The organism is Arthrobacter zhaoguopingii (assembly GCF_009828605.1).
Lineage (GTDB): Bacteria > Actinomycetota > Actinomycetes > Actinomycetales > Micrococcaceae > Arthrobacter_D > Arthrobacter_D zhaoguopingii.
Genome location: NZ_WIAE01000004.1, coordinates 1 through 55,486, shown reverse-complemented (window position 1 = coordinate 55,486; position 55,486 = coordinate 1). Strand labels below are relative to the sequence as shown.

56 protein-coding genes and 1 tRNA gene (1 of these 57 cut by a window edge) are annotated in these 55,486 nt (G+C 69.2%); 40 read left to right on the top strand and 17 right to left on the bottom strand.

The window, feature by feature from the left end; genetic code table 11:
• The 3 genes in view from GVV77_RS06475 to GVV77_RS06465 are tightly spaced (at most 4 nt apart) and all read right to left on the bottom strand, a layout consistent with a single transcriptional unit that may run on beyond the window.
• On the bottom strand, positions 1-359 hold the 5' portion of the coding sequence (locus tag GVV77_RS06475) for a cyclase family protein (RefSeq protein ID WP_159617335.1). 295 nt of this gene lie to the left of the window's left edge; only the first 359 of its 654 coding nucleotides appear in the window; the start codon lies at positions 357-359; the stop codon falls past the left edge of the window.
• A complete protein-coding gene (locus tag GVV77_RS06470; protein WP_159617334.1) occupies positions 346-1,779 on the bottom strand; it encodes a purine-cytosine permease family protein in 1,434 nt (477 codons plus the stop codon). The genes GVV77_RS06475 and GVV77_RS06470 overlap by 14 nt, the downstream gene beginning before the upstream one ends.
• 4 nt (positions 1,780-1,783) lie before the next feature.
• Complete coding sequence (locus GVV77_RS06465; RefSeq protein WP_159617333.1) at positions 1,784-2,203, bottom strand: YybH family protein; 420 nt, start codon at positions 2,201-2,203, stop codon at positions 1,784-1,786.
• 227 nt (positions 2,204-2,430) lie between these two features.
• Between GVV77_RS06465 and GVV77_RS06460 the strand changes: the two genes are divergently transcribed.
• Positions 2,431-3,468, top strand: coding sequence for a PHP domain-containing protein (locus GVV77_RS06460; protein WP_159617332.1), 1,038 nt, complete (start codon positions 2,431-2,433; stop codon positions 3,466-3,468).
• Positions 3,469-3,517: 49 nt separating this feature from the next.
• On the opposite strand, the gene GVV77_RS06455 is transcribed toward GVV77_RS06460, so the two are convergent.
• Entirely contained in the window at positions 3,518-4,696 is a 1,179-nt protein-coding gene (locus tag GVV77_RS06455; protein ID WP_159617331.1) for an acyl-CoA dehydrogenase family protein, read from the bottom strand.
• Positions 4,697-4,750: 54 nt separating this feature from the next.
• Positions 4,751-6,079, bottom strand: coding sequence for a uracil-xanthine permease family protein (locus tag GVV77_RS06450; protein WP_159617330.1), 1,329 nt, complete (start codon positions 6,077-6,079; stop codon positions 4,751-4,753).
• A gap of 102 nt (positions 6,080-6,181) precedes the next feature.
• Between GVV77_RS06450 and GVV77_RS06445 the strand changes: the two genes are divergently transcribed.
• Positions 6,182-7,165, top strand: a complete 984-nt coding sequence (locus GVV77_RS06445; protein WP_159617329.1) for an SDR family NAD(P)-dependent oxidoreductase — start codon at positions 6,182-6,184, stop codon at positions 7,163-7,165.
• Positions 7,162-8,550, top strand: a complete 1,389-nt coding sequence (locus GVV77_RS06440; protein WP_201293183.1) for an aldehyde dehydrogenase family protein — start codon at positions 7,162-7,164, stop codon at positions 8,548-8,550. Before GVV77_RS06445 ends, GVV77_RS06440 begins: the two co-directional genes overlap by 4 nt.
• A gap of 122 nt (positions 8,551-8,672) precedes the next feature.
• Here the strand turns inward: GVV77_RS06440 and pgm are convergent, their stop codons facing one another.
• Entirely contained in the window at positions 8,673-10,307 is a 1,635-nt protein-coding gene (gene pgm, locus GVV77_RS06435; protein WP_159617328.1) for a phosphoglucomutase (alpha-D-glucose-1,6-bisphosphate-dependent), read from the bottom strand.
• 200 nt (positions 10,308-10,507) lie between these two features.
• On the opposite strand from pgm, the gene GVV77_RS06430 reads away from it, so the two are divergent.
• Entirely contained in the window at positions 10,508-11,056 is a 549-nt protein-coding gene (locus GVV77_RS06430) for a DUF4190 domain-containing protein (RefSeq protein WP_246199675.1), read from the top strand.
• 71 nt (positions 11,057-11,127) lie between these two features.
• Positions 11,128-11,295, top strand: coding sequence for a hypothetical protein (locus GVV77_RS06425; protein ID WP_159617327.1), 168 nt, complete (start codon positions 11,128-11,130; stop codon positions 11,293-11,295).
• 39 nt (positions 11,296-11,334) lie between these two features.
• Here the strand turns inward: GVV77_RS06425 and GVV77_RS06420 are convergent, their stop codons facing one another.
• Positions 11,335-12,720: an amidase gene (locus tag GVV77_RS06420; protein WP_159617326.1), complete on the bottom strand. Its 1,386-nt coding sequence runs from the start codon at positions 12,718-12,720 to the stop codon at positions 11,335-11,337.
• A 143-nt stretch (positions 12,721-12,863) separates the two neighbouring features.
• Here GVV77_RS06420 and GVV77_RS06415 point away from each other — a divergent pair, with 143 nt between their 5' ends.
• The 4 genes from GVV77_RS06415 to GVV77_RS06400 all read left to right on the top strand — a co-directional run bounded on the left by GVV77_RS06415 (position 12,864) and on the right by GVV77_RS06400 (position 15,616).
• Entirely contained in the window at positions 12,864-13,190 is a 327-nt protein-coding gene (locus GVV77_RS06415; protein ID WP_159617325.1) for a rhodanese-like domain-containing protein, read from the top strand.
• On the top strand, positions 13,187-14,143 hold the full coding sequence (gene pheA / locus GVV77_RS06410) for a prephenate dehydratase (RefSeq protein WP_425483345.1): 957 nt from the start codon (positions 13,187-13,189) through the stop codon (positions 14,141-14,143). The genes GVV77_RS06415 and pheA overlap by 4 nt, the downstream gene beginning before the upstream one ends.
• Positions 14,144-14,212: 69 nt before the next feature.
• Positions 14,213-15,187, top strand: coding sequence for a DNA topoisomerase IB (locus tag GVV77_RS06405; RefSeq protein ID WP_159617324.1), 975 nt, complete (start codon positions 14,213-14,215; stop codon positions 15,185-15,187).
• Between the two features lie 84 nt (positions 15,188-15,271).
• Positions 15,272-15,616 (top strand): hypothetical protein, encoded by a 345-nt coding sequence (locus GVV77_RS06400; protein WP_159617323.1) that lies wholly within the window; start codon positions 15,272-15,274, stop codon positions 15,614-15,616.
• A gap of 47 nt (positions 15,617-15,663) precedes the next feature.
• Here GVV77_RS06400 and GVV77_RS06395 read toward each other — a convergent pair whose 3' ends face one another.
• On the bottom strand, positions 15,664-16,761 hold the full coding sequence (locus tag GVV77_RS06395; RefSeq protein ID WP_159617322.1) for a diacylglycerol/lipid kinase family protein: 1,098 nt from the start codon (positions 16,759-16,761) through the stop codon (positions 15,664-15,666).
• Between the two features lie 70 nt (positions 16,762-16,831).
• On the opposite strand from GVV77_RS06395, the gene serS reads away from it, so the two are divergent.
• Both serS and GVV77_RS06385 read left to right on the top strand, forming a co-directional pair.
• On the top strand, positions 16,832-18,112 hold the full coding sequence (gene serS, locus GVV77_RS06390) for a serine--tRNA ligase (RefSeq protein ID WP_159617321.1): 1,281 nt from the start codon (positions 16,832-16,834) through the stop codon (positions 18,110-18,112).
• A 45-nt stretch (positions 18,113-18,157) separates the two neighbouring features.
• On the top strand, positions 18,158-18,994 hold the full coding sequence (locus tag GVV77_RS06385; RefSeq protein ID WP_246199674.1) for an HAD family hydrolase: 837 nt from the start codon (positions 18,158-18,160) through the stop codon (positions 18,992-18,994).
• A gap of 35 nt (positions 18,995-19,029) precedes the next feature.
• Here GVV77_RS06385 and GVV77_RS06380 read toward each other — a convergent pair whose 3' ends face one another.
• Together GVV77_RS06380 and GVV77_RS06375 are read right to left on the bottom strand one after the other, a co-directional pair.
• A complete protein-coding gene (locus GVV77_RS06380) occupies positions 19,030-19,659 on the bottom strand; it encodes a hypothetical protein (protein ID WP_159617320.1) in 630 nt (209 codons plus the stop codon).
• A gap of 65 nt (positions 19,660-19,724) precedes the next feature.
• Positions 19,725-20,291: an inorganic diphosphatase gene (locus tag GVV77_RS06375; RefSeq protein WP_159617319.1), complete on the bottom strand. Its 567-nt coding sequence runs from the start codon at positions 20,289-20,291 to the stop codon at positions 19,725-19,727.
• 177 nt (positions 20,292-20,468) lie between these two features.
• Here GVV77_RS06375 and dacB point away from each other — a divergent pair, with 177 nt between their 5' ends.
• The 23 genes from dacB to dhaM all read left to right on the top strand — a co-directional run bounded on the left by dacB (position 20,469) and on the right by dhaM (position 42,502).
• Positions 20,469-21,899, top strand: a complete 1,431-nt coding sequence (gene dacB, locus GVV77_RS06370; RefSeq protein ID WP_246199673.1) for a D-alanyl-D-alanine carboxypeptidase/D-alanyl-D-alanine endopeptidase — start codon at positions 20,469-20,471, stop codon at positions 21,897-21,899.
• A gap of 85 nt (positions 21,900-21,984) precedes the next feature.
• A complete protein-coding gene (locus GVV77_RS06365; protein ID WP_159617318.1) occupies positions 21,985-23,151 on the top strand; it encodes a zinc-dependent metalloprotease in 1,167 nt (388 codons plus the stop codon).
• Entirely contained in the window at positions 23,144-24,253 is a 1,110-nt protein-coding gene (gene tilS / locus GVV77_RS06360) for a tRNA lysidine(34) synthetase TilS (RefSeq protein WP_159617317.1), read from the top strand. The genes GVV77_RS06365 and tilS overlap by 8 nt, the downstream gene beginning before the upstream one ends.
• A gap of 3 nt (positions 24,254-24,256) precedes the next feature.
• Positions 24,257-24,808 carry a hypoxanthine phosphoribosyltransferase gene (gene hpt, locus GVV77_RS06355; RefSeq protein WP_159617316.1) on the top strand — a complete coding sequence of 184 codons (552 nt, stop codon included), beginning with the start codon at positions 24,257-24,259 and terminating at the stop codon, positions 24,806-24,808.
• A 171-nt stretch (positions 24,809-24,979) separates the two neighbouring features.
• Entirely contained in the window at positions 24,980-27,055 is a 2,076-nt protein-coding gene (ftsH, locus tag GVV77_RS06350; RefSeq protein WP_159617315.1) for an ATP-dependent zinc metalloprotease FtsH, read from the top strand.
• A gap of 40 nt (positions 27,056-27,095) precedes the next feature.
• Positions 27,096-27,713 carry a GTP cyclohydrolase I FolE gene (folE, locus tag GVV77_RS06345; protein WP_159617314.1) on the top strand — a complete coding sequence of 206 codons (618 nt, stop codon included), beginning with the start codon at positions 27,096-27,098 and terminating at the stop codon, positions 27,711-27,713.
• A gap of 14 nt (positions 27,714-27,727) precedes the next feature.
• The gene (gene folP / locus GVV77_RS06340; RefSeq protein ID WP_159617313.1) at positions 27,728-28,645 is read left to right on the top strand and encodes a dihydropteroate synthase; all 918 of its coding nucleotides are present in this window, start codon (positions 27,728-27,730) and stop codon (positions 28,643-28,645) included.
• Positions 28,642-29,019, top strand: coding sequence for a dihydroneopterin aldolase (folB, locus tag GVV77_RS06335; protein WP_159617312.1), 378 nt, complete (start codon positions 28,642-28,644; stop codon positions 29,017-29,019). The genes folP and folB overlap by 4 nt, the downstream gene beginning before the upstream one ends.
• Entirely contained in the window at positions 29,016-29,546 is a 531-nt protein-coding gene (gene folK, locus GVV77_RS06330) for a 2-amino-4-hydroxy-6-hydroxymethyldihydropteridine diphosphokinase (RefSeq protein WP_159617311.1), read from the top strand. Before folB ends, folK begins: the two co-directional genes overlap by 4 nt.
• Before the next feature lie 6 nt (positions 29,547-29,552).
• Positions 29,553-30,041, top strand: a complete 489-nt coding sequence (locus GVV77_RS06325; RefSeq protein WP_159617310.1) for a DUF3180 domain-containing protein — start codon at positions 29,553-29,555, stop codon at positions 30,039-30,041.
• Complete coding sequence (locus GVV77_RS06320; RefSeq protein WP_159617309.1) at positions 30,034-30,549, top strand: PH domain-containing protein; 516 nt, start codon at positions 30,034-30,036, stop codon at positions 30,547-30,549. Before GVV77_RS06325 ends, GVV77_RS06320 begins: the two co-directional genes overlap by 8 nt.
• Positions 30,546-32,345, top strand: coding sequence for a PH domain-containing protein (locus GVV77_RS06315; RefSeq protein ID WP_246199672.1), 1,800 nt, complete (start codon positions 30,546-30,548; stop codon positions 32,343-32,345). The genes GVV77_RS06320 and GVV77_RS06315 overlap by 4 nt, the downstream gene beginning before the upstream one ends.
• Positions 32,332-33,246 carry a Rossmann-like and DUF2520 domain-containing protein gene (locus tag GVV77_RS06310; RefSeq protein ID WP_159617308.1) on the top strand — a complete coding sequence of 305 codons (915 nt, stop codon included), beginning with the start codon at positions 32,332-32,334 and terminating at the stop codon, positions 33,244-33,246. The genes GVV77_RS06315 and GVV77_RS06310 overlap by 14 nt, the downstream gene beginning before the upstream one ends.
• Positions 33,243-34,175 (top strand): pantoate--beta-alanine ligase, encoded by a 933-nt coding sequence (panC, locus tag GVV77_RS06305; RefSeq protein WP_159617307.1) that lies wholly within the window; start codon positions 33,243-33,245, stop codon positions 34,173-34,175. Before GVV77_RS06310 ends, panC begins: the two co-directional genes overlap by 4 nt.
• A 94-nt stretch (positions 34,176-34,269) precedes the next feature.
• Positions 34,270-35,724 (top strand): lysine--tRNA ligase, encoded by a 1,455-nt coding sequence (lysS, locus tag GVV77_RS06300; RefSeq protein ID WP_159617493.1) that lies wholly within the window; start codon positions 34,270-34,272, stop codon positions 35,722-35,724.
• A gap of 4 nt (positions 35,725-35,728) precedes the next feature.
• Entirely contained in the window at positions 35,729-35,944 is a 216-nt protein-coding gene (locus tag GVV77_RS06295; RefSeq protein WP_159617306.1) for a hypothetical protein, read from the top strand.
• Positions 35,945-36,023: 79 nt separating this feature from the next.
• Positions 36,024-36,350: a histone-like nucleoid-structuring protein Lsr2 gene (locus tag GVV77_RS06290; protein WP_120166428.1), complete on the top strand. Its 327-nt coding sequence runs from the start codon at positions 36,024-36,026 to the stop codon at positions 36,348-36,350.
• Positions 36,351-36,450: 100 nt separating this feature from the next.
• A complete protein-coding gene (locus GVV77_RS06285) occupies positions 36,451-38,958 on the top strand; it encodes an ATP-dependent Clp protease ATP-binding subunit (protein WP_120165834.1) in 2,508 nt (835 codons plus the stop codon).
• A 110-nt stretch (positions 38,959-39,068) separates the two neighbouring features.
• Positions 39,069-39,578, top strand: a complete 510-nt coding sequence (locus tag GVV77_RS06280) for an amino-acid N-acetyltransferase (RefSeq protein WP_159617305.1) — start codon at positions 39,069-39,071, stop codon at positions 39,576-39,578.
• A gap of 130 nt (positions 39,579-39,708) precedes the next feature.
• Positions 39,709-39,891 (top strand): CsbD family protein, encoded by a 183-nt coding sequence (locus GVV77_RS06275; RefSeq protein WP_159617304.1) that lies wholly within the window; start codon positions 39,709-39,711, stop codon positions 39,889-39,891.
• Positions 39,892-40,110: 219 nt separating this feature from the next.
• The gene (gene dhaK / locus GVV77_RS06270; protein WP_159617303.1) at positions 40,111-41,112 is read left to right on the top strand and encodes a dihydroxyacetone kinase subunit DhaK; all 1,002 of its coding nucleotides are present in this window, start codon (positions 40,111-40,113) and stop codon (positions 41,110-41,112) included.
• 2 nt (positions 41,113-41,114) lie between these two features.
• Positions 41,115-41,756 (top strand): dihydroxyacetone kinase subunit DhaL, encoded by a 642-nt coding sequence (gene dhaL / locus GVV77_RS06265; protein ID WP_159617302.1) that lies wholly within the window; start codon positions 41,115-41,117, stop codon positions 41,754-41,756.
• Positions 41,753-42,502 (top strand): dihydroxyacetone kinase phosphoryl donor subunit DhaM, encoded by a 750-nt coding sequence (gene dhaM / locus GVV77_RS06260; RefSeq protein ID WP_159617301.1) that lies wholly within the window; start codon positions 41,753-41,755, stop codon positions 42,500-42,502. The genes dhaL and dhaM overlap by 4 nt, the downstream gene beginning before the upstream one ends.
• 67 nt (positions 42,503-42,569) lie before the next feature.
• On the opposite strand, the gene GVV77_RS06255 is transcribed toward dhaM, so the two are convergent.
• Positions 42,570-43,517: an HhH-GPD family protein gene (locus GVV77_RS06255; RefSeq protein WP_159617300.1), complete on the bottom strand. Its 948-nt coding sequence runs from the start codon at positions 43,515-43,517 to the stop codon at positions 42,570-42,572.
• Positions 43,518-43,691: 174 nt separating this feature from the next.
• Here GVV77_RS06255 and GVV77_RS06250 point away from each other — a divergent pair, with 174 nt between their 5' ends.
• Entirely contained in the window at positions 43,692-44,237 is a 546-nt protein-coding gene (locus GVV77_RS06250; protein ID WP_246199671.1) for a hypothetical protein, read from the top strand.
• Positions 44,238-44,267: 30 nt separating this feature from the next.
• Here GVV77_RS06250 and disA read toward each other — a convergent pair whose 3' ends face one another.
• From disA to GVV77_RS06235, 3 genes are all read right to left on the bottom strand, one after another.
• Positions 44,268-45,344, bottom strand: coding sequence for a DNA integrity scanning diadenylate cyclase DisA (gene disA / locus GVV77_RS06245; protein ID WP_159617298.1), 1,077 nt, complete (start codon positions 45,342-45,344; stop codon positions 44,268-44,270).
• 238 nt (positions 45,345-45,582) lie between these two features.
• Positions 45,583-46,965: a DNA repair protein RadA gene (gene radA / locus GVV77_RS06240; protein WP_159617297.1), complete on the bottom strand. Its 1,383-nt coding sequence runs from the start codon at positions 46,963-46,965 to the stop codon at positions 45,583-45,585.
• Between the two features lie 51 nt (positions 46,966-47,016).
• Entirely contained in the window at positions 47,017-48,141 is a 1,125-nt protein-coding gene (locus GVV77_RS06235; protein ID WP_159617296.1) for an FUSC family protein, read from the bottom strand.
• A gap of 174 nt (positions 48,142-48,315) precedes the next feature.
• Between GVV77_RS06235 and pstS the strand changes: the two genes are divergently transcribed.
• The 4 genes from pstS (at position 48,316) to pstB (ending at position 52,453) form a co-directional block, all read left to right on the top strand.
• Positions 48,316-49,431, top strand: a complete 1,116-nt coding sequence (gene pstS, locus GVV77_RS06230) for a phosphate ABC transporter substrate-binding protein PstS (protein WP_159617295.1) — start codon at positions 48,316-48,318, stop codon at positions 49,429-49,431.
• 177 nt (positions 49,432-49,608) lie between these two features.
• Positions 49,609-50,541 (top strand): phosphate ABC transporter permease subunit PstC, encoded by a 933-nt coding sequence (gene pstC, locus GVV77_RS06225; protein WP_159617294.1) that lies wholly within the window; start codon positions 49,609-49,611, stop codon positions 50,539-50,541.
• A complete protein-coding gene (gene pstA / locus GVV77_RS06220; RefSeq protein ID WP_159617293.1) occupies positions 50,541-51,644 on the top strand; it encodes a phosphate ABC transporter permease PstA in 1,104 nt (367 codons plus the stop codon). Before pstC ends, pstA begins: the two co-directional genes overlap by 1 nt.
• A 29-nt stretch (positions 51,645-51,673) precedes the next feature.
• The gene (gene pstB / locus GVV77_RS06215) at positions 51,674-52,453 is read left to right on the top strand and encodes a phosphate ABC transporter ATP-binding protein PstB (RefSeq protein WP_120165820.1); all 780 of its coding nucleotides are present in this window, start codon (positions 51,674-51,676) and stop codon (positions 52,451-52,453) included.
• 102 nt (positions 52,454-52,555) lie between these two features.
• Here pstB and GVV77_RS06210 read toward each other — a convergent pair whose 3' ends face one another.
• From GVV77_RS06210 to GVV77_RS06200, 3 genes are all read right to left on the bottom strand, one after another.
• Positions 52,556-53,566, bottom strand: a complete 1,011-nt coding sequence (locus GVV77_RS06210) for an inorganic phosphate transporter (protein WP_159617292.1) — start codon at positions 53,564-53,566, stop codon at positions 52,556-52,558.
• Complete coding sequence (locus GVV77_RS06205; protein WP_120165818.1) at positions 53,567-54,184, bottom strand: DUF47 domain-containing protein; 618 nt, start codon at positions 54,182-54,184, stop codon at positions 53,567-53,569. It abuts the gene before it with no gap.
• 210 nt (positions 54,185-54,394) lie between these two features.
• Positions 54,395-55,042: a hypothetical protein gene (locus tag GVV77_RS06200; RefSeq protein ID WP_159617291.1), complete on the bottom strand. Its 648-nt coding sequence runs from the start codon at positions 55,040-55,042 to the stop codon at positions 54,395-54,397.
• A 218-nt stretch (positions 55,043-55,260) separates the two neighbouring features.
• Here GVV77_RS06200 and GVV77_RS06195 point away from each other — a divergent pair.
• Positions 55,261-55,333 (top strand) — tRNA-Lys (locus tag GVV77_RS06195).
• Positions 55,334-55,486 lie beyond the last annotated feature (153 nt).

Sequence of the window (55,486 nt, the reverse complement as noted above, 5' to 3'; positions counted from 1 at the left end):
GTGCCGAAGTGTTGCGACCACCCGGTCTCGAAGAGCACGATGGAGCCGGACTGGAGCCCCCGGAGCCCGGCCTCGACGTCGGCCCACCGCAGGTGCTGATGGGGTTTCAGGCCTGGGCATCTCACGATCCTCGCCGTGGCCACCAGCCGTTCCACGGCGATCCGGTCCACCGGGGCGCCGCCGGCGATGGAGTGGAGCGGCGCGTCGATGTGGGTGCCGGTGTGGGTGCCGGCGTGCACGCTCGCGACCTGGAAGCCGTCCTCGGCCAGTGTGGCCACTGGAGTCAGGGTGACCTCCGGGTCGCCCGGGTACACCTGCATGCCGGTGACCACAGGCTGCGAGAGATCAACGACCCGCACGGGGCTCCTGCTCCTGGGACGGGACCAGGTCGAGGAGGTGCTTATCGATGGGAGTTCCCCGTTCCATCCGGCCAGTGACCGCCGCGAGGCCCAGGTACAGCAGGGCCGAGAGAACGAAGGTCGGGATGGTGGCGCCGATCGGGCTCGACAGGGAGTAGGTGAGGATCAGGGACAACGCCGCACCGACCGCCCACACGACGACGGCGGCGATATTGACTCCCTTGGAAAACCAGTAGTCGCCCCCGTTGGCGCGGAGGATGTCCGTGCCGTAGTGGCGCCGGCGCACGAGGTAGTAATCAACGATCATCACCGCGAACACCGGGATGAACAAGGAGCTGATCAGCACCAGGAAGGAAGTGAACTGGTTCAGCAGCGCCAGCCAGGTGGAGCCGAGGATCGAGATCACGCCAAGGACCAGGGCGGTGGGCAGGAAGGTGACCCGGCGCGAGGGCGCCATGTTCACGACCGACGACACCATGCCGTAGACAACCATGGTGTTGGTGGCCATGACCGAGAGGAAGATGACGATGGCCAGCGGGGCCCCGAAGGCCGCGACGATGACTGTGGGGTCAAACGGCACCGCTTCGCCGCCGTTGAGGACGACGTAGGCGATCGCCGTGGCTCCCAGCGTCATGGCGAGGACGGTGGAGAGGGTGTAACCGATCGCTGAGCCAACGATTCCCGCCGTCGAGGACTTCGCCAGGCGGTTGAACTCCGCCGAGAGCACCGTCCAGGAGATCGCCGTCGCGATCACCACGTCGAGCACCGCGACCCCCGACCAGCCGGCCTCCGGGTCAACCGGGGTGGTCAGAAAGTCGGACGGCGTGAAGGTGGTGAAGGCCGAGACGAAGATGAAGCCCATGAAGGCGAGGATCACCAGCGCCAGCCACGGTTCAACCCGGGCGATGCCCGCGTGGCCGAAGATCGCCAGGCACACTACGAGGAGCTGGCAGAGCACGGAAAACAGGACGGGGTTGGAGAAGCCGGTGGCCTGCTCCACGAGGAAGTTCACCGTCACTCCGGCCAGCATCGCCTGGACCCAGCTCCAGCCCATCAGGATGATGACGTTCGCCGCCACCGGCAGGAAGGAACCGCGCAGCCCGAACGAGCCCTTGGTCAGGGACATGGTGGGCAGCCCGGTCCGGGTTCCCATGTTGCCGATCAGCACCAGGACCGCTCCGCCGATGAGCGTTCCGAGCAGAATCATGCCGACGGCCAGGGGCCAGCTGACGCCGGGGACGAACAGCGTTCCGGTCAGCAGGGTCGTCACCACCAGGTTGGCGGCAAGCCAGATCATCCCGATGCGGCCTGTGCCGAGGGTGCCCCGGAGCGGGCCGTAACCCTCGGAGTTCTTCTCGAGGTGATTCGACAGCCGGGTGTACGCGGAGGTCCTGGACTGGGTGGGCTGCTCGGTCGCCATGGGGCTAGCTCGCTTCCGGAAGGGGTGAGTCGGCGGGCAGGGAGGAAAGGTGCTCATGGACGGCCGTGACGGATCCGCCCGAGCGGTGGAAGACGATGGTCTCGCGCTCGCGGGTGGTCTCTCCGGGTCCGTCCCCTGTCCGGGTGACCGTTTCGACGTCGTGGGTGAAGACGGCGGTGGGACCGAGAAGCTGGATGCGCGGATTGCTGCTGGTGCAGGAGACCACCCGCCAGCCGTCCTCCAGCCAGCTGTTCCACAGCGACTCGTAGGCGGCGCGGTTCTCAAGGCGGCGGGCCTCGGTATGGAAGACGAAGGTCGCATCCTCGGCGAACGCGGCGAAATAACGGGCAGTATCGGTTGCGGCGAAAGCGTCGACGAGCCGCTCCGCTGCGCGTTCAGTCTCGTCGAGGGTTACCTTTTCCATAGCCATCCCTGGGAAGGCAGCGCACCCCAGCCCCCAGCCTGGTTGCTCCGCAGTAAACAATTGTTTACTTGATAATGCGTGATCCCCGTTACAGTGTCAACGGGTTTTTTCTATCCTGAGTGGGAAGGACCCCAGTGCAACGATCCGGCCCGCGCCCTGCCCCGGCGGCAGGGATTGCGTCCGCCCGGTGGCAGACCGCGCCCGGGGGCGTGGTGCAGGATGTTGCCATGGATGCCACCGATGCGCTCAACGAGATTGCTTTCTGGCTTGAGCGGGAATCCGCTCCCTCCTTCAAGGTTCAGGCCTTCCGCAAAGCGGCCGCGGTCATCGCCGGGCTCAGCCGCGACGAGCTGGCCGAACGCATCGGCAATGGGCGGCTGAAGCGGACCAAGGGGATCGGGGAGCGGACCTTCGAGGTGATCCGGGAGGCCGTCGAGGGCGGCGTTCCCAACTATCTGGCGGGCCTGCGCGAGCGCGGCACCAGGCCGCTCGCCGAAGGCGGCGCGGAAATCAGCGCCGCCCTGCGCGGCGACCTGCACAGCCACAGTGAATGGTCCGACGGCGGATCGCCCATCGAGGTGATGGTTGCGGCGGCCCGCCTGCTCGGCCGGGAGTACCTCGCCCTGACGGACCACTCGCCGGGCCTCACCATCGCGAACGGGCTGAGCACCGAGCGGCTTAGGAACCAGCTCGACGTCGTGGCGGCCGTCAATGACGGCAGCGACGGGTTCCGCCTGCTCACCGGCATCGAGGTTGACATCCTCGAGGACGGCGGCCTCGACCAGGCGCCGGAGGTGCTCGAGGGGCTCGACATCGTGGTGGCGAGCGTGCACTCCAAGCTCCGCTCCGACCGCGGCACCATGACCCGGCGGATGCTCGGGGCAATCGCCAACCCGCAGACGAACGTGCTCGGTCACTGCACCGGGCGCCTCGTGCAGGGCTCGAGGGGCACCCGTCCCGAATCGGAGTTCGACGCGGCGCGGGTCTTCGCCGCCTGCGCCGAGAACGACGTGGCCGTGGAGATCAATTCCCGGCTTGAGCGCCAGGACCCACCGGACCGGCTCATCCGGCTCGCGCTCGACGCGGGATGCCTCTTCAGCATCGACAGCGACGCCCACGCACCCGGCCAGCTGGACTACCTTCAGTACGGGGCGGAGCGGGCCGAACGGAACGGCGTGCCCGCAGAGCGGATCATCACCACCTGGCCTCTCGACCGGCTGCTGGAGTGGGCGGGAAAGGGCACGACGGCGGCGGCCGGAGGCTGATCTGCCGTCCGCCAGACTGGGAGGCCTGTCCGGCGGAAGACGGGCCTGCCTACCGGAAGGCCGGGATGCCGGTGAGGTGCTGGCCCAGGATCAGCGTGTGGACTTCGTCGGTGCCCTCGTAGGTGCGCACGCTCTCGAGGTTGTTGGCGTGGCGCAGCGGTGAATGGTCGAGCGTGATGCCGTTGCCGCCGAGGATGGCGCGGGCCTCCCGGGCGACGGCAAGGGCCTCCCGGACATTGTTGAGTTTTCCCACCGAGATCTGGTGCGGCTTCAGGGCTCCGGCGTCGCGAAGCCGCCCGAGCTGCAGCGCCAGCAGGGTTCCCTTGGTGATCTCAAGGGCCATGTTCACGAGCTTCTCCTGGGTGAGCTGGTAGGCGGCCAGCGGCTTGCCGAACTGCAGCCGCTCCCGGGAGTAGTTAAGCGCCGCCAGGTAGCTGTCGCGCGCCGCCCCCATTGCACCCCACGCGATGCCGTACCGCGCGTCGTTGAGGCATTCGAACGGGCCCCGGAGGCCCCGGGCGGCGGGCAGCAGTGCCTCGGCTGGCAGCCGGACGTCCGTCAGTTCGACGTCGCACTGGATGGAGGCGCGCATTGAGAGCTTCTGGGGAATCTCGGTGGCCCGGAATCCCGGGGTGTCGGTGGGCACGAGGAAGCCGCGGATGCCGTCGTCGGTCTGCGCCCACACCACGGCCACCTGAGCGATGCTCGCCAGCCCGATCCAGCGCTTGGTTCCGTTGAGCACCCAGTCGCCGCCGTCCCGGCGGGCGTTGGTCAGCATGCTCGCCGGGTCGGATCCGCCGCCGGGTTCGGTGAGCGCGAAGCAGCCGATCACGCTGCCTGCGGCCATGCGGGGAAGCCACTGGTTCTTCTGCTCCTCGGAGCCGTGCCGGACGATGGCGCCCATGGCCAGGGAACCCTGGACGCTGAGGAAGGTGCGCAGGCCCGAGTCGCCGGCCTCGACCTCGAGGGCCGCCAGCCCGTACTCGACGGCGCTGCGTCCCGCACAGCCGTAGCCCTCGATGTGCATGCCGAGCAGCCCAAGGTCGGCCATCGGCGCAACGATGTCGAGCGGAAACTCCCCGGTGTCGTACCACCGGGCGATGTTTGGCCGGATCTCCGCGTCGACGAAGGCGCGGACCCTGCCCCGCAGCGCCACCTCCCCGGCGGAGAGGAGGGAGTCGATGCCGAGAAGGTCGGTGGGATCGGGAGTCTCCGGGGCCGGCGTCATTCCCTTACTGTACGCAGTGCCCAGGTGCGGGTGCCGGAGGGCTGGGCGTGCTGCTCAGCCCAGTTTCGAGGGTTTGGTTCCGGTGTCGGCGGCCTCTGGCTCACCGGGCCCCGCGACGTGCTCGCTGCCGCGCACCCGGGCGATGGCGATCATGCCGTGGAAGATCAGCAGTGCGGCGGCGGTGCCGAGCGCGATGCCCGCGAAGGTCAGGTCCCCGACCGTCCAGGTGAAGTCGGCGATGCCGATCACCAGCGCCACGCCGGCGGTGGAGAGGTTGATGGGGTTGGAGAAGTTGACCTGGTTGGAGACCCAGATCCGCACGCCGAGGATCCCGATCATGCCGTACAGCACCACCCCGGCCCCGCCGAGGACGCCCGGGGGGACGGTGGCGATGAGCGCCCCGAACTTGGGGAAGAGGCTCAGCAGCACGGCCACGATGCCGGCCACCCAGTACGCGGCGGTCGAGTAAACGCGCGAGGCGGCCATCACCCCGATGTTCTCCGCGTAGGTGGTGGTGCCGGAGCCGCCGCCGGCACCGGCGATCATGGTCGCGACGCCGTCAGCCATCAGGGCCCGGCCGGTCACCGGGTCGAGGTCACGCCCGGTCATGGCGGCCACCGACTTCACGTGGCCGATGTTCTCGGCAACCAGGACCAGCACCACCGGAAGGAACAGGCCGACGACGGACAAGTGGAAGGTGGGCGCCGAGAACTCGGGCAACCCGATCCAGGCGGCGTCGCCGATCGCAGCAAAGTCGACCTCGCCGCGCAGCATGGCCACCAAATACCCGGCGAGCACGCCGATCAGGATTGAGAGGCGCCCCAGGATGCCCCGGAACATCACGGTGACCAGCAGGATGGCGAGGATCGTCACGACCGCGGTCACCGGCCCCTGCTCAACGCTGTTCTTCGCCGTCGGGGCGAGGTTGAGCCCGATCAGGGCGACAATCGAACCGGTGACGACCGGGGGCATCGCGGCCTGGATCCAGCGCGAGCCTGCACGGTGCACGATGAAGCCGATCACCGCCAGCAGTGCGCCGGCCATCACGATGCCGCCGAGCGCCCCGGCAGGCCCGTGCTGCGCCTGGGCCGCGGCGATGGGCGCGATAAAGGCGAAGCTCGAGCCGAGGTAGCTGGGCACCCGCCCCGCGGTGATGACCAGGAACAGGATCGTGCCGATGCCCGAGAACAGCAGCGTCGTCGACGGCGGGAAGCCGGTGATGAGGGGCACCAGGAAGGTGGCACCGAACATGGCGACGACGTGCTGTGCCCCGATGCCGATGGTGCGCGGCCAGCTCAGGCGCTCATCGGGGGCCACATAGGCGCCCGGGGTGACGTTCTTGCCGTCCCCGTGCAGGGTCCAGCCGGTTCCAAGCGCGCTCATGGCGATGCCTTCCAGGGAGGGGGAGTCTGGGGAAATCCTATCTCCCGGCGGTTGGCACCGTGTTACGTTGCAGTCCTGACGATTGCAGGAGGACATAAACCAATGGGGTTGAGCAGCCGGGCCCGTGCCCTGCGACACGGGGTAGGGCACCGAGGCACCCGGGCGCCGGGGGCGCCCCGCCCGACGGCAACGGACAGCGCGGCCTTCACGGCCCGCGGCCGCACGGTGCTGGTGACCGGGGCCGCCATGGGGATGGGCCGGCTGTATGCCGAACGGGCCGTGCGCGAGGGCGCCGCCGCCGTCGTGCTGTGGGATGTGGACGCGGCGGCCCTTGAGGCCACTGCCGCTGCACTGGCCAGATCCGGCACCGCGGTCTCCGCCTACCCGGTGGACATCTCCTCCCTGGAGCAGGTGCAGGCCGCCGCGGCGGCGGTCCTCGCCGACGCCGGCGCACCCGAGGTCCTGATCAACAATGCAGGCATCGTGACGGGCAGCTACTTCTGGGAGCACCGTCAGGAGGAGGACATCGCCCGCACCCTCCAGGTCAACGCCCTCGCGCCGATGCACATCACCCGCGAATTCCTGCCGGCCATGATCGGGCGCGGCACCCCGGCGCGGATCCTCAATGTGGCCTCGGCCTCGGGAACGCTCTCGGTGCCGCGGATGAGCGTCTACACCGCCTCGAAGTGGGCGGTGATCGGCTGGAGCGACTCACTGCGCCTCGAACTCCTCGCGGCCGGGCACGCCGGAATCCGGGTCACCACCCTGATCCCCAGCTACATCCGCACCCCCATGTTCGCCGGAGTGAGCGCCCCGCTGCTCACTCCGCTGCTCGAGCCCGGCGCGGTGGTGGACCGCGCATGGCAGGCGATGCTCGAGGGCCGCCCCCGCCTCCAGCTGCCCTGGACCGTGGCGCTGGGCAGCGCGCTGCGCGGGGTGCTGCCCCAGCCCGTGTGGGACCTCGTGGCCGGGCGGATCTTCGGCGTGTACCGCTCAATGGACACCTTCACCGGGCGCCCGCCGTCAACCCCGCCACCCGCCGAAACCTCCGCCGGAACCTCCGCCGCGGCAGAGGCATTCCGGTGACCGCCGGGACTGTCCGGGCAACCGCTGGGACCGTCGTCGGGCGGCTGCGCGGCACCTTCGAGGCAGGCACGACGCGCCCCCTGGTGTGGCGCCGGCAGCAGCTGCGCGCCCTGATGCGGATGCTCGCCGAACGGGCCGAGGACTTCACCACTGCGCTCGCCGCCGACCTGGGCAAGAGCCCGACCGAAAGCTTCATCTCCGAGCTGGCCGTGGTCCGCGCCGAAGCGAAGCACGCCGTGAGGCACCTCCCGGCCTGGGCCGCCCCGGTGCGGGTTCCGGTGCCCGTCGGTCTGCGTCCGGCCTCCGCTAGTGTGACCGCCCAGCCGCTGGGCGTGGCCCTGATCATTGCCCCGTGGAACTACCCGGCGCAGCTCGTCCTCGCCCCGCTCGTCGGCGCGCTCGCCGCCGGGAACTGCGCGGTGCTCAAGCCGAGCGAGCTGGCGCCGGCCACCTCGAAGGTGCTGGCGCGCCTGGTGCGCCAGTACCTTGACCCGGACGCCGTCGCCGTGGTCGAAGGGGGTCCAGAGGTCACGACGGAGCTGCTGGAGCAGCGGTTCGACACCATCTTCTTTACCGGGGGAGAGCGGGTGGGGCGGATCGTGGCCGAAGCCGCCGCCCGGAACCTCACCCCGGTAACCCTTGAACTTGGCGGAAAGTCGCCGGCCGTGGTGATTGACGGCGACCTCGACGCCGCGGCCCGACGACTGGTCCAGGGGAAGTTCCTCAATGCGGGCCAGACCTGCGTGGCCCCCGACTATGTCCTGACCACGCCCGCGCTCCAGCCGGCGCTGGTCCAGGCCCTGCGCCGGGCGCTCAAGGAGTTCTACGGCGAGGATCCTTCCAGCTCTGCGGACTACGGCCGCATCGTCAACGCCGGGCACTTCGACCGGCTCACCGCCCTCCTGCATGACGGTACGGTGGAAGTTGGCGGCCGGCACGACCGCGCCACCCGGTACCTTGAGCCGACCCTGCTGACCGGGGTGTCACCGGATTCGGCGCTCATGCAGGAGGAAATCTTCGGCCCCCTCCTGCCCGTTTTGACGGTGCCGGATCTCACCTCCGCCGTCCGGTTCATCACGGACCGCCCGACCCCGCTGGCGGCGTACCTGTTCAGCAACAGTCCCGAGCGGCGCACCGCGTTCGAGAACGCGGTCCGGGCCGGCGGGATCACCCACAACGCGTGCCTGGTGCAGCTCGCCGTGCCGGGGCTGCCCTTCGGCGGCGTAGGCGCCAGCGGCTCCGGCAGCTACCACGGTCAGCAGGGCTTCGACACCTTCAGCCAGCACCGGCCGGTGTTCACCAAGGACACCCGCCCCGATACGCTCCGGGTCGCCTATCCGCCGTTCGGCCCGCTGAAGCGACTGCTGCTGCGCCGGCTGATCTAACGCGGCAGGAGCGTGCGGGGGATGACAAGCGAGCGTGCAGCTCATCACCCTTTGAGGTTCCGAAAGCGTGGTGAGCTGCAGTTTCGCGAGAGGCGGGCGCGCCGCCCGGACGCCCCGGCCGGTCAGGCGCCGATGACGCCGTCCACGAGCGCCTTGGCCTCCGCCTGCACCTGCTTGAGGTGGTCCTCGCCCTTGAAGGATTCGGCGTAGATCTTGTAGACGTCCTCGGTTCCCGACGGGCGGGCCGCAAACCAGGCGTTCTCGGTCGTGACCTTCAGCCCTCCCACCGGCGCGCCGTTGCCGGGGGCCTCGGTGAGCCGCGCGGTGATGTCCTCACCGGCGAGGGTCGTGGCCGTGACGTCCGACGGCGAGAGCTTGCCCAGCGCCGCCTTCTGCTCGCGGCTCGCGGCGGCGTCGATGCGCGCGTACACCGGCGCCCCAAACCGTTCGGTGAGCCGGGCGTAGTGCTGGGAAGGGCTCTTGCCGGACACGGCGGTGATCTCGGAGGCAAGCAGGGCCAGCAGGATGCCGTCCTTATCGGTGCTCCAGGGCCCGCCGTCCTGCCGCAGGAAGGAGGCGCCGGCCGATTCCTCACCGCCGAAGGCAACCTCGCCCGTCAGCAGCCCCGGAACGAACCACTTGAAGCCGACCGGCACCTCGACGAGCACCCGGCCGAGGTCCGCCGCCACCCGGTCGATGATCGAGGAGGACACGAGGGTCTTGCCGATGACGGCGTCACCGCGCCATGAGGGCCGGTTGCGGTACAGGTAGTCGATGGCCACCGCGAGGTAGTGGTTGGGGTTCATCAGACCACCGTCGGGGGTCACGATGCCGTGGCGGTCGGCGTCGGCGTCGTTGCCGGTGGCGATGTCGAACTCGGAGGCCCGGGCGATGAGGGAGGCCATCGCGTAGGGGGAGGAGCAGTCCATCCGGATTTTCTCGTCCCAGTCGAGAGTCATGAACCCGAACTGCGGGTCGACCGCCGGGTTGACCACCGTGAGGTTAAGGTTGTGGTTCTCGGCGATGGCTCCCCAGTAGTCGACCGAGGCCCCACCCATGGGGTCGGCGCCGATCGACAGGCCCGAGGCCCGGATCGCGTCGAGGTTCAGCACCGCTGGCAGGTCCTCGACGTAGTGCTGGAGGAAGTCGTAGGTGCCGATGCCCTCGGCCTTCTGGGCCTGCGCGGCGGGAACCCGGCGGACCTCGCGCAGCCCGCCTTCCATCAGCTCGTTCGCGCGGGCCGCGATCCAGTTGGTGGCATCCGAATCCGCCGGCCCGCCGTGCGGAGGGTTGTACTTGAAGCCGCCGTCGGCGGGCGGATTGTGGGAGGGGGTGATGACGATGCCGTCGGCCTTGTCGGTGCGGGTGGCGTTGTAGGTCAGGATCGCATGGGACACGGCCGGGGTGGGCGTGAAGGCGCCGCGGGCGTCGATCCTCACCGTGACGCCATTGGCGGCGAGCACCTCGAGGGCAGTGTTCTGCGCCGGCTCGGACAGCGCGTGCGTGTCCTTGCCCATGAAGAGGGGGCCGGTCACCCCTTCGCGGTCCCGGTATTCCACGATCGCCTGCGTAATCGCTGCAATATGCGCCTCGTTGAACGAGGCCTTCAGGGACGAGCCGCGGTGGCCCGAGGTGCCGAAGGCGACGCGCTGCACCGGATCGGACGGGTCCGGAACGACGTCGAAATACGCGTCAAGCAGGGCCGTGACATCAACAAGGTCGCTGGGTAGGGCAACAGTGCCCGCTCGGTTAGCCATGGCAACAGCATGTCAAAGAACTGCGCCAAATACAGCCGCCGGTTTCTGAAGCGCTCCGGCCGGCGCGGCGGCGGGGTCGAGACTGCGCCGTATTGCCCCTCCGGCACGGATTCGATTGCATCGGCGCACCAGGACGGGGACCATTAGGAGATCCGGGGGTCCGGACACCCGAGCCCTCCCGCACGACCCAAGGTGGAACCATGGCCGATGACGGCCCCCAGCAGCGCCCCCCTTTCAGCGATCCCCACGACCCGCGCTGGTATTCCGATCCCGGTATGCGCGGCTCCGGTGCCGCCGGCGCGGCCGGACCGGCAGGGGAGGGGCCGTCGAGAGCGCATGCCGCGGGGACGGACCCGCAGGGAACGCCCCCGTACCCGTTCGGCGGGGCGGATCCCGGCCGCGGCTTCGCGCACGGGCAGGAGTTCGGGTCGACGTCCTACCGCCAGCAGGGGACGCTTCCGTATGGCTCCTACCCGGCTCCCTACGGCGCGGAACCCCGGGGACTGAGCATCGCCGCACTGATCCTCGGCACGGCGGCCGTGTTCACCGGCGGCCTGCTGATCCTGCCGCAGATCCTCGCGGTGGTGTTCGGCCATCTCGCCCTGCGCCGTGAGCCGGCCGGCAGGCCGCTTGCCCTGACCGGGCTCATTATGGGGTACATCATGCTGCTTGTGGGGCTGCTGCTCGTCGTCGGCTTCATCCTGCTCGTGGCCCTGGGGACGGCCGCCTCGGTGACGACGGGGCCTTGAGGTCGGGCCGATCATAAGTAAGCTGAGAAACAGGACCCGGACCGGGCCTTCCGCCTCCGAAAGGCTAAACGATGACTGACAATACGAACTCCATCCCTGAAGGCGACCCCGACGAGGAGGGCGCCGAGAAGGCCGGGGGCACCGAGAATCTCGACGCCGGAGGCTACGGCGGCCCCGACCCCGAGGTCGAAATCGCTCCCGGATTCGACGGCGGCAAGGGCTCCGACGGACAGGAGTAGTTCCGGCGGGAAGGTGTAGCACCGCCGGAACTGCCGGCGCTAGAGGGCCTCGAGCTGTGCGCAGACCGCCAGGAGGTCGGCCTCCGCGCTGGGCCTGCCGATGAGCTGGATGGCCATCGACAGTCCTTCCGCGGTCCTCAGCGTGGGAACCACCAGGGCGGGAAGCCCGCATACGTTCACCATCGAGGTGAAGGGCGAATACCGGCACTGCCGCTCGTAGTCGGTGTCGGCGTCGGCGTCGGTGTACCAGCCGATCGGGCGCGGGGTCATGCCCAGCGCCGGGGTGAGGATCATGTCGTAGTCCGCGTATTGCCGGATGGTGTCGTACTCGAACTGCCGCAGGACCGCGATTGCCTCGGTCAGTTCCGTCGCCGGACGGGTTCGAGCGCGTTGGCGCAGCGTCCCCGCCAGCGGGGTCAGCTTCGCCTCATCCTCCCCGGCGATCGGGGCGATGGCCAGGGCCGCCGTCCAGACGGTCTGGAAGGCCGCGTGGTAGCGGGGGTCGTAGGTCAGGGGCGCCTCGACGACGTCGTGCCCGGCCGCGCCCAGGGCGCGGATACCGGCCTCGAGGGCGTCTCGGGCCGGGGCGTCGAGGGTGATGGAAAACGCACTTTCGAACGGCGAGAGCGTGCTGACGCCGATCCGGAAGCGGCCTTCGGCGCGCCGGGCCGCCGAGAGGAACGAGCCTGCAGGGGCGGCGGCCGCGGTGGAGCGGTAGCCGGGCTCGGCCACCAGGGCGTCGAGGAGGAGCGCGGCGTCGGCGGCATTGCGTGCCAGCGGCCCGGCCACCACGAACTGTCCGAGGTCGGCCTGCCCGGACCCGGAGGGCACCCGGCCCCGGTTCGGTTTGAGTCCGACCAGTCCGGTGGCGGCGGCGGGAATCCGTACCGACCCCCCGCCGTCGGTCCCGGGGGCGAAGGGGATCAGCCCGGCGGCCACGGCGGCGGCGCTGCCGCCGGAGGACCCGCCCGGGCTCAGCTCCGGGTGAAGGGGGTTGCGGGCGGGCGGCCCGATGAGGTTCTCGCTGTAGGCGCTCAGGCCGAACTCCGGGACCTGCGTCTTCCCGAGGCTGATCGCCCCGGCGGCCCGCAGGACCGCCACCAGCGGGGAGTCCTCCTCCGTCACGGCCGCCGGGAGGGCCGCCGTTCCGTAGGTGGTGGGGACACCGGCCACCTCGGTGAGGTCCTTGTGCGCCAGCGGGAGCCCATGGAGCAGCGGCAGCGGGCCGCCGGCGGCCCGGCGCGCGTCGGCGGCGTCGGCCTCCTGAAGGGCTTGTTCGGCGGTGACGGTGAGGAAGGCACCGAGGGCGGGGTTCCGCTCCTCGATCCTCTGCAGGTAGTGCTCGGTCAGCTCCCTCGCCCCCACCTCGCCGCTGGCCAGGGCATCGCGCAGGGTGAGGGCCGACAGGCTGGATAACTCGCTCATACACCGCTTCCGTTGGAAGGACCGCCTGGGGGATCGATCCGGGCGGCGCCCGGGCCCGCTCCCACTATAGGCTTGGAGCACCGCCGGAATGCGGCGGGCCCGGGCCCCGGCATGCAGGCGCCCGGCAGTGAAGGGAAGTGCACGTGAGCGAACTTGAGAATGTTTCAGTGGAGTCCCTTGCCCCGGACGCCCGGATCCTCGACGTACGCGAGGACTACGAGTGGGAGGCGGGCCACGTCGACGGCGCCCTCCACATCCCGCTCGATGAGCTTCCCGCGCGGCTGGACGACCTGGACCCCGACGAGGACCTCCATGTGATCTGCAGAACCGGCGGACGCTCCCACCGGGCCGCCACCTGGCTTGTGGCCAACGGCTACTCCGCGGTCAATGTCAGCGGCGGAATGGGAGCCTGGCTCGAGGCCGGCAGGCCGATGGTCTCCGAGACGGGCAGCGAGCCGACGGTCCTGTGAGCAATTCCGCAGGGCAGGCCCCGGCGTCCCTGGCCTTCGCCTCGTATGCCTACCTCGGGCCGGAGGGAACCTTCACGGAGGCGGCCCTGCTCCAGGTTCCGGGAGCGGCGGAGGCCCGCTGCGTCCCGGTGGCGACGGTGGGCGCCGCGCTCGCCGAGGTCCGGTCCGGAGGAGTGGATGCCGCCATGGTGCCGATCGAGAACTCGGTCGAGGGTGGGGTGAGCGCCACCCTCGACGCCGTAGCGGTCGGCGAACCTCTGCGGATCGTGAGGGAGGAACTCGTCGCAATCACTTTCGTCCTCGCGGCCCGGCCCGGCGTCGGGCTGGCCGACGTCCGCCGCATCTCGACCCACGGCCATGCCTGGGCCCAGTGCCGCGGCTGGGTCGATTCCAATATTCCGAATGCGGAATATTTCCCGGCCTCCTCGACGGCAGCCGCGGCGCACGGCCTCGCGGAGGGCGGTTATGACGCGGCCATCTGCTCACCCCTGCTCGCGGAACGCCTTGGCCTGACGGTGCTGGCCTCGGACATTGGAGACGTCTCCGACGCGGTGACCCGCTTCATCCTGGTCTCCCGGCCCACGGTGCTGCCCGCGCCCACCGGTGCCGACAAGACCTCCCTGGTGATCCCCCTCCCGGAAGACCACCCCGGGGCGCTGATGGAGATCCTTGACCAGTTCGCCGCGCGCGGGGTCAACCTGAGCCGGATCGAGTCCCGGCCCACCGGGCAGTTCCTCGGCGACTACTTCTTCAGTATCGACGCCGACGGCCACCTTGCCGACGCGCGGGTTGCTGACGCCCTGAAGGGCCTTCACCGCATCAGCCCCAACCTGCGGTTCCTCGGCTCCTATGCCCGTGCCGATCGACGGCCGTCGACGATCGCGCCCCGGACCTCCGACGACGCGTTCGATGCCGCCGAGTCCTGGGTGGCAGGGCTGCGGGGAGGATCCTGACACGCGGCTCGAAAGAACAGTAGGCTTACCAATCTCAGGGTCTTCCGTTCGTCGAAGGTTGGTAGCCGCATGGCACGACTGCGCCGCAGCAATTCGAACAGGCCGGGCATCACCCGGCGCCGCTCCGGGAAGGGGTTCAGCTACCGCACACCCGACGGCGCCCTGCTGGCCGACAAGGCCGAACTGCAGCGGGTGCGGGAACTCGTCATCCCGCCGGCGTGGAAGGACGTCTGGATCGCGCCCTACCCGAACGGCCACGTCCAGGCCCTGGGTACCGACGAGGCCGGACGCCGCCAGTACATCTACCACCCGGCCTGGCGGGAGCAGAAGGACCGCGAGAAGTTCGACCGGTCACTTGAGTTCGGGGCCCGGCTCACCAGCGCCCGCCGCGTGATCACCCAGCACCTGCGCAGCAGCGGGATGGCCCGGGAGCGGGCCTTCGCCGCGGCACTGCGCATTGTTGACTCCGGCGCCCTGAGGATCGGATCCGCCCAGTACGCCGAGGAGAACGGCTCCTTCGGGGTCACCACCCTGCGCGTCGAACACGTCACCATCGAGGGCGCGGCCATCACCTTCCGCTTCCCGGGCAAGAGCGGGCAGCAGTGGGACACCACTCTCGAAGATGAGGACCTCGCCGCCGCGCTTCGCCCGATGATGCGCCGGGAGGAGGCGGACACGGTGCTCGCGTACCGGTCGGCCGACGAGAGGTGGCATCCGATCGACGGCTCGCAGCTCAATGAATTTCTTCGGCAGGTCACAGGGGGACCCTTCACGGCCAAGGACTTCCGCACCTGGCAGGCCACTGTGGTCGCCGCCATGGAACTCGCCCGGCACGACCTGGTATCAACGAGCAGGACGGCGCGGCAGAAGGCGGTCACCGCCACGATGCGCGCTGTCGCGGACCACCTCGGCAACACCCCGGCGGTGGCGCGGAGCTCCTACGTCGATCCGCGGCTCGTCGACCGGTTCATGAGCGGTGAGGTCATCCCGGTGGCCGGCTTCGCAGCCTCGGAGCGGGCGGTGCGCGAACTGCTGGGGGGCTGAGGTGGCTTTCACCGCGGCCCGTTCGTAAGTACGCTTACAGTGGGCGTCCCGTCAGGGGCGGCACCTTCAACGAGAGGCAGCATCATGACTGACAGCGCGAGCGAAGGACGCATCGTCAATCCGGCGGGCGAGGACGAGTCCGGTTCGGATCCCAACCGCCGTGGAGACGTTGGCGACCAGGGCAACGATCTCCGGTTCGCCGAGGAGCAGCAACTGATCAACCAGCAGTCCGAACGGCACGGGGCCGCCGCGGGCGGCACCTCAAAGGAGACCGAGGGCAGCTACACCAGCACCGATCCCGCGGATACCGGCGGCGGCTACACCGGGGCGCAGAAGCCGGAGCAGGAGGGCGAATATCCCGAGAAGGACCGGGATCGGCTGAACAGCCCCGACGACGAGGGCGAATACACGGACCGCGACCGGAGCTGACCCTGCCGGACCCCGCCCCGGTAAGGCCGACACCTGCCCGGGAGGGGTTAGGCACGCCCGGCGGTTACACGGGCGGCGGGGGACTCGGCCGCCGGTTCCCCGCCGGGCACCCGGATCAGCAGGGCGCCCGGGTCGATCCGGGCCGTCAGGGAGGTCACCGCACCGGAGAGGTCCCCGTCGAGCTGGGTGTGCGTGGGCTCCGCGGTCCAGACGGTGACCTCGCGGGCGCGGTAGTACTTGATGACCGGGATCTCACCCCGATGCCGGAACACGATCTTCGCCGCCATCCACAGCCAGCCGGCCAGGCTCCGGGGGCTCATCACCACAATGTCGAGGTACCCGTCGTCGATGATCGAGTCGGGAATGAAGTCGATGCCCGCAGGCAGTTTTCCGCAGTTGGCAAAGAGGACCGAGCGGACCTTCCGGCTCTGCGGCGCTCCGCCGTCGAGGCTGATCGAGACCCGCTGCCGGCGCCCGGGAAGGTGCCGCATCCCGGCCTCGCTGTAGGCGAGCCAGCCGAACTTCTCCTTGAGGTCGTCCTTGGTCGCGGCCACCACGGCCGCATCAAGCCCCACGCCGCCCATCACCAGGAACGGTGCCTCCGAGGCGGTGCCGGTGGATTCGTTGCGCAGCAGCACGGTCGCCATATCGATCCGGCGCTGGCTTCCATGGAGGGCCACCTCGAGGCAGCCGGCGATGTCGTTGTACGGCAGGCCCAGGTTGCGCACCAGCAGGTTCCCGGTGCCCAGCGGCAGCAGCCCCAGCGCGGCGGGCCCGTGCGACATCGCCTGCGCCACGGCGCGCACCGTCCCGTCGCCGCCGGCGGCGAGCACGACGTCGGCCCCCGCCTCGAGCGCCAGGTGCGCCTGGCCGGTCCCCGGGTCCTCGATGGTCGTCTCAAGGATCAGCGGCGGATCCCAGCCGGCGTCCGAGCAGGCCTGTTCCACCAGGGCGCGGGTCTCTGCGGCGTTCAGTTTGACCGGGTTGAGGATCAGGGCGACCCGCTGCGGCCCCGCGGTCCGCTCAACGAGCGGGTGGACCGTTGCGGCGGGGGCTCCCTGGACCTTCAGGCGCCGCACCTGCCACCAGCTCCGAACCGACGCTGCTGCCGCGGCGGCGGTGAGGACGATCAGTTTAGGGCGCATGATTTTTCCAGAGTACCGCCGGGCGCGGCTCCATGCCCGGTGGGGGAAGGGCATTGGGTAGGCTTGGGGCGTGATCGACGTAAACGAGCTCCGCGCTGACCCCGACAAGTTCCGCTCCTCCCAGCGCGCCCGCAGGGCCGACGAATCGCTGGTCGAGGAGATCCTCTCGGCGGATACAGCACGCCGTGAAGCGGTCACCCGGCACGAAAACCTGCGGGCGGATCAGAACGCGTTCGGCAAGAAGGTGGCGCAGGCCAAGGGCGATGAAAAGCAGGCGCTGCTCGCCGAGGTGAAGGAACTGGCCGCCGAGGTCAAGAAGGCCGCGGCGCTCGCCGACGAGGCACGCTCGCTGCAGGAGGCGCTGCTGCGGCGGCTCCCCAACCGGATCGAAGACGGGGTGCCCGAGGGCGGCGAAGAGGACTTCGAGGTCCTGCGGACCGTGGGAACCCCAAGGGATTTCGCCGCCGAGGGCTTCACGCCGCGGGATCACCTTGAGATCGGTGAACTCATCGGCGCCATCGATATGGAGCGCGGAGCCAAGGTCTCCGGCTCACGGTTCTACTTCCTCAAGGGCGTCGGGGCGCGGCTTGAGCTGGCCCTGCTGCAGATGGCGATGGATCAGGCGGTGCAGGCCGGGTTCACCCCCATGATCACCCCCACCCTGGTGCGGCCCGAGATCATGCAGGGAACCGGTTTCGACGTGGCCCACGACGCGGAGATCTACCGGCTGGCCGAGGACGACCTCTACCTGGTGGGAACCTCCGAGGTCGCCCTGGCGGGCTACCACTCCGACGAGATCCTCGACCTCACCGGCGGACCAATGCGGTACGCCGCCTGGTCCTCCTGCTACCGGCGTGAGGCCGGCTCGCACGGCAAGGACACCCGCGGCATCATCCGGGTCCACCAGTTCAACAAGGTGGAGATGTTCAGCTACACCACGGTCGAGGAATCCTACGCGGAGCACCAGAGGCTGCTGGCGTGGGAGGAGGAGATGCTCGCGAAGGTCGAACTGCCCTACCGGGTGATCGACACCGCGGCCGGCGACCTCGGCATGTCCGCCGCACGGAAGTTCGACTGCGAGGCCTGGGTGCCCACCCAGGGCGCCTACCGCGAACTGACCTCCACCTCGAACTGCACCACCTTCCAGGCCCGGCGGCTGAACATCCGGGAACGCCAGAGCGGGGAAGGCGCGAAGGGGACACAGGCCGTGGCGACGCTGAACGGGACCCTGGCCACCACCCGCTGGATCGTGGCGATCCTCGAACACCACCAGAATTCCGACGGCTCGGTCCGGGTTCCGGAGGCGCTGCGCCCGTATCTTAGTGGACTCGAGGTTCTGCCGGTACTGTGAGGCCCGCCCTACCCGGGCGGTGGGTTGATCTGGTTCACTGATGGAATGGCTATCTCATTTTCGGCTGGCATCGAGGACCAGCCCCAGACCCGCACAAAGTACATGGTTGCGCTCGACGTCGACGGTACCCTCGTAGACCACGACGGCTTCATGAGCGACGAGGTCCGCGCTGCGGCCTCCGCTGTCATCGAGGCCGGGCACGACATCATCATCTCCACCGGGCGCTCACTGGGCGCTGCCCTGCCGGTGATCCGGGAGATCGGGCTCGCCCGCGGCTACGCGGTGTGCTCGAACGGCGGAGTCACCCTCCGCATCGATCCGGACCTTCCCCGCGGCTTCGAGGTGATCGACAAGGTGACCTTCGACCCCAGCCCCGCCCTCCGGGCCCTGCGCGAGCGCCTGCCCGGGGCCAAATACGCCCTCGAGGACGACCAGGGCCGTTTCCTCTCGACCGAAAGCTTCCAGGACGCGAGTTTTGGCGCCGAGGCGCAGAGCGTCGACTTCGAGCAGATGCTCGACGCCAATGCGGTGCGCGTCGTTGTTTTCAGCACCGACAGCACGGCCGAGGAATTCGGCAACGCCGTCGAGACGATCGGCCTCCACGGCGTGACCTACTCGGTGGGGTGGACCGCCTGGCTGGACATCGCCGCCGCCGGCGTCACCAAGGCCAGCGCCCTTGAGCTGCTTCGGCGCAGGATCGGCAGCGACCCGGCGCTCACCGTGGCGGTGGGGGATGGGCGCAACGACATTGAAATGCTCGAGTGGGCGGCCCGCGGGGTGGCCATGGGCCAGGCTCCCGAGGAAGTACGCTCGGCGGCCACTGAAGTCACCGGCTCGGTGTACGACGACGGGGCGGCCAAGGTCCTGCGCTCGCTGGTGTAGTCCCGGCTCACTGGTGTTATCCCGGGTGGCGCGGCTCAGTAGGCCAGGGCGGCCGGCGGAAGGACCGCCGGGCCGTGCGCCAGGTCCAGCAGCCGGGCGGCCGCCGGCCGGGTGGCCCACTCCTCCATCCAGTGGGAGCGGAGAACGGCCTTGCTCACGGCCTGGGTGCTGATCCCCAGTTCCTGGGCGATGAGCTTCTGCTGTCCCCGGGCGCCGGGGGTCATCAGGTCGAGGACCTTCCACTCGGCGTCCGTCCGGGTGTATACAAGGTGGCCCAGCAGCCGCAGGACCGCCTCGGCCTCGCCGGCGATCTCTGCGTCGGGTCCCTCGACGGCCAGCGGGATGCGCTCGCCGGTTTTCTGCGCCCGGTTCACCGCACGGCGCGCATACACCAGGCCGAATCCATCGGCGTCGAGGATGGATTCGGGCACCGGCGGCAGGACTCCGCCGACGCCGATGCCCACATGCCAGCGGCGGAAGCGGATGGCGCGCAGCGCCGCGTCCACCGCCGTGCTCGCGGATTCGACGACGCCCTGGAGTTCATCGCCCACCGAACGCTGAAACGGCACCACGGTGGGAAGGTGCCGGAGCTCGCGGATCAGCTCCGGCACCAGGTCGCCCACCTCGCGCGAGTCGCGCTGATTGATGGTGAGCACATATTGCATTGCTTCAGTATGCTTCACGCCCCGCGCGAATTCCCGAAACCCGGCTGCGGCAGGGGCGTCCGTGCCTAGCGGCCTTCGGGGACCGCCGTGGCGTTGTCGGCCTCGACGTCGACGCCGCGGCCCTGGGGCTCATCGGCTGCGCTGGTCTCGCCCTGCAGCTTGAACCGATCCAGCGACGCCTCGACCTCGGCCTCGGCCGCTTCCCGGCCGGCCCACTCGGCGGCCTCCACCCACTTGCCCGGCTCGAGGTCCTTATAGCGGGTGAAGAAGTGCTTGATCTCATCGAGGAGGAACGTCGAGACGTCCGTTAGGTCCTGGATGTCGTCGAAGCGCGGGTCAACCGGAACGCACAGCACCTTGGCGTCTCCGCCGCCGTCGTCGGTCATGTTGAAGACCCCGATGGGGCGTGACTCGACCAGGACGCCCGGGATCAGGTCGAAGTCCTGAAGCATCACCAGGGCGTCCAGGGGATCGCCGTCCTCGCCGAGGGTGTTTTCGAAGTAGCCGTAGTGGGTGGGGTACTGCATCGCCGTGAAGAGCACGCGGTCCAGGCGGAGGCGGTGGGTGTCGTGGTCGATCTCGTACTTGACGCGGGATCCCTTCGGGATCTCGATGGTGACGTCGAGCTTCATGGCAACTCCTCGGTGGTGTGGCTGGCGGGTGGGATTGGCACGGGCCCGGCGAGCCCGGTCCGCGGCGCCCGGCCGCCCGTTTACTGTTTAAACTTCTGCACTAACATATCGGTCGTGGCCCGCTTCCCGGCATTTTCCGCCGACCGGCGTTCCCGTTGAACCCTCCGGAAGGAATCCATGAAGCGCCAGGCCCGACGGCTGACCGCCGTGCTGCTGGCGGCGGTCCTTGCGGTGCTGGCGCTGCCCCTCTCGGTCCGGGTGGTTCCGGCCGCCGTGGAGGAGCTCGCCGGCGGCCCGGACGCGGAGGTGCGCCCGCCCGCCCTCCAGCGCCCACCGGCCGGTGTGCTCGAACCCGGCGTCGTCTCCGCCCTTTCGGACTCGGCGCCGCGGCCGGCCCCGGAGGTGCTCGCCCCGCTGCTCGACGCCGAGCTGCAGGTGCCCGGCGGCGCGGGTCGGTTCACCGGGGTGGTGCGTGACGCCGCCACCGGCGCGGTGCTCTACAGCAACGGACCCGACCAGGCCCAGTCCCCGGCGTCGAACCTCAAGCTGCTGACGGCGGCGGCCGTCCTTGACACCCTCGATTCCAGTGAAAGGCTCGAGACGACCGTGCACGCCGCCGGGGACGGTGTCCTCTATCTCCGGGGCGGCGGCGATGTGCTGCTGGGCTCGGGCCCGTCGGAGACCGGCGCGGTGCGCGGTCACGCGGGCCTTTCCACCCTGGCGCAGGAGACCGCCGCGGCGCTGGACCCGGCGTCCGGCCCCTACAGCGTCGCCGTGGATGACTCCCTCTTCGAAGGCCCGCCGCTCAACCCGTCATGGGCGCAGGGGGATCTCGACGCCGGGGAACTGGCACCGGTGTACCCGCTGGCCGTCAATTCCGCCTGGCAGGACGAGGGCCTGCAGGCTGGGGCCCGCGACGCCGATCCGGCGCTAAGGGCCGCAGAGGCCTTCACCGCCGCCCTCGCCGCCGCGGCCGCCGAACGTGGCATCTCGGTGCTCGGCGGTCCGGTCCGCGCCGCGGTGCCGGACTCCGCGGAAGCGGTGGCCTCGGTCCGATCGGCGACCATTGCCGAGCAGGTGGAGCATATGCTGGTCCTCTCCGACAACTACCTCGCGGAGGCCCTGGCGCGCCTGGCCTCGGCGGCGTCCGGCGGGCCGGCGAGTTCCGACGGCGCCACGGCGCTGCTCGCTGCCACCGCCGACCGGCTCGGCGTTCCGGGCAGCGGGCTCCGGGTCGGGGACGCCGCAGGGCTCTCCGTTGACAACTCAGCAACCCCTGCCCAGCTCGCCGCGCTGCTTCACGCCGTGGCCGCCTCCAAGCAGCCCGCCCTGGCCGGAATGCCCGGCCTGCTGCCCGTGGCCGGACTGTCGGGCACCCTGAAGAAGCGTTTTGTTCCGGACGCCGCGGCGGCGGGCGGGGCTGGGGTGGTCCGGGCCAAGACCGGCACCCTGAGCGCCGTCACGGCGCTCAGCGGCTACGTCGTCACGGCCGAAGGGCGCCTGCTCAGCTTTTCCCTGATGGGCTCCGGGATCGAGGGCCGGACCCCGGAGGCCCGCGACGCCGTCGACCGGGCCGCGGCCGTGCTGGCGGCCTGCGGGTGCCGCTGAGCGCCGCGCAGAACCTGCACCTCACAATCGTGCACGCCGGGGGCAGGGCCGAGCGGCCGGACGCCGGATGTGGTCGAATAAGGTCATGGAGAGCAATGAGCCGACCGTTTCATCCACCCCCCAACGCCCGCAGCTGGTGAACTGGGACTTCGCCGCAGGCAGCGCGGCCCGTCTCGCCCCGGCCGGACCGACGATGACGCCGCGTGAGATCGCCGCCGCGGTCGATAACCTCCGCGCCCAGGCCGACGCCTCCGTGGCGCACGTCCATGCCATCTCCCGCCTTGACGCGGCGCGGGACCTGCGCGACTCCGAACTTCTCATCGTGGACCGGGCGTCCTGGGCGAAGGCCAACACCCAGAGCTTCCGGGTGCTCGTCGAGCCGGCCCTGAACCAACTTGCGCAGTCCAAGCCGGAAATCCTCAAGGCGGCCTCCGTCAGCCTCGGAGGCAACCTCACCGGCGCGCAGCTCGGTGCCATCCTGGCGTTCCTCTCCAGCAAGGTGCTGGGCCAGTACGATCCGTTCGTGCCCTCCCGCAACGGGACCGGTGGGCGCCTGATGCTCGTGGCGCCCAACATCATCTCCGTCGAGCGGGAACTCAACGTCGACCCGGCCGACTTCCGCCTCTGGGTCTGCCTCCACGAGCAGACCCACCGGGTCCAGTTCGCCGCTGCGCCCTGGCTGAAGGACCACATGATCTCCGCCATCTCGGAGCTGACCACCGGGATGATGGACAAGGCCGACACCCTCTCCGAGCGCCTCGCCGCCGCGGCGAAGAGCCTCGGCATGCCCAAGGGGGAGCACCCCGGCCGCCGGTCCGCCGAGGTCGAGCAATGGCCGGACGGCGGGAAGGTCCACGGCACCGGGCTGCTGTCGGTGCTGCAGGACCCCGACGACAAGGCCCGCCTGTCCCACCTGACCGCCGTGATGAGCCTGCTCGAGGGCCACGCGAACGTCGTCATGGACGGCGTGGACGCGCGGATCGTGCCGACGGTGAAAACCATCCGCCGCCGCTTCAACGCCCGTGGAAAATCCCGCGGGCCCGTGGAGAAACTGATCCGCCAGCTCCTGGGCCTCGACGCGAAGATGCGCCAGTACAGCGACGGCGCCAAGTTCGTGCGCCGGGTCGTGGATCAGACCGGCATGGAAGGGTTCAACCTCGTCTGGGAGGCCGAGGCCAACCTCCCCACAGAGCGCGAGATCCACACCCCGGACGAATGGATCGACAGGATGAGCCTGACCCGCCATGGGTAGGCGCCCGCGCCTCAATCCGGTGGCCGCCGCGGCGCGGAACCGGGTGGAGGACGCCCTGGCGGATGTGCTGCTTCCCGCCGGAGCCCCATCCGGGGCCGCCCCGGCGGAGGGGGAGGCGGCGCCGCTGGTGCTGGTGGCGTGCAGCGGCGGCCCGGATTCGCTCGCGCTGGCCGCCGCCGCCGTGTATTTCGCGAAGGCAGGCCGGTGCAGGGTCGGCGCCGTCGTCGTCGACCACGGCCTGCAGGAGGACAGCGCGGCGGTCGCCCGGCACGCCGCGGACCAGCTCGCCGGCCTGGGACTGTCCCCGGTGGAGGTCCGTACGGTCGAGGTCGCAGCCACCGGCATGGGCCCCGAGGCCGCCGCCCGAACCGCCCGGTACGCCGCTCTCGACGCCGCCGCCCGCGGGTCCGGAGCCGCCGCCGTCCTGCTCGGCCACACGCTCGACGACCAGGCCGAGCAGGTCCTGTTGGGGCTGGCCCGCGGCTCCGGAACGCGCTCCCTGGCCGGCATGCCGGCCAGGCGGGGCCCCTACCGCCGGCCGTTCCTCGACCTGCGGCGGGCCGACACCGAGGAGATCTGTTCCTTCTACGGGCTCGACCCCTGGCGCGACCCCTCCAACGCGGATCCGGCCTTCGCCCGCTCCCGGGTCCGCACGCAGGTGCTGCCCTACCTTGAGGAACAGCTCGGCCCGGGCATCGCGCAGGCGCTGTACCGGTCGGCGCGGATCCTCGGCCAGGACGCCGATTACCTCGAACAGCTCAGCTCCGAGGCCTACGCCGGGCTCCGGACCGAGGCCGGCGGGGATATCCTCCTGCCGGAGGAGGGACTGCGGGGCCTGCCGGCGTCGCTGCGCCAGCGGGTCCTCGCCCTGGCCGCCGTTGAAGTCGGCGGCTTCCAGCCCAGCTTTGAACGCCTCCTCGCCGCTGAAACCCTCCTCGAACGCCGGGGCTCCGCGGGCCCGGTCCAGCTCGGCGGACGTGTCGGCGTTTACCGGCAGGTCCGGGGGAAATCGGTTCTTCCGGGCGGGCCAAGCTATGGCAATCTTGTCTTTAGAAACAACCGTCCCGGCACGGAGCCGCCGAGCCGTTCAACCCAGGAGTAATTGGTGGATTCCAACGACGTCGAGTCAGACCTGAAGCACGTCCTGTTCAGCAAGGAACAGATCCAGCAGCGCGTGACCGAACTCGCAGCCGAGATCGACGCCGACTACCAGGGCCGCGAGATCCTCCTCGTGGGTGTGCTCAAGGGCGCCGTGATGGTGATGGCCGACCTGGCCCGGGCGCTTCACTCCCACATCACGATGGACTGGATGGCGGTGTCTTCCTACGGCTCGGGCACCCAGTCCTCCGGCGTGGTGCGGATCCTCAAGGACCTTGAAACCGACCTGATGGGCAAGCACGTGCTCATCGCCGAGGACATCATCGACTCCGGCCTGACGCTGTCCTGGCTCAAGGCCAACCTCCTCTCCCGCGGCCCCGCCTCGGTCGAAATCTGCACCCTGCTGCGCAAACCCGACGCCGCGAAGGTCGACATTGACGTGAAATATGTCGGGTTCAACATCCCGAATGAATTCGTCGTCGGATACGGCCTTGACTTCGCCGAGAAGTACCGGAACCTCGACTTCATCGGTACCCTCGCCCCCCACGTTTACGAGTAGGCGGAGCGCCCCCGCCGGGGCCCGGGCTGTACGCCCACAGGGAACTTATGCCCTAAACCGGACGTGTTGAATCTGAAACCGTGTATATCTTGAGTGTTTCGAGGTGACGGCGGACGGAACACCGTATTTCCGGCATAAGCAGGAGGGACAGGGCACGCAGCCCTGAGAAGAATGAAATATAAGAACATGTTCAAGGGGCCGGTCATCTGGATCGTCCTGGCAATCGCCGGGCTCCTGTTTATCGTCCCCAGCCTGTTCAGCGGCAGCTCCGGAAGGGTCGACACCAACGTCGGCCTCGAGCTCCTGCAGGACAACAGGGTCGAGCAGGCCAAGATCCATGATGGCGAGCAGCGCGTCGACCTGACCCTCCGGGACGACTACGAGGACCTGGGCCGCAGCGTCCAGTTCTTCTTCAGCGCCGCCCGTGCCGAGGACGTCGTCGAGGCGGTCAACGAATCCGACGTCGAGGGCTTCACCGACCAGCCCGTCCAGAGCAACTGGTTCGTCAGCGCCTTCAGTCTGATCTTCCCGATCCTGATCCTCGGCCTGATCTTCTGGTTCCTGCTCAGCCGCATGCAGGGCGGCGGCTCCAAGGTGATGCAGTTCGGCAAGTCGAAGGCCAAGCTGATCTCCAAGGACATGCCCCAGGTCACCTTCTCCGATGTCGCCGGAGCAGACGAGGCCGTCGAGGAACTCCTCGAGATCAAGGAGTTCCTGCAGGAGCCGGCGAAGTTCCAGGCCCTGGGCGCCAAGATCCCCAAGGGCGTGCTGCTGTACGGGCCTCCGGGCACGGGTAAGACACTGCTGGCCCGGGCCGTGGCCGGCGAGGCCGGCGTACCCTTCTATTCGATCTCGGGCTCGGACTTCGTCGAGATGTTCGTCGGCGTGGGCGCCTCCCGCGTCCGTGACCTCTTCGAGCAGGCCAAGAACAACTCCCCGGCCATCATCTTTGTCGACGAGATCGACGCCGTGGGCCGCCACCGCGGTGCCGGCGTCGGCGGCGGCAACGACGAGCGCGAGCAGACCCTCAACCAGCTCCTGGTGGAGATGGACGGCTTCGACTCAACCACCAACGTCATCCTCATCGCCGCCACCAACCGCCCGGACGTGCTGGACCCGGCGCTGCTGCGCCCCGGCCGGTTCGACCGCCAGATCGGCGTCGAGGCCCCCGATATGAGGGGCCGGGAGCACATCCTCTCCGTCCATGCCAAGGGAAAGCCAATGGCGCCCGGGGTGGACCTGAAGTCCGTCGCCAAGAAGACCCCCGGGTTCACCGGTGCGGACCTGGCGAACGTCCTCAACGAGGCGGCGCTGCTCACCGCCCGCTCGAACGCCCAGCTGATCGACGACCGGGCGCTCGACGAGGCCATCGACCGCGTCATCGCCGGCCCGCAGAAGCGCAGCCGCGTCATGAAGGAACTCGAACGCAAGATCACTGCGTATCACGAGGGCGGACACGCCCTGGTCGCCGCGGCCCTGCGCAACACCGACCCGGTCACGAAGGTCACCATCCTGCCGCGCGGCCGCGCCCTCGGCTACACCATGGTGCTGCCGATGGACGACAAGTACTCGGTCACCCGCAATGAACTGCTCGACCAGCTCGCCTATGCCATGGGCGGCCGGGTCGCCGAGGAGATCGTTTTCCACGACCCCTCCACCGGCGCCTCGAACGACATCGAGAAGGCCACCGGCACCGCCCGGAAGATGGTTACCCAGTACGGGATGAGCGAGCGCATCGGCGCCGTGAAGCTCGGCCAGGGCGCCGGGGAGCCCTTCCTGGGCCGGGACATGGGCAGCGACCGCGACTACTCCGACCAGGTGGCCTTCGTCGTCGACGAAGAGGTGCGCCGGCTGATCGACAACGCCCACGATGAGGCCTACGAGATTCTCACCGAGAACCGCGACGTGCTCGACCGCCTCGCGCTCGAACTGCTCGAGCGGGAGACCCTGAACCAGGCCGAGATCGCCGAGGTCTTCGCCAGCGTGCGCAAGCGCGGTCTGCGCAATGTGTGGCTGTCGAAGGACTCCCGCCCCGTGCATTCGCTGCCCCCGGTCGTCTCGGCCAAGGAGCGGGCCCAGGCGGCGCAGAACGGCCAGCCCGCGCCCGAAACCGTCGCACCGCAGGACCAGATCGCCGAGGCCGACATCCCCGGTGACTTCGACGTCCACGGCTCCGACCTCCCCTCGCCCGAGTCCGACGGCGCCGCCGTCGACGGCAAGGGCGGGAGCGGGTCCCGGCAGCCCTAGGGGGCGGCCGGCCCGCGGGCACAGGGATAGGATCAGAGCCGTGACTGACTTCGACAACGACGTGATCGACGCCGCCCTGGCCGCCTCGGGATCCCCGGTGGACCAGCCCCGCATCCAGCGGGCCGTCCGGGAGATCCTCGTCGCGATCGGCGAGGACCCCGACCGCGACGGCCTGGTGGAGACTCCGCGGCGCGTGGCGCGGGCCTACGCCGAAATGTTTGCGGGGCTCCACCAGGACGCCGCCGACGTCCTCTCGACCTCCTTCGAACTCGATCACCAGGAGCTGGTGGTGGTGAAGGACATTCCCTTCTACTCCACCTGCGAGCACCACCTGGTGCCGTTCCACGGAGCCGCCCACGTGGGGTACATCCCCTCGGAGGACGGCCGGGTCACGGGACTGAGCAAGCTGGCCCGGCTGGTCGAGGTCTATGCCCGCCGCCCGCAGGTGCAGGAACGGCTGACGACGCAGATCGTCGAGGCACTGATGACGCACCTCAAACCCAAGGGTGCGATCGTGGTCATCGAGTGTGAGCATATGTGCATGTCAATGCGGGGCATCCGGAAACCGGGTGCGAAGACGGTGACGTCGGCCGTACGCGGCCAGATCCGTGAAACGGCCACCCGCGCCGAGGCCATGAGCCTGATACTTGGAAGATAGGACACCCCTTACCGATGGATTCACTCGCCGCAGCCCCCGGGACCGGCCCGGCCACCTCACCCCTTCCGGTGATCCGGCCGGTGCGCGTCCCGCGCACCTTCGAGGCGCTGCCCGCTGACCGCACCGTGGTGATGGGGATTCTCAATGTCACCCCCGACTCCTTCAGCGACGGCGGAAAGTACTCATCGACCGACGACGCCATCGCGCACGGGCTGCGGATGCTCTACGCCGGGGCCGACATCATCGACGTCGGCGGGGAATCGACCCGCCCCGGCGCTGCCGCGGTGCCCGTCGAGGAGGAGCTCCAGCGTGTGCTTCCCGTCGTGCGGGCACTGGTCAAGGCCGGCGCGCTCGTCAGCATCGACACCATGCACCCCGAGACGGCCGCCCAGGCAGTCCGGGCGGGGGCCGGAATCATCAACGACATCTCGGGGAATGGCTTCGACCCCGACATGCCCGCCCTGGCCGCCGAACTGGGCGTGCCCTACATTCTGACGCACCGCCGGGGGACGGCCGAGACGATGGACTCCCTGGCCACCTACTCCAACGTCGTCGAGGAGGTCATCGCGGAACTCCTTGAGGTGCGCGACACCTTCGTCGCGGCGGGCGTGAAGCCCGGGAACATCATCCTCGACCCGGGCCTCGGCTTCGCGAAGACCGGCGGGCACAACTGGGAGCTGCTGCGCTCCCTCGACCGCCTCGGATCCCTCGGCCACCGGGTGCTCATCGCGGCCTCCCGCAAGCGCTTCCTTGGCACCCTGCTGACCTCGGCGGGGAAGCCGGCGGTGCCGGCCGAACGCGACGCGGCAACCCTTGCGGTCTCGGCGCTCGCCGCCGCGAACGGCGCCTGGGCGGTCCGGGTGCACGACGTCGGCCCCACCCTCGACGCCGTCAAGGTCGCCTCGGCCTGGGCGGGCCAGGGCCCGCGATGACGGCGCTCCGGCAGCTCGACGCAGTCTCGCTGACGGGCATCAGCGCCATCGGCCACCACGGGGTTTTCGACTTCGAGCGGCGGGACGGTCAGCCCTTCCTCGTCGACGTGGTCCTCCACCTCGACCTGCGCCCCGCCGGAACCAGCGACGACCTCACCCGGACGGCCCACTACGGTGAGGTCGCCGAGCTGGTCAGCGCCATCGTCGCAGGGGAGCCGTTCCAGCTGATCGAGGCGCTCGCCGAAACGATCGCAGCCGAGATCCTCGCCCGCTACCCCGTCGAGGCCGTCGACGTCACCGTCCACAAGCCGAAGGCCCCCATCCCCGTGCCCTTCGGTGACGTTGCCGTCACGATCCACAGGAGCAGGCAGTGACAACCGCCTCCCGGACTCCGGAGGGGCCGGCAGGGACCCCCGGGACTGGGGCCGTGCTGGCCCTGGGCAGCAACCTCGGGGAGAGCCGCGGCACGCTGGCGTCGGCCGTCGCGGACCTCACCGGCAGCGACCGGGTGCGGCTGACGGCCGCCTCGCCCGTGGTGCGCACCCGGGCCGTCGGCGGGCCGGAGCAGCCGGATTACCTCAACCAGGTCATCGAGGTCGCCACCGACCTCGGACCCTATGAGCTGCTGGCACACTGCCAGGCGGTAGAGGAGAAGCACCTCCGGACCCGCACCGTGCGTTGGGGGCCGCGGACCCTCGACATCGACATCATCACCTTCGGGGCATGGACCTCGACCGATCCGCGGCTGACGGTTCCCCACCCCCGTGCGGCCGAACGGGCCTTCGTGCTGAAACCGTGGTCCCTGATGGATCCCGCGGCAACCCTCGGCGGGGTGTCCGTCGCCGAACTCGCCGCCGGTGCCGCCGACCTCCCGGGCCTGGCCCTGTGCCAGGAAGGCTAGGCGCACATGATGAGCATTCGGTTCAGTTGGCTGCTTGGCATCGGCATCGTCTCCGGCTTTCTGGGATGGACCGTCAACTTCTGGGCGGGCCGCAACGGCTACCCCACCCCTTCACTCCACCTGAGTTCGCTGCTCACAGTCGCGCTGATCATCGCCGTGACGCTCGTGTTCGGCGTGCGGGTGCTGCGGTGGCGCAACGGCAAACGGGACCGTGAATTGAACCCCATCCTTGCGGCCCGCACCCTGGTGCTGGCCCAGGCGACCGCCTACGCGGGCGCCCTGAGCCTCGGCTGGCATGCAGGCATTTTCGTCGACCAGCTCTCCCTGCTGGCCGTACGCGATACTTTGGGACCGGCGTGGGGGACCCTCGCCCTGATGGCCGGCGGTATCGTCATGGTCGTCGTCGGCCTGGTCGTCGAGGGGTTCTGCAGGATCCCGCCCGAGGATGAGGGCGGTGCCGGCACCCCGGGAACAAGCGAGGGAGAGTATGCGTAGGGAACCGATCGACCCCGAAGGCATTGTCTGGTCCAGGGTATCGCCCAAGTACCTCCGGGTGCGCCTGATCGGCTGGTTCGTCGGGTCGGTGATCTACCTGCTGATCTTCAGCATCCCACTGATCCTCCGGCTCGCCGGGGTGTGGCCGGACTTCCCGCCGTTGGCCATCGCCATTGCCCTGCCGGCCGTCGTGCTCCTCATCAGCGTGTGGAGGGTGCTGCTGCTTCCCCGCCAGGTGCGCGCCCTCGGGTATGCGGAGCGCGACGACGACCTGCTGATCCGCAGCGGCGTCATCTTCCAGCGCACCCTGGTGGTCCCCTACGGCCGCATGCAGTACGTCGACGTCGCCGTGGGTCCCCTCGAGCGCGCATTCGGGTTGTGCACCCTCAAACTCCACACGGCGTCCCCGGCCACCAACGCCGCCATCCCGGGCCTCCCCGCCACCGAGGGAGCTCGACTCCGCGAGCAGCTTTCAAGCCGCGGGGAAGCACGGCTGGCGGGTCTGTGAGCGTCCCGGACCCGCACCCTGGAACGCCGTACCCCGGCCCGCCCCGCGACGGGGCGGATCCGGCGGGCGGGCTCCTGCCGGGCGCCCCGCCGGCGCCGGTGACGGTCGACGACAGCTGGCGCCGGGTCTCGGTGATCTCCCCGCTGGTCCGCGGCTGGATCGCGCTTGCCGCCATTGCGTTCTTCTTCGGCAGGGACTGGTTTGAAGGCCTCTTCGGCCCCGGTGCCCGGGAAGGGCTGCCGGGTGCCATTGGGATCGGGCTGACCATCGCGCTCATCCTGGGCATCGTCGTCCTGATCGCGCTCGGGTTCCTCGTGTCCTGGTACTTCACCCGCTACCAGGTCACTGCCGAGTACGTGCGCGTCAATTCGGGCGTCCTGTTTCGGCAGAACCGGCAGGCCCGCCTCGACCGCGTCCAGGCGATCGACGTTGTCCAGCCCTTCCTCGCCCGCATCTTCGGACTGGCAGAGCTGAAGTTTGAGGTGGCCGATGCCGGCGAATCGGCGGTCCGCCTGGCCTTCCTCCGCCTCTCCGAGGCCCAGCAGCTCCGGGCCACCATCCTCGCCCGGGCCTCCGGCGCCGCGGTGGCCCCCGATGCCTTCGGCGGCATCGCCGAGGCGCCCGAGCGCGAGGTCGTCGCGGTGCCGTCCAGCCGGGTGATCGGCGCGGTCCTGCTCTCGGGCACCACCGTGCTGCTCCTGGCCGCGGTGATCGTCGTCGCCACCGTGACAGTGGTGTTCCGCACACCGTTCGCCGCACCGACCCTCATCCCCATGGCGCTGGGCGTCGCCGGCGCGTACTGGAGCGCGCTCAACTCCGGCTACAACTTCCGGGCCGCCCTCTCACCCGACGGCATCCGGGTCCGGTACGGCCTGCTCGACACCCGGGCGCAGACCGTCCCCCCGGGCCGGGTCCAGGCCGTCGGAATCGACCAGCCGTTGCTCTGGCGGCTCAAGGGCTGGTACCGGATCAACGCCAATGTGGCCGGGTACGGGGCCGGCGCCCCGGGCGAGGGACAGGCACGGGCCACGCTGCTGCCCGTCGGAACCCGCGCCGAGGTGTTCTCCATCCTCGCGCTCGTCCTTCCTGACCCCGGCACTGTGCGCCCGTTGGAGGTCTTCTCCGCCGGCCTTGACGCCTCGGGGGCGGCCGAGGGCTTCACCACGGCGCCGCGGCGCGCCCGGTGGCTTGCACCGCTGACCTGGCGGCGCAGCGGCTTCGCCGTGACCGGCACGGCGCTGCTCGTCCGCTCGGGGTACTTCCACCGCAGGCTCGCCGTCGTGCCCCACGAGCGGACGCAGTCGCTGTCCCTTCACCAGGGCCCCCTTGAGCGCGCCCTTCGGGTGATGGAGCTGCAGCTGCAGACGACGCCCGGTCCGGTCGCGCCCTCCCTGAGCCACATCGACGAAACCGCGGCGCTCGAACTGTTCTCGGGGCAGGCCCGGCGTGCTGCCGAGGCGCGCCGGCGGAGCATCCCCGAGCAGTGGATGAGGCCCATCCAGCAGCCCTCCGGCGCCGTCATGCCTCCGCCGCCCAGCTACGGCCCGCCCCCCATCGAGACGCAGGAGCCGTCAGGCCCCGGCTCATCGCCGCACGAGCCGCCGCACGACCAGCCGCCGCCCGACCAGCCGCTGCACGACCAGCCGCCGCATGACCAGGTAGCGCCCGACCAGCCGCTGCACGACCAGCCGCCGCATGACCAGGTAGCGCCCGACCAGCCACCGCTGAATCCACCGCTTAATTCACCGGACAGGCGACAAATCCCGGAGGGACCCGGTAGCCATGAACAACGCTGAAGCCTCACGCAGACCCGGCCGCCTCGGGGTGGGCGTCATCGGGGCCGGCAGGGTCGGCGCGGTCCTCGGCGCCGCCCTGCGCACCGCCGGACACGCCGTGGTCGGAGTGTCCGCGGTCTCCGAAGCGAGCCGGGAACGCGCGGAAACCCTCCTGCCAGGGGTGCCCATCCTCGACATTCCCGTCATCGTGGAACGGGCCGAACTGGTGCTCCTTGCCGTGCCCGACGACGCCCTCCCCGGACTCGTCGAAGGCCTGGCACGCCTGGGGGTCTGGCAGCCCGGACAGCTCGTGGTCCACACCTCCGGCCGCTCCGGCACCGAGGTCCTCGCCCCGGCCCGCCGGGCCGGCGCCATCCCGTTGGCCATCCATCCGGCCATGACGTTCACCGGACTCAGCCTCGACCTCGGACGCCTCCCCGAGTGCACCTTCGGCATCACCGCGCCCGCGGCGGTCCTGCCGATCGCCCAGGCCCTCGTCGTGGAGATGGGCGCGGAGCCGGTGATCATCGAGGAGGAGAGCCGGCCGCTCTACCACGCGGCGCTGGCCCATGCCTCAAACCACCTCGTCACCCTGGCGTCGCAGTCCGCGCAGCTTCTCAGCGACCTCGGCGTGCAGCGCCCCGACCGGATGCTCGGCCCGCTCATGAAGGCCTCCCTCGAGAACGCGCTGAGCTCGGGGGAGTCGGCCCTGACCGGCCCGGTCGCCCGCGGCGACGTGGAGACCGTACGAACCCACACCACCGCCCTGGCCCGTCACGACGCGGCCGACGTCGCCCTTGCCTACCGCGACATGGCCCGGGCCACCACCCTGCGCGCACTCGACCGGGGCCTGCTCAGCGCCGAACAGGGAGCAGCCGTGCTCGCAGCCCTTGAACCGGCCCCCACCGAGGACGACCGATGACCGAGACGACCCCGGGCACTCCACGGCTCGTCACGACGGCCGGCGACCTCCGCAGCGCCGGCGCCGACCTGCTCCACCGGGCCGCGGAGAACGGCCAGGGCGGGGCCACGCGGCGCCCGTCGCTGGGACTGGTGCCGACGATGGGCGCGCTCCACGCGGGCCACGCGGCCCTGGCCGCGGCGGCCCGCGCCGAGAACGACGTCGTCGTGGTCACGATCTTCGTCAACCCGCTGCAGTTCGGCGAACAGGCAGACCTGGACCGCTACCCCCGCACCCTGGAGGCCGACCTCGAACTGCTGGGCGCCCAGGGGGTGGACCTGGTGTTCGCTCCGGCCGCCGAGGAGGTCTACCCCGACGGCCCCCCGCAGGTCCGGCTGCAGGCAGGCGCCCTCGGGGAGAAACTTGAAGGGGCGTTCCGGCCGGGGCACTTCGACGGCATGCTCACCGTCGTGGCGAAGCTCCTGAACCTCGGTGCCCCCGACGCCGCCGCCGACTACCGCGCCTACTTCGGCCGGAAGGATGCCCAGCAGCTGGCGCTCGTGAAGCGCATGGTGCGCGACCTCAATTTCCCGGTCGAGATCGTCGGCGTGCCCACGGTGAGGGACGCCGACGGCCTGGCCCTGTCGAGCCGCAACCGCTTCCTCTCGGCAGCCGAACGCGAGGCCGCCCTCGTGCTGCAGCGTGCCCTGGGCATGCTGAGGGAACGGGCGGAGCGGAACGAGCCCCTCGACCCAGACACGGTGCTGGCGATGATCGCCAGCGTGCCCGCCGTGAACCTTGAGTACCTCGAGGTCGTCGACCCGCTCAGCCTCGAGCCGCTCGCCTTTCCCTGCGCCAACACTCCGTTCACGGGGACCGGTCTGGCGCTCATCGCCGCCCGGGTGGGTCCGGTGCGGCTCATCGACAATATGGAACTGGACGGCGGGTGAAATCCGGGGATTACCGGACCCCGTAAACTTGGCTACCGTGACGAAAGAAAACCCCACCACCGATGGCCTCTCCGCCGACGACTTCACCGAGCAGATGCGGATCCGCCTCGAGAAGCGTGCCCGCCTGATCGAAAGCGGCAGGGAGCCCTATCCGGTCAAGCCGGAACGCACCCACTCGCTCGCCGAGATCCGTGCGGCGTTCCCGGGCCTTGAACCCGATGAGGCCACCGGCACCCGGGTCTCAGTGGTGGGGCGGGTCGTCTTCATCCGCAACACCGGCAAGCTCGCCTTCGCGACCCTGCAGGAGGGCGACGGAACCCGGCTGCAGGTGATGCTCAGCCTCGCCGTCGTCGGTGAGGAGCAGCTCGCCGAGTGGAAGGCACTGGTCGACCTCGGGGACCACGTGCAGGTCGCCGGCGAGGTCGTCAGCTCGCGGCGCGGCGAACTTTCGGTGATGGCAGAGAGTTGGGCCATGGCATCCAAGGCGCTGCGCCCGCTGCCCACCCTTCACGCCGGAGTCAACGAGGAAACCCGGGTCCGCCAGCGCTACGTCGACCTGATGGTCCGCGAGGAAGCCCGCAGCATGGTCCGCACCCGCGCTGCGATCACCCGCTCCCTGCGCGAAACCCTGCACGCCAACGATTACATCGAAGTCGAAACTCCGATTGTCCAGCTGGTCCACGGCGGGGCGACCGCGCGGCCGTTCGAAACCCACCTGAACGCCTTCGACCAGAATATGACCCTCCGCATCGCGCTCGAGCTTTATCTCAAAAGAGCGGTCGTGGGCGGAATTGACCGCGTGTACGAGATCGGCCGGATTTTCCGGAATGAGGGCGTCGATTCGACGCACAGCCCCGAATTCACCATGCTCGAATCCTACGAGGCCTACACCGACCAGTTCGGAATGGCCGAGCGGATGAAGGAAATGATTCTGAATTGCGCCGACGTCCTGGGGATGCGCACCATCGAAACACCCCAGGGCACCATTGACCTCGACGGCGAGTGGAAGTGGCTCGGGGTCTACCCCGGGTTGTCGGAGGTTCTGGGGCAGGAGATCACGCCGGAGACCGAAGCGGCGGTCCTCACGCGCGTCGCCGACGAGCGTGGAGTGTCAGTCGACCCGGCCTGGGATGCCGAAAAGCTTGTCCTCGAGCTGTTCTCGGAACTCGTCGAGCCGACCCTGATCCAGCCCACCTTCGTGTACGACTACCCGCCGTCTGCCCAGCCGCTCGCCCGGCCCCACCGGAGCAACCCGCGCCTGATCGAGGCGTGGGACCTGATCATCGGCGGCATGGAACGCGGCACCGCCTTCTCGGAGCTGATCGACCCGGTGATCCAGCGCGAGCGGCTCACCGAGCAGTCGCGCCGGGCCGCGGCAGGCGACGAGGAGGCCATGCAGCTCGACGAGGACTTCCTGCGCGCCCTCGAGTACGGTGCCCCGCCCATGGGCGGCATCGGGCTCGGCATCGACCGCCTCGTGATGCTTTTCACAAATACCGGAATTCGGGAATCCATCCTCTTTCCCCTTTTGAAGCCGGAAGCGGGCTGAGCCCATGGAATACCTCGAAGTGCTGCTGCCGTCGGCCACCCTCGCCGTTCTTTTTTACTTTGTGATGCGTACCATCCTCAATGCTGACCGGTCCGAGCGGGAAGCGATGTCCCGGGCCCGGGAACTTCACGGGGAGGAAGATCGTTCCCGAGATGAACCAACTGAAACCAGCGGTCCGGACTCCGGGCCGGATATCGATGGAACTAATTCAGCGAAGTAATGTTTTGACGGCATCCTGAGCGTGCCCCATAATCTAATTAGGGGATATTCGCATACACGCACTAATTCAGGAGCTCATGGTGGCGCAGAAAGTGAAAATCATCCTCATTGACGACGTAGACGGCGGCGAGGCCGACGAAACCGTCCGATTCGGACTCGACGGAGTCCAGTACGAGATCGACCTCTCGGAGGCCCACGCCAAGGAACTTCGTTCGGCGCTGGGAACCTACATCTCCTCGGCCCGGCGCAGCAGCTCGTCCAAGCAGCAGCGCGCCAGTGCCGCCCCCGCCCGGAACCAGGAAGCGGCACAGATCCGTGAATGGGCGAAGGAAAACGGATACAACGTATCCGCCCGGGGCCGCGTGAACAGCGAAATCGTGGAGGCGTACCGCGCCGCCCAGCGTTGACCGGGCCGTTCCGCGCATATTCTCGCCTGTGGCGAACACGCCCCAATTCCTGTGCGGGTACACGTAGCATCGAGTTACGCGTTAGCTAGGAGTGTGTCTCATGTTTGAGAGATTTACAGATCGTGCCCGTCGAGTTGTCGTGTTGGCCCAGGAAGAGGCCCGCATGCTCAACCATAACTACATCGGCACCGAGCACATCCTGCTTGGCCTCATCCATGAGGGTGAGGGTGTTGCCGCCAAGGCTTTGGAATCACTCAGCATTTCCCTGGGTGCTGTGCGAGAGCAGGTCCAGGAGATTATCGGACAGGGCCAGCAGGCCCCGTCCGGCCATATCCCCTTCACCCCCCGCGCCAAGAAGGTGCTTGAGCTTTCCCTGCGGGAAGCGCTGCAGCTTGGCCACAACTACATCGGCACGGAGCACATCCTGCTCGGCCTCATCCGCGAGGGTGAGGGCGTTGCCGCGCAGGTCCTGGTGAAGCTCGGGGCCGACCTCAACCGGGTCCGCCAGCAGGTCATCCAGCTGCTGTCGGGCTACCAGGGCAAGGAGCCGGCTGCTGCCGGCGGCCAGCAGCAGGAGGGAACCCCTGCGGGTTCCGTCGTGCTCGACCAGTTTGGGCGTAATCTCACCCAGGCCGCGCGTGAATCCAAACTCGACCCGGTGATCGGGCGCGAGAAGGAGATGGAGCGCGTCATGCAGGTCCTGTCCCGGCGCACCAAGAACAACCCGGTGCTGATCGGTGAGCCCGGCGTCGGCAAGACCGCCGTCGTGGAGGGCCTCGCCCAGGCGATCGTCCGCGGGGACGTCCCGGAGACGATCCGCGACAAGCAGCTCTACACGCTTGACCTCGGGTCGCTCGTGGCCGGCTCCCGGTACCGCGGCGACTTCGAAGAGCGGCTGAAGAAGGTGCTCAAGGAGATCCGCACCCGCGGCGACATCATCCTGTTCATCGACGAGATCCACACCCTTGTGGGTGCGGGTGCCGCCGAGGGCGCCATCGATGCGGCATCGATCCTGAAGCCCATGCTCGCCCGCGGCGAGCTGCAGACCATCGGCGCCACCACGCTCGATGAGTACCGCAAGCACATCGAGAAGGACGCCGCCCTCGAGCGCAGGTTCCAGCCGATCCAGGTCGCCGAGCCCTCCGTGGCCCTGGCGATCGAAATCCTCAAGGGGCTGCGCGACCGGTACGAGGCACACCACCGTGTCTCGATCACCGACGGCGCCCTTGCCTCCGCTGCGACCCTCGCCGAGCGGTACATCTCCGACCGGTTCCTTCCGGATAAGGCGATCGACCTGATCGACGAGGCCGGCGCCCGGCTGCGCATCCGCAGGATGACAGCCCCGCCGGAGCTCAAGGAGATCGACGACCGGATCGCCGACGTGCGCCGCGAGAAGGAATCGGCGATCGACGCCCAGGACTTCGAGGGTGCCGCGTCGCTGCGCGACAAGGAGCAGAAGCTCCACGACCAGCGCGCCGACAAGGAACGCCGCTGGAAGTCGGGCGGACTCGACGACATCGCCGAGGTCGACGAGGAACTGATCGCCGAAGTGCTCGCGAACTCCACGGGCATCCCGGTCTTCAAGCTCACCGAAGCCGAGTCCTCACGCCTGCTGCACATGGAAGATGAGCTGCACAAGCGGGTCATCGGCCAGAACGAGGCGATCAAGGCGATCTCCCAGGCCATCCGCCGTACGCGGGCCGGCCTCAAGGATCCCAAGCGTCCGGGCGGTTCCTTCATCTTCGCCGGTCCCACCGGCGTCGGTAAGACGGAGCTGGCCAAGGCGCTCGCCGAGTTCCTCTTCGGCGACGAGGATGCCCTGATCACCCTCGACATGTCCGAGTACTCCGAGAAGCACACGGTCTCGCGCCTCTTCGGCGCCCCTCCGGGCTACGTCGGATACGAAGAGGGCGGGCAGCTGACCGAGAAGGTCCGCCGCAAGCCGTTCTCCGTGGTGCTGTTCGACGAGGTGGAGAAGGCGCACGCCGATCTCTTCAACTCGCTGCTGCAGATCCTTGAGGACGGCCGCCTGACCGACAGCCAGGGCCGCATGGTGGACTTCAAGAACACCGTGATCATCATGACCACGAACCTTGGAACCCGCGACATCTCCAAGGGCGTCATGACCGGCTTCCAGTCGGGCACCGATACCAACACCAGCTACAACCGGATGAAGGCGAAGGTCACCGAGGAGCTCAAGCAGCACTTCCGGCCCGAGTTCCTCAACCGTGTCGACGACACCGTCGTGTTCCCGCAGCTCACCCAGAGCGAGATCGTGGAGATCGTGGACCTGTTCCTCGAGCGCCTCGGCAAGCGCATGGCGGACAAGGGCATGACGATCGAGCTGACGCCTGCGGCCAAGGTGCTGCTGGCGACGCGCGGTTACGACCCCGCGATGGGTGCCCGGCCGCTGCGCCGCACCATCCAGCGTGAGATCGAGGACCAGCTGTCCGAGAAGATCCTGTTCGGCGACCTCAAGTCGGGGGAGCGGGTGGAGGTCGACGTCGAAGGCGAAGGCGTCGACGCGAAGTTCACCTTCGTCGGCCACGGCGAGCCGAAGGCCATCGAGGACGCCCCGCCCGCTATCGAGGCGACCGTCCCCGAGTAACACACCGCAGTACCGAAAGGCCCGCCCCGGGAAACCGGGGCGGGCCTTTCGCATGCCGGCGCCGGCCGCAGCAGTCTCCGGTGTGCCTGCCGCTTTGTAGACTGGTGCGGGTGAGCCCGTCCTTCCGCATCCGTCCCGCCCGCACCTCCGACGTCGCCGCCATCCGCGCCCTGGTGGCGCCGCTGGCCGACGAGCGGGTCCTGGTGGCCAAGGAGACAGTGGCCTACTACGAGGGTCTCCAGGAGTTCCGTATCGCGGAAGACCCCGACGGCACGGTGGTGGGCTGCGGGGCGCTCCACGTGATGTGGGAGGACCTCGCCGAGGTGCGCACCCTCGCCACCGCCGAATCGGTGAAGGGCCGCGGCGTGGGAACGGCCCTGGTGGAGCGGCTCCTCGCCGATGCCACTGACCTCGGGGTTCGGCGGGTCTTCTGCCTCACCTTCGAGGTCGAGTTTTTCCGCAAGCGCGGCTTTGAGGTAATGAAGGACCAGTCGCCGGTGGACCCGGAGGTGTATTCGCAGCTCCTGCGCTCCCATGACGAAGGCGTGGCGGAGTTCCTCGACCTGGCCCGGGTGAAGCCGAATACCCTGGGAAACACGCGCATGATCCGCATGCTCTAGGCGGTTCCCGCCGGCTGGAGGTGGTCAGGGCGGCTCCACCCCGATATAGTAAGAGTGCTTAGCATCGCTCGCGGTGCGGTTGGGTTTCCCGAAACCGGGGCCCGAATGCCGAGAGAAAAGGAGTCTAATCATGGGACTGGATGACAAGGTCGGAAACAAGGGCGAAGGCCTCGGTGGCAAGATCAAGGAAGGTCTCGGTAAGGCGACGGGCGACCAGAGCCTCGAGGCCGAAGGCCACAAGGACCAGACCAAGGCAAGCCTGAAGGATGCCGGCGAAAACATTAAGGACGCCTTCAAGAAGGGCGACCGCTAAAGAACTGCACGGCCCGGATCGCAGCATCCGGCCCAGCCAAGGGAGAGCGCCCAGCAAAGGGGCCTCTCCCGCGGTTGTTTAACCGCATCTCACGGCAGGGATGGAGAAAAACCGCTATAGGAATGGGCCCTGCCACCGGGTATCGTTCATCGTGGCCGGTGCGGTCCACAGGGGGCAGCCGGGCCGAAACCTCGCCCAGCCGAGAAGGAGCGTACCTTCGTGAAAAAGCTCATCAATGACCCCAAGGCCGTCGTCAACGAGTCCGTGGAGGGCTTCGGCCTCGCCCACGCCGATCTGGTCACCGTCCATACCGATCCCCTCTTCGTCGTGCGCAAGGACGCGCCCGTCCAAGGCAAGGTGGGCCTGGTCTCGGGCGGAGGCAGCGGCCACGAGCCCCTCCACGCCGGGTACGTGGGGCGCGGGATGCTCGACGCCGCAGTGCCCGGGGCGGTGTTCACCTCGCCGACGCCCGACCAGATCCTCCCCGCGACTACAGCCGTGAACGGTGGGGCCGGCGTACTCCACATCGTCAAGAACTACACCGGCGACGTCCTGAACTTCGAGACGGCCGCCGAACTCGCAGCAGCCGAAGGCGTTGAGGTCCGCTCCGTGCTCGTCAATGACGACGTCGCGGTCGAGGACTCCCTCTACACCGCCGGGCGCCGCGGGGTCGGCGGGACGGTCTTCGTCGAGCGCATCGCCGGAGCCGCGGCCGAACGCGGAGATGACCTCGAGGCCGTCACCGCGGTGGCGCAGCGCGTGATCGACAATGTGCGCTCCATGGGCGCGGCGCTCGCACCGAGCACCGTACCCCACGCCGGGGTTCCCAGCTTCGACCTCGCCGAGGATGAGATCGAGATCGGCATCGGAATCCACGGCGAACCCGGCCGGCACCGCATCGCCATGGAGAACGCCGACGGCATCACCACGCGCCTGCTCGAGCCGATCACGGCCGACCTCCACCTCGGCTCGGGGGACCGGGTCCTGCTGATGGTCAACGGCATGGGCGGAAGCCCCGCCAGTGAGCTCTACATCGTCTACCGCAAGGCCGTCGCCCTCCTGAAGGAGCGCGGGGTCACCGTGGAGCGGTCCCTCGTGGGCAACTACATCACCGCCCTCGAGATGGAAGGCGCCTCGCTGACGGTGCTGAAGCTCGATGACGAGATGATCACCCTGTGGGACTCCCCGGTGTCCACCGCCGCCCTGCGGTGGGGGGTCTAGGCGTGGCGCTCGACGCCGGATGGGCTCAGGAGTGGCTGCGCGCCGCCGCGCGCGCTGTCGCCGAAAACCGGACGCAGCTGATGGAGCTCGACCGCGCGATCGGTGACGCCGACCACGGCGAGAACATGGATCGGGGCTTCGCCGCGGTCGTCGCCAAGCTCGACGCCGGCCCGCTGCCGGCTACCCCGGCCGAGGTGCTCAAGGCCGCGGCGATGACCCTGATGTCAACGGTCGGCGGAGCATCCGGGCCGTTGTACGGTACGGCACTGCTGCGCGCAGCGACCTCCCTCGGCGACGCCGCGGAGGCACAGCCCGACGCCGTGGTGGCCATGCTTTCGGCCGCCCGGGACGGAATCGTGGCCCGCGGCAAGGCCGAAAGCGGGGACAAGACGATGATCGACGCGTGGACCCCGGCGGTGGAGGCGGCGGCGACGGCGGCCTCCGCCGGTGCCGGGGCGGGCGCGGTCCTCGCCGCGGCCGCCAACGCTGCGCAGGCCGGTGCCGTGGCCACCGATCCGCTGGTGGCACGCAAGGGCCGGGCCAGCTACCTCGGGGAGCGCAGCGCGGGCCACCGCGACCCCGGGGCTGTGTCGACGGCCCTGATCCTCGCCGCCGCTGCCGAGGCCGCCGGGGAGCCCGGATGAGCGTTGGGCTGGTCATCGTCTCCCACAGCGCGAAGATCGCGGAGGGGGTGTGCGAGCTCGCCGCCCAGATGGCCGCGGACGTCCGCCTGGTCCCGGCCGGGGGAACCGACGCCGACGGCGGTGCGGCACGGATCGGGACAAGCTTCGAAAAGGTGGCGGACGCCATCACGAAAGCCGGGCAGGGGGACGGGGTGGTCATCCTCACCGACCTCGGTTCGGCCGTGATGACCGCCGAAATGGCGCTCGAGTTCCTCGACGAGGACGAGCGCGCCACGGTGCGCCTCGCCAGTGCAGCCCTCGTCGAGGGGGCGGTTGCAGCAGCGGTGCAGGCGCAGGCGGGCGGCTCGATCGAGGAAGTCCTGCGCGCGGCCGAGGAGGCCGTTGTCTCCATCCGGCCCGAGGCCCTCGAACCCTTCGTGAGCCGGTCGGCCGCCGCACCTGGAACCGCCAAGGCCCCGGCTCCGCAGGGGCCGTCGGCCAGCGGATCCTGGGTCCTCCCCAACGACATGGGCCTCCACGCCCGTCCTGCCGCGGTCCTTGCCCGGGGCCTGGCCGACCTCGATGCGGAGGTCACCGTCAACGGCATCGACGGCAAGTCGGTGATGCTCCTGATGAGCCTTGGGCTGGGCAAGGGCAAGACGGTGAGCGCCCAGGCGGTGGGACCGGACGCCGAGGCGGCCATCGAACTGATCGGAGCGGCCGTGGAGGGCGGGTTCGGCGAAATGAACCAGGACGGGCAGGGCTAGGACGCACGGGATCGGGACAGGCTGCGTCAGGGCCGGCTGCGTCGGGAGCGGCCGGCGCCGGGAGTTCCTACGTGGGCAGCTGGATTCCGGCTGCTGTCTCCTCGGCCAGGCCGTCGTCGAGCAGGCCCGCAAGGGCACGCCCGCGCTGTTCCTCGGGTGCCCCCAGCCCGTGCAGCCGGGAGAGCGCGGCGGACAGGCGGCCCTCCCCGCCCAGCCCGAGGTCGACGGGCCCGCTCAGCAGCACGTCGCGAACCACCGGGCCCTCGGCCTCGCGCAGCACCGCCAGGACCGCCCCGCGGACCTGGCGGTCGGTTCCCGCCCAAGCCTGGCCTTTCGGAACATACTCGGCGGCAGGGCGGCCAGCTTCAAGCCAGGCACAGGCGGTCCGGACCGGGCACTGCTCACACGCCGGGCTCCGCGCAGTGCACACGAGCGCCCCGAGTTCCATCACCGCGGCGTTCCAGCGCACCGACTCGGTGGGCTCCGCCGGGAGCAGGTCGGCGGCGAGGCGCATTTCCGCTGCCGTCAGGGAGCGCGCGGGCAGGGCGTTGCCGGTGACGGCGCGGGCGTGCACGCGGCGGATATTGGTGTCCACGACAGTTTCGCGCTGCCCGAACGCGAAGGCCGCCACCGCGGCGGCTGTATAGCTTCCCACTCCGGGCAGGGCCAGCAGTTCCCCGTACGTTCCCGGGACGGCCCCGCCGTGGCGGTCGACCATAGCCGCGGCCGCCGCGTGCAGGCGCAGGGCGCGCCGCGGGTATCCGAGCCGTCCCCAGTGCCGCACCGCCTCACCGGGGGCCGCGGCTGCGAGGTCCGCGGCGGAGGGCCAGCGGCTCATCCACTCGTTCCAGACGGGCAGGACCCGCACCACGGGCGTCTGCTGCAGCATCACCTCGCTGACAAGCACACCCCACGCGGAACGGTCCGGGCTGCGCCAGGGAAGGTCCCGGGCGGCTGAATCAAACCACTCAATGACGGACCGGTGCAGGGCTGGGAGGTCCCGCCGAGAAAACATTCGAACTCCTGAGAACAATTCTTCCTACTCTACTGACCGGCGTGGTGCCTCCGGCAATCCGCACCGAATCCCTAGCCTTGGACCATGGAATCAGCAGGCAGTCAGCGCCTTTCCGGAAGCTCCGGGTACCCGCCGCGCCGACCAAGCCCGGCCGTTTACCGCAGACGGCGGCTGGTGGCCGCAATTCTGGCACTGCTCGTGATCGCTGGGCTGGCGGTCGGGGCGAAGTTCGTCGCCGACGCCCTCGCCGGGAACACCCCGGCGGCGGAGGCCGATTCCGCCCCGGCAGCCCAGGAGACGGCCTCCGCGCCACCGCCCAAACCCGCGCCCGCGGCGAAGTGCGACGAGAAGTCGGTGTCCGTCGAGGCGGTCACCGACGCGAAGACGTACGGGCGGGAGCAGAAACCCGCCTTCACCCTGGTGGTCCGCAATGACGGCGACGCACCGTGCAAGGTCAATGTCGGCACCTCACAGATGGAGTTCCAGGTCACGAGCGCCTCGGACCGGATCTTCTCATCCGTCGACTGCCAGGACGGCTCGGAGGACCTGATGAAGGACGTCGTCCCCGGTGCTGAGGAAAAGGCGTCCTTCACCTGGGACCGGATCCGCAGCATGCCCGGATGCGAGGCCGTCGAGGCGGCGCCCGGCCCCGGCACCTATACTCTGACCACTAAACTCGGAAGCCGGACCAGCCCTCCGGCCACCTTCGTCCTCGAGTAGCCCGACCGCGGCTGGCTACTCGCCGGCCGGCTACATGAACCGGTCGAGCAGCGACGTCTCGGCGATCCGGGAAAGGCCCTCGCGCACGGTGCGGGCCCGCTGTTCACCGATGCCGTCGACGGCCATTAGGTCCTCGATATTGGCGGCCATCAGGTTCTGGAGGCCGTCGAAGTGCTCGACGAGCCGGGTCGCTACGGCGGGCGGCACAGCCTTGATGCCCGAGAGCAGCCGGTATCCCTTGGGCTGGACGACGGCGTCGAGGGAATCGGTCGAGGGGTTGAACCCGAGGACGCTGGCGATTGTTCCGAGGTCGATCAGGTCGGTGGAACTGAAATTCTGGAGGGTGCCCACCCGCTCCTCGGGGGACGTGCCGTTGCTGCTGGGATCCATGTAGTCGCGCAGGACCATTTCACTGCCCGGCCCGAGGCCCGTGGTGAGTTCCTCCACCTGCAGCGACAGCAGGCGTCCATCCACCCCTAGTTCAAGGACATACTGGGAGATCTCTTCCGAGATCCGCCTGACCATCTCCTGGCGCTGCAGGGTGATGGCGACGTCCCGCACTGTGACCATTGCCTCGATCTCCAGGGCCGACAGGGAGTTGGTGACCTGGTCGAGGCGGGCACGGTACCGCTCGAGGGTTGCCAGGGCCTGGTTGGCGCGGGCGAGCACCGGCTCCGACCCTTCGAGGACGTGCCTCAGCCCGTTCACATACAGGGCAATGATCTGCATCGACTGGCTGACGGAAATCACCGGGACGCCGGTCTGGATCGCCACCCGCTCGGCGGTCCGGTGGCGGGTGCCCGACTCCTGGGTCGGAATGTTGCTGTCCGGGACGAGCTGGACGGCGGCCCTCAGGATATTGCTTGCATCCCGGTCGCAGACGATGGCCCCGTCCATCTTCGCGAGCTCGCGCAGGCGGGTCGGGGAGAAGTCGATGCCGATGTCGAAGCCGCCGGAGCAGATGGAGTCGATGGTCCGGTCGAAGCCCAGGACGATCAGCGCACCGGTCCGGCCGCGGAGGATCCGTTCGAGTCCGTCGCGCAGCTGCGTTCCGGGTGCGACCCGGGCCAGGGTGGCCTTGAGGGCGTCCTCGGGGCTACGGGGCATCGTGCCATCCTTTCAGCGTCCGCGCGCCGTTGGGGACCGCGTGGTGGGGTGGCCCGGGAAGTGGCGCCGGGCCGAGGCGGACACGGACATTCCACGCAGCCGATCACAATACTAGTGGGCGCGCCCGGATTTTCCGGTGTCGGTGTCTGCCTGCGGCCGGTTCCCGCCGCCCCCGGCGCACCTCCGGGGACCCGGGGCGCGGCGGAAGAATCCGGAGAAGCGGCGCGGCCGGACCGGTCTAGAAGATCAGTGCCAGTGCCTCGGTGAGGGTTGAGACCTCACGCACGGTGAAGCCCTTGGGGACCGGCCCGGGCCCGTTGGGGGAGGCCGGGACCACGGCGTGAGTGAAGCCGAGCCGTTCGGCCTCGTGGATCCGCCGCGAGATTCCCGGCACCGGCCGCACCTCGCCGGCCAGCCCGACCTCCCCGAAGGCGATCAGCCGGGCCGGCAGCGGCTGGTTGGTCTTGGCCGACGCCACGGCCAGCGCGACGGCGAGATCGGTGGCCGGCTCGGAGAGTTTCACCCCTCCGACCGTCGCCACATAGCTGTCGTCCTTGGACAGGCTGAGTGAGGCGCGCTGCTGAAGCACGGCCAACAGCATGGCCACCCGTGCACTGTCAAGACCGCTGGTGGCCCGCCGCGGCTGCGCATTCGCCGACTCGGCCAGCAGCGCCTGGACCTCGGCGAGCAGCGGTCGCCGCCCCTCGAGGGTGACGGTGATGCAGGTTCCCGAAACCGGGTCCTTGGTCCGCGAGACGAAAAGGCCGCTCGGGTCGGCGAGCCCCTCGATACCCGCGTCCGTCAGGTCGAAGCAGCCGACCTCGTCGGTTGGGCCGTACCGGTTCTTCACCGCCCGCAGCAGCCTCAGGCGCGAGTGCCGCTCACCCTCGAACTGGCACACAACGTCCACGAGGTGTTCGAGGAGGCGCGGCCCAGCGATCGAGCCGTCCTTGGTGACATGGCCCACCAGCAGAGTGGTCATATTCGTCGACTTGGCGGCATTGATCAGGGATGCGGCCACCTCACGCACCTGCGTCACGCCTCCGGCGGAACCGTCGACGGCCGCGCTGCTGAGGGTCTGCACCGAGTCGACGATCAGCAGAGCCGGGCGGATCTTCTCGACCTGGCCCAGCGCCTGGCCCAGGTCGGTCTCGGCGCTGAGGTAGAGGGTATCGGCGACGGCCGCAATCCGCTCGGCGCGCAGCTTCACCTGTGCAGCTGACTCCTCGCCGGTGACATAGAGGACATCCCGTCCCAGCCGGGCCACCCGGGCCGCGACGTCAAGCAGCAGGGTGGACTTGCCCACTCCGGGTTCACCGGCCAGCAGGATGACGGCCCCGGGAACAAGCCCGCCGCCGAGCACCCGATCCAGCTCGTCGATGCGCGTGGCCTGGAAGGCGGCGGTTGTGGCGTCGACGTCGGCGATGCGCTTGGCCACCTGGGTGACCACCGCCGCCGCCGTCGTGCGCGCCACCGGCTGGCCGGTCTCCTCGACCGTGCCCCAGGCCTGGCACTCACCGCACCGGCCGACCCACTTCGCCGTCGTCCAGCCGCACTCGGCACACCGGTAGGTGGGGGTCGTGCCGCGTCCGGAGCGCGCGGCTGCAGTCTTTGTTGCCATCCCCTCAGCCTAGCGGCGCCCCCGGACATTCGAGCCGGCACCACCTCCGCGTCAGAGCCGGGGGAGGTACCCCGCCGCCTCGTCGTGGGACAGCCCTGACGCCTGCAGGAGGTCTACGACCAGGGGGCGGAACAACAGGATCAGCCCCTCACCCTCGAGCCGCGACACGTTCAGCCTGGCCGGGTGGAGCTGGGTGGCGACCGCCGCGAGGTCGTTGCGGGCGGAGCGGAGGTTCAACCGCCGCTCGGCCGGGTGGGAGCCGGCAAGGCCCCGGGCGAGCACGGTGACGGCATCGGCAGTGTCCTCAAGGGCCTGGCTCAGGGAGGCGATGGCCTCATCGCTCAGCGCGGCGTGGTTGATCACGGAGGTCAGCCGCCGCGAAAAGACGCGGCTGTTGCGCACCGCGAGGTCGATCGCCTCGATGGAACGCTCAAGGGAGCCCAGTTCGCCGCGGTGCCGGCGCTGGGCCGGGGAGATCAGGGCGACCTCCTGGGCTGCCCGCAGGCTCTTCATCAGCGCGTCCAAGGGTGGCTGGGTGTTCCGGGCGCGCACCAGGGCATGCCAGGCCAGGGTCGAGTCGCTGCGGGAGAGGGCGTCCGCATTCTCGCGAAGCACCGCGGCCAGCTCCTCCAGGAGGTCCTGCACCTCGGACTTCGGCGCACGGCGCGGATCCCGCGGCACCAGCATCGTGATGATCAGCGCAAACAGCCCGCCGACGACGGCGTCGGCGCTGCGGGTGAACGGCCCTCCCTCGGGTGCGGGCAGGAGGACGACGAGCAGCGACTGCAGGCCCAGCTGCGTGGTGAAGATGGTGCCGCTGTCGAGGAACCGCGCCAGCAGGATCGAGACGAACAGGACGATGGCCGCCTGCCAGATTCCGGTCCCCAGCAGCGCGAGGAGCACATCGCCCAGGGCGATGCCCAGGGTGCATCCGAGCCCCACCTCGAGCACCCGGCGCAGGCGGGGATCGCTTGAAAACCCGAGGGCGATCATCGAGGAGGTCGCGGCGAACAGGGGGCCGTCGTGGCCGAGCACCTGCTCCGCGAAGGCGTAGGCGCCCACGGCGCAGACCGTAATCTGCAGGGCCATCAGGACCGAGTTGGAGCTGCGCTTGAATCCGACGCGACTCCGGTTGCCCAGGAAGGCTGCGGCAGCGGAAATTCCTCGGCGGGGCATGGGTTCAGTTTCGCATAGGAGGCCAATGTCCCCGCCTTGTTCACCTTCCGTTCATCTTTTGGGGCCAGTCTCGTTAACTGACCTGCCTACGGTGAGGGATGTACAAGGACGCGTACACCCCTCCCGGGTGTCTCCTGCGCACTGACGTTCAAACCCTGGAAGGGGCAATATCAAGTGAAGGTTCTTCGCTTCGGCCGCGCAGCGGCGGTTATTTCCGTAGCCGCACTGGCTCTGACCGCGTGTGGCTCTGACAATGCCACGGACGCCCCCGCAGGTGAGGCCGGCCCCGCCGAGTCCACCGCCGCCGTGTCGGGCACCCTGACCGGTGCCGGCTCGTCCGCCCAGAACGCCGCCATGACGGCCTGGCAGTCAGGTTTCCAGTCCGCCCAGAGCGGCGCCACGGTTCAGTACTCGCCCGACGGCTCCGGCGCCGGCCGCGATGCCTTCCTGGCGGAGGGCGTCCAGTTCGCCGGGTCGGACGCCGCCCTCGACGACGAAGAGTACGAGGCCTCGAAGGAGATCTGCGGTCCCGACGGCGCGATCAACATCCCCGCCTACGTCTCCCCGATCGCCGTGGCCTTCAACCTGCCCGGCATTGAGTCGCTGAACCTCGACGCCGACACCATCGCCTCGATCTTCCGCGGCGAGATCGAAACCTGGGACGACGAGGCGATCGCGTCGCAGAACGAGGGCGTCGAGCTCCCCAGCACTGCGGTCACCGTCGTGCACCGCAGCGACGAGTCCGGCACCACCGAGAACTTCACCGAGTACCTCGCCCAGGCGGCTCCCGAAGTATGGACCGATGAAGCCTCCGGCGAGTGGCCGTCGGCCATCGTCGCCGAGAACGCCCAGGGCACCAACGGCGTCGTCTCCACGGCCTCCTCCACCGAAGGCGCGGTCACCTACACCGACGCCTCCGCGGTTGGGGATCTCGGACAGGTCCATGTGTTGGTCGGTGAGGAGTACGTCGAACTGAGCTCCGAGGCCGCCGCGCTCGCCGTTGAGGCAGCGACGCCGGTTGAAGGCCGCTCCGAGGTCGACATGTCCCTCGAACTGGAGCGTGACACCGAGGCCTCCGGCGCCTACCCCGTCGTCCTGGTGTCCTACCACATCTACTGCTCCACCTATGAGGACCAGGAGACGGTGGACCTGGTCAAGGCCTTCGCCTCGTACGCGGTCAGCGAGCAGGGCCAGGAGGATGCCTCCGGATCGGCCGGGAACGCGCCGATCTCCGAGACCCTCCGCGAACAGGCGCAGACGGCGATCGATTCGATCACCGTTGCCTCCTAGGCCCCTTTCCGAATGCCCCGTCCGGTCGCCTCGCGGCCGGGCGGGGCACTCCGCTGTTCACGGGCAGGTCGGCTGGGGCGGCCGGTTTGTATTGGCCGGAGGAACGATGAACACTATCCAAGGCACTAGACGAGACATCGAGTGCACTCCAGCAAAACAGTTCCGAAGGGTTTAGCAGTGTCCACCACTACGTTGACCGAGACCCGCGGCGCGGGCCAGTCCGGAGACAAGATTTTCTCCGGCGCCACCCTCGCCGCCGGCTGTCTCATCCTCGCCGTCCTCTTCAGCGTGGCGGTGTTCCTGCTGGTGCAGGCGCTCCCCGTGGCCAGCGCCGACCCCGCCGAAATCACCGGAGGGGCGGGGTTCTTCACCTACATCTTCCCCATCGTCATCGGGACAATTGTGGCCGCCGCCATCGCGCTGCTGATCGCCACCCCGCTGGGGATCGGCGTCGCGCTGTTCATCTCCCACTACGCCCCCCGGCGCCTCGCGCAGGGCTTCGGCTACGTCATCGACCTGCTCGCCGCGATCCCCTCAGTGGTGTACGGCGCGTGGGGCTACGCGGTGCTCGCCCCGGAGCTGGCCAAGGGCTACGCGTGGCTTGCGGAGAACCTCGGCTGGATTCCCATCTTCGGGGGCCCCGCCAGCCAGACCGGACGCACAATGCTCACCGCCGGAATCGTCCTGGCCGTCATGGTGCTGCCCATCATCACCTCCCTGAGCCGGGAGATCTTCCTCCAGACCCCCAACCTCCACGAAGAGGCGGCGCTGGCCATGGGAGCCACCCGCTGGGAGATGATCCGGATGGCGGTTCTTCCCTTCGCCCGCCCCGGCATCATCAGCGCCGCGATGCTTGGCCTCGGCCGTGCCCTCGGTGAAACCATGGCCGTCGCCCTCGTCCTTTCGGGCGGAGCGCTCAGTGCAAGCCTCATCGCCTCGGGCAACCAGACCATTGCCGCCGAGATCGCACTCAACTTCCCCGAGGCCTTCGGGCTGAGGCTCAGCGAACTCATCGCCGCCGGCCTCGTGTTGTTCGTCATTACCCTGGCCGTCAACATGGTGGCCCGCTGGATCATCACCCGCCACAAAGAATTCTCGGGGGCCAACTAATGACAAGCGCAACCCTGGCCCGCCGGCAGTCCTCCCTCACCAAGGGGAAGCTGCCCTCCTACGCCGTATGGCTCGTCCTCGGCGCAGCCCTGGTCTTCGGGGCGGCCGCAGCCTCCCTCGTGGGCTTCAGTGCCGTGTCCTGGGGCCTCTTCTCCGCCCTGTTCTTCCTCCTGGGCGCGACCGCGGTGACCGCGGTCGTCGAAGGCGGACGCAAGGCGACCGACTCGCTGGCCACCTACCTGGTGTACGGGGCCTTCATCGTCGCACTCCTGCCGCTGCTGTCGGTGCTGTGGACCGTGCTCGAGCGCGGCCTGCCCGGAATCTCCTACGACTTCCTGTTCACCTCGCTCAACGGGGTGACCGGCGCCGTTGACAACGCCTCGGTCGCCGACGGCACACCCGTGCTCGGCGGTGCCTACCACGCGGTGGTCGGCACCCTGCAGATCACCCTGTGGGCGACGGCGATCTCGGTGCCCATCGGGCTGCTCGCCGCGGTGTACCTCGTCGAGTACGGTACGGGCGGTCCGCTCACCCGGGCCATCACCTTTTTCGTCGACGTGATGACCGGCATCCCCTCGATCGTCGCGGGCCTGTTCGCCGCGGCCCTGTTCGGGCTGCTGTTCGGCCCCGGAACCCGCACGGGCTTCGTGGCGGCCGTCGCGCTCTCGGTGCTGATGATCCCCGTGGTGGTGCGCTCCACCGAGGAAATGCTCAAGATCGTTCCGAACGAACTGCGCGAGGCGGCCTACGCCCTGGGCGTGCGGAAGTGGCGCACCATCACGAAGGTCGTCATCCCCACCGCCATCTCCGGTATCGCCTCCGGCGTAACCCTCGCCATCGCGCGCGTGATCGGCGAAACGGCGCCTATCCTTGTGACGGCGGGATTCGCCAGCGCAATCAACTGGAACGTCTTCAGCGGCTGGATGAGCACTCTGCCCACCCTGATCTACTACCAGATCCTCACGCCGACCTCCCCCACGAACACCGACCCCAGCACGCAGCGCGCCTGGGCGGCAGCGCTCCTGCTGATCCTGATGGTGATGCTGCTGAACCTCGCTGCCCGCCTGATCGCCCGTATGTTCGCCCCCAAGACAAGCCGCTGAGCTTTCGCGGCAAAACGAATAAGGAAAACATGTCCAAGCGAATCGACGTCAAGGACCTCAATGTCTACTACAGCAAGTTCCTTGCTGTGGAGGGCGTCAACATCGAAATCAAGCCCCGCTCGGTCACCGCCTTCATTGGCCCCTCCGGCTGCGGCAAGTCGACCTTCCTGCGCACCCTGAACCGCATGCACGAGGTCATCCCCGGCGCACGGGTCGAGGGCGAGGTGCTCCTCGACGGAGACAACCTGTACGACCAGAATGTTGACCCGGTGACCGTCCGGAGCCAGATCGGCATGGTGTTCCAGCGGCCCAACCCGTTCCCCACCATGTCCATCCGGGACAACGTGCTGGCCGGGGTGAAACTCAACAACAAGCGGATCAGCAAGTCCGACGCCGATAACCTGGTCGAGAAGTCCCTGAGCGGTGCGAATCTCTGGAACGAGGTCAAGGACCGACTGGACCGCCCGGGCTCGGGCCTCTCCGGCGGCCAGCAGCAGCGCCTGTGCATCGCCCGGGCGATCGCCGTCTCGCCCGAGGTGATCCTGATGGACGAGCCGTGCTCGGCGCTCGACCCCATCTCGACCCTCGCCATCGAGGACCTGATCAACGAGCTCAAGAACGACTACACGGTCGTGATCGTCACCCACAACATGCAGCAGGCCGCCCGCGTGTCCGACAAGACCGCGTTCTTCAACATCGCCGGCACCGGCAAGCCAGGCAAGCTCATCGAATACGGCGAGACCGCGACGATCTTCAGCAAGCCTTCCGTCAAGGCCACCGAGGACTACGTCTCTGGCCGCTTCGGATAGGCCCGGCCCGCCCCTCGGCCCCGCCGACCGCCCGGAAACCACCGGACGGCGGCGGGGCCGGTGCGGTTAATCAGTGAATGAGCGCTAGGGGCGGGCCGGCGCCTAGAGCAGCGGGCTCAGGGCCAGGAAGAAGATGGCGCCCAGCAGGCCGGCGACGGCGGCCGTGGCAATCCAGACGATGAGGATCCGCACCAGTTCGGTTCCACGCACGGAGGCGAACCGCTGGTTCGCCCCGGCCCCGACGATCGCCGAGGTCATCGTATGGGTGCTCGAGAGCGGTACCTGCAGGGAGATGGCGCCGATGAACAGCATGGCCGTGCTCACGCCCTGGGCGCTCATGCCGCGCAGCGGATCGATCCTCACCAGTCGGTTGGCCAGCGTGTGGGTGATGCGCCAGCCACCGAAGGCCGAGCCGCAGGCCAGCAGCGCCGCGGCGAACAACTGGACCCACAACGGCATCTGCGCGCCGCTTGAGGCTCCGGCGGCGACAAGGGCCAGCAGAATGACGGCCATGGTGCGCTGCCCGTCCTGGAGCCCGTGGCCCAGCGCGAAGGCGCCCGCGAGGACCGACTGGGCCATCCGGTTCCCCCGGTTGACCCGGCGGGGCGAGTTATACCGCAGCGCCCAGGTCGCGGCGAACACCAGGGCGTACGCCAGGAGATAGGCCACCACGGGGGAGAGCAGCAGCGGCAGGACGATCTGGAAGAAAAAGACCCGCTCCGAACCCGTTACGGTCGCCCCGTTCATCAGCTGCGACGCGCCGCCGGCTCCGATGATTCCGCCGATCAGCGCATGGGTCGACGACGACGGCTTGCCCCGGTACCAGGTGAAAACGCCCCAGCAGCCGGCTCCGAGCAGTCCCGCCAGCAGGATCCCCAGGCCCGTGGTGCCCGGCGGCAGGCGCAGCCCTGCGTCGGTGAGGAACAGCGCCAGCGACGTGCTCAGCAGTGCGCCAACGAGGCTGAACGCCGCCGCCAGCAGCACCGCGATCGTTGGGGTCAGGGCACGGGTGCGCACCGCCGTCGCGACCGAGTTCGACACATCATGGAAGCCGTTGAGGAACGCAAAGCCGCCGGCGCATCCGATGACGGCCGTCAGCAGGAAGAGCTCCACCTAGGATTCCTTGACCAGGATGCTGCCCACATGGGTGGCGACCTTGCGGATGTCCTTCGTCACCTCGACGAGCTGATTGGCGATGTCGCGGTGACGGGCGTACGCCAGCGGCTTGTGCTCCCCGAGCAGTTCGGCGCACCAGCTGCGGTGGGTGCGTTCGGCCCGGCGGGCAAGGCGCAGGATCTCGATCCAGTACTCCTCGAGTTCGTCCATCGAGTCGAGGCGCTGCATAGCGGTGGCGGTCAGTTCCGCCTGCCGGTTGATGACCTCGAGCTGTTCGGCCGCGCGCTGGCTGAGCCGGCTGAGCTTGTACAGAGCGATCAGCTCCGCGGCGCCGTCGAGCTTCTCGATCGCTTCGTTGAGCAGGCGCGAAAGGGTGTAGAGATCCTCGCGGGGGAGCGGGTTCACGAACGAGGTCCGCATCGAGGTCAGCAGGGCGAAATGCAGGTCGGTCGAGACCGCTTCGTGCTGGTGCATCTCCTCGGCCAGGCGGTCGTACTCCTCGGTTGTAGCACCGAGCACCGCCGACATGGTGCCCACCCCGAGTACGAGCTGCCGAGCCATGCGGGAAAGCAGTTCGAGGCCTGCGTTCTCCTGAGGGAAGAGGCGTAACTTCACTGATGCTTCCCTGTCTCAGGCACGGCGGCAGAACTAACGAATGGGGGGCCCACTGCGTTTGGGCGCGGTAATGGCGTCGAACCGGGAGCGCCTCTCGGCGGAAGGCCGCTCGAAGCGGCTGAGTGTTGAAGCCCGGGGGTTCCACGGTCCGACGCCGGTTTCAGTCTTCTACTCCGGTGCGCCGGTGTCAACATCGTGACCTGCGCCCGCCTAGTCAAGCTCCCCCCGCCGCCAGGCGGCCGCCGCGTGTTCAAGGTCCTCGGCGGTCTTGATCAGCCGGTGCGAGTTCTTCGTCAGTTTCGATGCGTGGGTCTCGTTCGAATGGTGGGCTTGCTCCGCATGGTTTACCTGCCCCAGCGCGACCACCCGGCAGAAGGCGGCGAAGCGTTCGAGGGCGACGTCGAAATCCCCTTCGAAGGCACCGGAGAGGATTTTGTCGGCCATATCGGTCATTTCGGTGGCACCCGGGGGTTCGGCGACGCCGGCGACAACTTTCGAAACCTGGGCCACCTCCTTGCCGGAGGTGAAGTAGGAGGCGATGCGCTCCGGGTCCTTCTGCGTCGCGGCGCGCAGGGCGTAGAGGCGCCACAGGGCCCCGGGCAGTGACCGCGCCGGGCTTTCCGCCCACATCTCCGCGACGGCCTCAAGGCCCTGTTTGTCGGCGAGTTCGACCAGCCGGCGGGTCACTTCGGGATCGTCGGATTCCCGGCCGTGGTGCACCAGCGCATGCGCCGCCATGTGCGCGGCCTCGGAGACCCTGGACGGGTCGATCCCGCCGGCGAAGATCTCGAAATCGACCGGGGCGAAAGGCTTCGGTTTGTGCGGCCGTGGGCTCTTGTTGTTGTAGTCGCCGTCCATGACATGAGGATACTCCTGCTGCGGGAGGCCGTTCGAAGCCGAAGACCAAGCGTTTTGGAAGGATGGACACCGCGGTGGCGTGGGTGAAGGTGGTGCGGGTGAAGGTAGTGCGGTTGAAGAGGGAAGGCCCGCGGCGAGGGTCCGGGTGCAACGCCCCGGGGGTGTTTGGGATAAAGTTAAAAAGTCGCCCGGGCTGGAGAAACCGGTTCGGAGGCGGCGGGCCTTTAGCTCAGCTGGTAGAGCATCGGACTTTTAATCCGTGGGTCGTGGGTTCGAGCCCCACAGGGCCCACTCCCCCGGGAGTGCTGACAACCCCGCCCGGCACCGCGCCGGGCGGGGTTTTCCGCGTCCGGCGCCGGTCCGGATCCGGGGGGGGGGGGGGGGGGGGATTTAAAACAGCGCGGGTGTGGTGTGCAAATGAGTGGTAAACCCCACCCGGCCCGG

What these genes read in the sequence shown, in the direction of transcription:
- GVV77_RS06470 (WP_159617334.1), bottom strand. Translation starts at nt 1,779, where the DNA reads ATGGCGACCGAGCAGCCCACCCAGTCCAGGACCTCCGCGTACACCCGG.
- GVV77_RS06465 (WP_159617333.1), bottom strand. Translation starts at nt 2,203, where the DNA reads ATGGAAAAGGTAACCCTCGACGAGACTGAACGCGCAGCGGAGCGGCTC.
- GVV77_RS06460 (WP_159617332.1), top strand. Translation starts at nt 2,431, where the DNA reads ATGGATGCCACCGATGCGCTCAACGAGATTGCTTTCTGGCTTGAGCGG.
- GVV77_RS06455 (WP_159617331.1), bottom strand. Translation starts at nt 4,696, where the DNA reads ATGACGCCGGCCCCGGAGACTCCCGATCCCACCGACCTTCTCGGCATC.
- GVV77_RS06450 (WP_159617330.1), bottom strand. Translation starts at nt 6,079, where the DNA reads ATGAGCGCGCTTGGAACCGGCTGGACCCTGCACGGGGACGGCAAGAAC.
- GVV77_RS06445 (WP_159617329.1), top strand. Translation starts at nt 6,182, where the DNA reads ATGGGGTTGAGCAGCCGGGCCCGTGCCCTGCGACACGGGGTAGGGCAC.
- pgm (WP_159617328.1), bottom strand. Translation starts at nt 10,307, where the DNA reads ATGGCTAACCGAGCGGGCACTGTTGCCCTACCCAGCGACCTTGTTGAT.
- GVV77_RS06430 (WP_246199675.1), top strand. Translation starts at nt 10,508, where the DNA reads ATGGCCGATGACGGCCCCCAGCAGCGCCCCCCTTTCAGCGATCCCCAC.
- GVV77_RS06425 (WP_159617327.1), top strand. Translation starts at nt 11,128, where the DNA reads ATGACTGACAATACGAACTCCATCCCTGAAGGCGACCCCGACGAGGAG.
- GVV77_RS06420 (WP_159617326.1), bottom strand. Translation starts at nt 12,720, where the DNA reads ATGAGCGAGTTATCCAGCCTGTCGGCCCTCACCCTGCGCGATGCCCTG.
- GVV77_RS06405 (WP_159617324.1), top strand. Translation starts at nt 14,213, where the DNA reads ATGGCACGACTGCGCCGCAGCAATTCGAACAGGCCGGGCATCACCCGG.
- GVV77_RS06400 (WP_159617323.1), top strand. Translation starts at nt 15,272, where the DNA reads ATGACTGACAGCGCGAGCGAAGGACGCATCGTCAATCCGGCGGGCGAG.
- GVV77_RS06395 (WP_159617322.1), bottom strand. Translation starts at nt 16,761, where the DNA reads ATGCGCCCTAAACTGATCGTCCTCACCGCCGCCGCGGCAGCAGCGTCG.
- GVV77_RS06385 (WP_246199674.1), top strand. Translation starts at nt 18,158, where the DNA reads ATGGCTATCTCATTTTCGGCTGGCATCGAGGACCAGCCCCAGACCCGC.
- GVV77_RS06380 (WP_159617320.1), bottom strand. Translation starts at nt 19,659, where the DNA reads ATGCAATATGTGCTCACCATCAATCAGCGCGACTCGCGCGAGGTGGGC.
- GVV77_RS06375 (WP_159617319.1), bottom strand. Translation starts at nt 20,291, where the DNA reads ATGAAGCTCGACGTCACCATCGAGATCCCGAAGGGATCCCGCGTCAAG.
- dacB (WP_246199673.1), top strand. Translation starts at nt 20,469, where the DNA reads ATGAAGCGCCAGGCCCGACGGCTGACCGCCGTGCTGCTGGCGGCGGTC.
- GVV77_RS06365 (WP_159617318.1), top strand. Translation starts at nt 21,985, where the DNA reads ATGGAGAGCAATGAGCCGACCGTTTCATCCACCCCCCAACGCCCGCAG.
- tilS (WP_159617317.1), top strand. Translation starts at nt 23,144, where the DNA reads ATGGGTAGGCGCCCGCGCCTCAATCCGGTGGCCGCCGCGGCGCGGAAC.
- ftsH (WP_159617315.1), top strand. Translation starts at nt 24,980, where the DNA reads ATGAAATATAAGAACATGTTCAAGGGGCCGGTCATCTGGATCGTCCTG.
- folP (WP_159617313.1), top strand. Translation starts at nt 27,728, where the DNA reads ATGGATTCACTCGCCGCAGCCCCCGGGACCGGCCCGGCCACCTCACCC.
- folB (WP_159617312.1), top strand. Translation starts at nt 28,642, where the DNA reads ATGACGGCGCTCCGGCAGCTCGACGCAGTCTCGCTGACGGGCATCAGC.
- GVV77_RS06325 (WP_159617310.1), top strand. Translation starts at nt 29,553, where the DNA reads ATGATGAGCATTCGGTTCAGTTGGCTGCTTGGCATCGGCATCGTCTCC.
- GVV77_RS06320 (WP_159617309.1), top strand. Translation starts at nt 30,034, where the DNA reads ATGCGTAGGGAACCGATCGACCCCGAAGGCATTGTCTGGTCCAGGGTA.
- GVV77_RS06310 (WP_159617308.1), top strand. Translation starts at nt 32,332, where the DNA reads ATGAACAACGCTGAAGCCTCACGCAGACCCGGCCGCCTCGGGGTGGGC.
- panC (WP_159617307.1), top strand. Translation starts at nt 33,243, where the DNA reads ATGACCGAGACGACCCCGGGCACTCCACGGCTCGTCACGACGGCCGGC.
- lysS (WP_159617493.1), top strand. Translation starts at nt 34,270, where the DNA reads ATGCGGATCCGCCTCGAGAAGCGTGCCCGCCTGATCGAAAGCGGCAGG.
- GVV77_RS06295 (WP_159617306.1), top strand. Translation starts at nt 35,729, where the DNA reads ATGGAATACCTCGAAGTGCTGCTGCCGTCGGCCACCCTCGCCGTTCTT.
- GVV77_RS06285 (WP_120165834.1), top strand. Translation starts at nt 36,451, where the DNA reads ATGTTTGAGAGATTTACAGATCGTGCCCGTCGAGTTGTCGTGTTGGCC.
- GVV77_RS06275 (WP_159617304.1), top strand. Translation starts at nt 39,709, where the DNA reads ATGGGACTGGATGACAAGGTCGGAAACAAGGGCGAAGGCCTCGGTGGC.
- dhaM (WP_159617301.1), top strand. Translation starts at nt 41,753, where the DNA reads ATGAGCGTTGGGCTGGTCATCGTCTCCCACAGCGCGAAGATCGCGGAG.
- GVV77_RS06255 (WP_159617300.1), bottom strand. Translation starts at nt 43,517, where the DNA reads ATGTTTTCTCGGCGGGACCTCCCAGCCCTGCACCGGTCCGTCATTGAG.
- disA (WP_159617298.1), bottom strand. Translation starts at nt 45,344, where the DNA reads ATGCCCCGTAGCCCCGAGGACGCCCTCAAGGCCACCCTGGCCCGGGTC.
- radA (WP_159617297.1), bottom strand. Translation starts at nt 46,965, where the DNA reads ATGGCAACAAAGACTGCAGCCGCGCGCTCCGGACGCGGCACGACCCCC.
- GVV77_RS06235 (WP_159617296.1), bottom strand. Translation starts at nt 48,141, where the DNA reads ATGCCCCGCCGAGGAATTTCCGCTGCCGCAGCCTTCCTGGGCAACCGG.
- pstA (WP_159617293.1), top strand. Translation starts at nt 50,541, where the DNA reads ATGACAAGCGCAACCCTGGCCCGCCGGCAGTCCTCCCTCACCAAGGGG.
- pstB (WP_120165820.1), top strand. Translation starts at nt 51,674, where the DNA reads ATGTCCAAGCGAATCGACGTCAAGGACCTCAATGTCTACTACAGCAAG.
- GVV77_RS06200 (WP_159617291.1), bottom strand. Translation starts at nt 55,042, where the DNA reads ATGGACGGCGACTACAACAACAAGAGCCCACGGCCGCACAAACCGAAG.